Consider the following 46206-nt stretch of genomic DNA (forward strand, 5'->3'; position numbering starts at 1 on the left):
GGCTTTGCTACCGCTTTTTTAGCGACTGGCTTCGCTGCTGCTTTTGCTGCTGGCTTTGCTACCGCTTTTTTAGCGACTGGCTTCGCTGCTGCTTTTGCTGCTGGCTTAGCTGCTGCTTTTGCTGCTGGCTTAGCTGCTGCTTTTGCTGCTGCTTTTGCTGCTGCTTTTGCTGCTGGCTTTGCTGCTGCTTTTGCTGCTGGCTTTGCTACCGCTTTTTTAGCGACTGGCTTCGCTACTGCTTTTGCTGCTGGCTTAGCTACAACTTTTTTAGCTGCTGGCTTAGCTGCTGCTTTTGCTGCAGGTTTCGCTGCGGCTTTTACCGCTGGCTTAGCTGCTACTTTTTTTGCAGGGGCTTTCTTTGCCTCTGGTGGTTTTGGTCCTGTTGCCATTTTGTTTCTCCTTCATGAGATGGAAAAAATTAATCAATTAAATCCGCTCATTAAAACAATAAGGCGAGCGGATTATTCATGGGCACAAACAAACTGTTGTTTGCGCTAATGAATGCGGCACCGGCTGAACTGCTGCATCTCCTCTATTGATGCAGCACTTCAGCCATATGGCTTTTGAAGGCGATTCCGTATCCCGGGTATCACAATCCAGCGCTTGCCAGCACAGTTGCGGATACCAATATCAGAATCAAGCAAAACAAACAGCCAAAAAAAACGCCCGCATTAATCAATGCCGGCGTCGGTATTTTGTATTGCAGGAGTTTTTCCAAAACCAAAAGCCGCGACACTTGCGTGGTGTCGCGGCACAAACAGAGTAGATCGATTCGGTCTATGACTGTCCATTCAGTTTGGTGAGGCCTCTCGCGTTTTACACGTCATGCGAATTTGAGTAAGGCATCCAGACTAATCTGAATTTTGGCGGAAATTATTTTCACTGTTTTTCAACTGTTATTCCCAGTTGAGCGCTCCGCCAGTTTGGTACTCAATCACACGTGTTTCAAAAAAGTTGCGTTCTTTTTTCAGGTCTATCATTTCGCTCATCCACGGAAACGGATTCTCTTCCTGCGGGAACAAAGTATCAAGTCCAATTTGTTGTGCACGGCGATTAGCGATGAATCGTAAATATCCTTTGAACATCGGCGCATTCAAACCAAGCACTCCACGCGGCATTGTATCCTCTGCGTAGCGATATTCCAACTCCACCGCACGCAAAAACAACGATTTAATTTCATCACGAAATGTCGCTGTCCACAAATGCGGATTTTCCATCTTGATCGTGTTGATCAAATCAATTCCGAAATTGCAGTGCATCGATTCATCACGCAAAATATATTGATATTGTTCTGCTGCGCCCATCATTTTATTTTGACGACCGAGCGCCAAAATTTGTGTAAAGCCGACGTAGAAAAACAGACCTTCCATCAGACATGCAAAGACGATTAAGGACTTTAACAAAGTCTGATCTGTCTCCATCGTACCGGTCTTAAATTCCGGATCGGTCAATGCGTTGATGAACGGGATCAGGAACTGATCTTTATCACGAATCGACTCAACTTCATTGTAAGCATTGAAGATTTCTGCCTCGTCCAAACCCAACGACTCAACGATATATTGATAAGCATGAGTATGAATCGCCTCTTCAAAGGCTTGACGTAACAAATACTGACGGCATTCTGGTGCGGTGATGTGGCGGTAAGTACCCAGCACAATATTGTTCGCGGCCAGGGAATCAGCGGTCACAAAGAAACCCAGATTACGTTTGACTAAACGACGTTCGTCTTCTGTCAAACCATTTGGACTTTTCCAAAGTTCAATATCACGCTGCATATTGATTTCTTGCGGCATCCAGTGGTTAGCGCAACCCGCTAGGTATTTATCCCATGCCCATTTATATTTAAACGGCACAAGCTGATTGACATCAGTTTGTCCATTGATAATCCGCTTATCGGCAGCATTAACGCGACGTGCAACCTCTGCAGGTGCAGCCTCAACAGATTTTATCGGTGCAACTATTGCAGCAAGCTCTGGTAATGGCATACGGGTATTGATCGCTGGCATCGCTGGTGTCGCTGGAGCCATCGGCGCTGCTGGAGCGACTTCTTCATCCCAAGAAAGCATTGGTATATTCCTTAAATTCACTTACTAAATAATTCTATCGTTTTCAGATTTTCAGAGGGAGCGAGCATTATCGCTCTGCCTCTCATCCTTGATCACTTGCTGCAGTTGCAGCAGTTTCGTTAGTTAACCGCTTATTTATTGATGAGCGGCTAACTCACGTCCTGCAATTACTGACAAGCCTCGCACTCTTCGAAACCGGCATCGCCAGGACGCAAGTAGCAAGCAGCACCATCGGCTTCTGATGCAGTAGCTACAGGCACTTCTGCGCTAGCAGAATATCCGCCGCTGCCATCCACGGCAACTGCATTCAGTGCACCGGTTTTACTTGTGGACTTTTCAGTATGAGTCGCACCTATCGTACGCAGGTAGTAGGTAGTTTTCAGGCCACGCAACCAAGCTAACTTATAAGTCTCGTCCAGTTTTTTACCAGAAGCACCTGACATATAAATGTTCAGTGACTGCGCTTGATCTATCCATTTCTGGCGACGTGATGCAGCTTCTACCAACCAGGATGGACTAACTTCAAATGCAGTTGCATATAGTTCACGCAGGTCTTGCGGGATACGATCAATCTTTGCCAGGCTACCGTCGAAGTATTTCAGATCAGCGATCATGACTTCGTCCCATAAACCACGTGCTTTCAAATCACGCACCAAGGATTCATTAATCTCAGTAAACTCGCCGGACAAATTCGATTTTACATACAAGTTTTGATAAGTCGGTTCGATACAAGCCGATACACCAATAATGTTAGAAATCGTCGCTGTAGGCGCAATCGCTACACAGTTGGAGTTACGCATACCGAACTGTTTAATACGATTACGGATAACAGACCAATCCATCGTTTCAGAATAATCGACCTCCAGATAACCACCGCGCTCTTCTGCTAACAGCTTCAGAGAATCTTGCGGGAGAATGCCACGATCCCACAAAGAACCACGATACGAGCTGTAAGCGCCGCGCTCTTCTGCCAACTCAGACGATGCCAGATAAGCGTAATAGCACACTGCTTCCATCGAGTTATCAGCAAATTGCACTGCATCCATTGATGCATAAGGTATGCGCATCATGTGCAAGCAATCCTGAAAACCCATAATGCCGAGACCAACCGGACGATGACGTAAGTTGGAGTCACGCGCTTTCTTGACTGCATAATAGTTGATGTCGATCACGTTATCCAGCATGCGCATCGCTGTACGGATAGTTTTTTGTAACTTGATGTGATCGAGTTTGCCGTCCTTCATGTGCGCTGGCATATTGACCGAACCTAAATTACACACTGCGATCTCGCTGTCGTTTGTGTTGAGTGTGATTTCGGTACACAAATTAGATGAGTGAACTACGCCCACATGTTGTTGTGGCGAGCGAATATTGCATGGGTCTTTAAATGTAATCCATGGATGACCAGTCTCAAACAGCATGGATAACATCTTGCGCCACAAGTCTAGCGCAGGGATTTTTTTGGATAGTTCCAGCTCACCGCTCGCCGCTTTAGCTTCATAAGCAACGTAAGCCTGTTCGAAAGCTTTGCCAAACTTCTCATGCAAGTCAGGTACATCGGACGGCGAGAATAAAGTCCAGTCGCCTTTTTCCATAACACGCTTCATGAACAAGTCAGGAATCCAGTTGGCGGTATTCATGTCATGCGTACGACGACGATCATCGCCAGTGTTTTTACGCAGATCAAGAAATTCCTCAATATCCATGTGCCAGGTTTCCAGATAAGCGCAGACTGCACCTTTACGCTTACCACCTTGGTTGACCGCAACGGCTGTGTCGTTGACGACTTTCAGGAAAGGCACGACGCCTTGGGATTTACCGTTAGTTCCTTTAATATGTGCGCCGAGTGAGCGGACTGGCGTCCAGTCATTGCCCAAACCACCTGCATATTTCGCCAGCAGAGCGTTTTCTTTGATCGCTTCGTAAATACCATCCAGATCATCCGCGACCGTAGTCAAGTAGCAAGAGGACAGTTGTGAACGCTGTGTACCTGAGTTGAACAAAGTCGGAGTCGAACTCATAAAATCAAAGCTAGACAATAAATTATAAAACTCAATTGCACGAGCTTCACGATCAATCTCGCTAATAGCAAGACCCATCGCAACACGCATGTAAAAGGCTTGCGGCATCTCAATCCGTGTTCCACGTACATGCAAGAAGTAACGATCGTACAAAGTTTGTAGACCGATGTAACCAAATTGCAAATCACGATCAGCAACCAGCGCGTTGGCAAGCTTTTTCAAATCGAACTGACCTAATTTTGCATCCAACAACTCTGCTTCAATACCCTTTTTGATAAATTTAGGGAAGTAGTCAACGTATTCTGCCGCCGCTGCTTGTTGCGCAACTTCTTTACCAAATACCTCTTTACGAACTGTATGCAACAACAAACGTGCTGTAACCTGACTATAGGCAGGCTCTTTTTCCATCAAAGCGCGGGCAGCCAAAATAGCCGATTTATGCAGTTCTTCAACTGGCACGCCATCGTACAAATTCTTTAAGGTTTCTGCCAGAATTGCTTCTGGATCGGCCAACTTATCCAAACCAACGCAAGCAGCTGTAATCAAGTTACGAACTTGTGCGATATCCAGCACCGTAGGTTGACCATCAACGATCACATGAATTTGCGGTACTGCGATATCGGTCTTGGATGCCTGTTGCGATTCTAGTTGCTGGCGGCGCTCATCTTGACGCTTGGCACGATACAAAACATAGGCACGTGCCACATCATGTTCGCCAGAACGCATCAGTGCTAATTCAACTTGATCCTGGATATCTTCAATATGAAACGTACCGCCAGTTGGCTGTCTGCGTACCAAAGCAGACACGACGCTAGCAGTTAATTGCTCTACCAATTCACGGATACGGGCAGACGCCGCACCTTGGCCGCCGTTAACTGCCAAAAAGGCTTTAGTCACAGCGATTGCGATTTTGGAAGGCTCAAAACCAACCACAGCACCATTCCGGCGAATGATGCGGTAGTCACTGTAACTGGTAGCTTGCGAAACTGGCGCATGGTTAACTGCATGCGACTGTAAAGCCGACAGATCAGATGTGATTGGTGTTGATGTTTCTATTGAAGAGTGCATTTGGCCTCCGGGGTCAGCGTGAATTGTGTTTACGTCGTACTTCGTGTTTTGAGACCGATGATATCGATCGCAATGCTTATTTTTTCAACTAAGTTACCGAACTAAGTTGCTCAACTACGTTTGATTTACTGCGTTTGGTTTGTATTTACTGGAATTACCTACTGTCTTGAATTAGGTTTTTACTCCATTTGAGTCAAGCAATATAAATTCAGTGTGAATTCAAAATCTGATCCAAGTCTCTGTTTTATAAATCATTTATGACAATAAAACCGGGGTAAAAACAAGATCAAGTGAAACAGGATTAACAGCAGCATTATTTAAACCAAACCACTAGATGTAGTGCAGAAGATTTGATTTGCACTAATTCTAGTGCCAGAGAGGGAGATGTGCAATCGCTTTTTTTGTTAAAAAGAGAATTATTTTTTTACGACAGCTGGGTTTGTTGATTGACAATCTCAAAGCATGAATGGAAAGCTTGGTGCAGCATGAGTAAGCACTAACCTAAATTCTTGATCCAATAATTTTTTATATTGTTTCCAGTCAAAATAGGGGCCGGGGTCAGTCTTCCTTCCAGGAGCAATATCTTGATGTCCAACGATGTGACGGATAGGTAGTTTTTGGCATAGGGCGTAACTGAGCGATGCCAGGGTCTGATATTGCCCAGCTTCAAACTCCTTAGTATCAGTCCCCTCAAGCTCTATGCCTACAGAAAAATCGTTACAGCCAGACTCTCCATTGAACTGCGAAACACCCGCATGCCAGGCCCGTGCCGCGGTTGAGACGAACTGCAATAAGCTTCCATCCCGGCGTATCAAAAAATGGCTAGACACGCGTATGCCGCGCAAGGACTCAAAACTGGGGTGCATTGAGTAATCAAGCTGATTTAAGAATAAATCGGAAATTGCAGAGCCGCCAAATTGACCGGCAGGCAAGCTAATGTTGTGAATTACCAGCAGTGAAACTTCGGCATGCTCAGAGCGAGCATCAAAATTAGAGGATGGCAGTCGCATTGCTAATGAATACCAACCATCCGCATCCAACCCGATAGTTGTACTCGAAGATGCCGAGTTCGTCTGACTTACTGAGTTTGATGGATTTAATGGAGTTGACATAGCCGAATGACCCGATTTACTCCGGGTCATGTATTTTCAGTTTTTGTATCTGGTAACGCAATTGCCGGAAACTTACTCCCAGTAATTCTGCCGCTTGTGTGCGGTTATTGCGCGTTTTAACTAGCGCGCGGCGAATAACTTCCTTCTCTATCCGCTCCAAATAATCTGGTAGAGAACATGGTAAATCAGGCTCGATGAAAATATTTTTTCCGCTGTCCGTGACGCTAACTACAGGCTCTACATGATGCGCATTCTGGTACGGGGACAAAGCGGCAGAGTTAGTTTCAACCGTATGGCTTGGGTTTAGCACCTCTGCAGTGGCCGATGTTTCAGGAGTGCCAGGCAGGCTCGTCATTGCTGGTGAAAGTACTGGCAATGCTTTTGTCGCAGGACGCAAAGCCAGATCACTGACTTCAATACAACCATCATTCGCAAATGCCAGCGCACGCTCCAGAATATTCTCCAGTTCGCGCACATTACCCGGAAAATCATAGGCGGCCAAAGCTTGCAGCGCCTCATTAGATAGTAAGGTAGCAGCGCCAGAATTAGAAAGTTCTAGGGTAGAAAGACGTCGCAAAATACCTTGCGCCAATTCTGCCACATCCCCTAAACGCTCGCGTAGCGGAGGCAAATGCAACTCAATGACATTCAGGCGGTAATATAAATCTTGGCGAAATTTACCTGCCGTCACGCAATTAGCCAGGTTTTGGTGAGTCGCGCTAATAATACGGACATCGACAGGCTCTTCGTTAGTAGCACCGACCTTGCGGACTCGCCTCTCTTGTATCGCACGCAATAGCTTGACCTGCATCGCCAGCGGCAAATCAGCAACCTCATCCAACATCAGCGTACCGCCGCTCGCCGCCTGAAAAAACCCATCACGGTCATCACTAGCACCAGTGAACGCGCCTTTACGATAACCAAAAAATTCCGCCTCCATCAAGGCCTCTGGGATGGCGCCGCAATTGACTGCAATAAAAGCTTTGTCCGCACGCGCACTATTATTATGTATCTCACGCGCTGCCAGCTCTTTACCGCTACCCGATTCTCCAGTGATGATGACTGGTGCCATGCTGCGCGCCAGTCTGGTGATTTGGGAGCGAACATGCTGTAGCGCCTCAGAACGCCCGATCAGACCAGAAGGTAGGATGCGCTCTGCTTGCTTGCTATCATTACCATCTTGAATGTCATGCGCGGTACGGATTTCGCCCAATTGTAAAGCTGATCTGACCAGCTTACGCAACTGATCCAGTGCAACCGGCTTCGACACATAATCAAAGGCGCCTGCCTTGAGGGCAACCACTGCGTTGTCAGCGCTGCCAAAAGCTGTAATCACAGCAATCGGCGTATTTTTATAGTGGCTGTTAACGTCCTGAACTAACTCCATACCAGAACCATCTGGTAAGCGCATATCCGTCAGAATTAAGGCATAACTGGTTTTGGATAAATAATTACGTGCGATAGCGAGTGTCTCGGCGCTATCTACGTCCAATCCCATCTTGATAAGGGTGATTTCTAGCAACTCGCGCAGATGCGCCTCATCATCCACAACAAGAATGCGCGGAATTCCTGGCGAATCTTTAGAGCTCAACTCTTTATTGTTCATATTTACTCGTGTCTTTTGTTCGCTTTAGTTCATGCAACGTCAGAAGGAGAAGAGTCGATCAAAGTGAAGTTAACCACAAAACGGCCTTTTGATTCACCAAATAAGGAGGACGGATCATCTGTATGGTATTCGTAGTCCAGCAAAGCGTGATTATTCAAACATAGCTCACGCGCCATATACAAACCCAAACCGGTACCTTTACTTGATGTAGTGTAAAAAGGCTCGAATAAATGTGAGCGCACTTCTGCAGCGATGCCAGGACCATCGTCCTGAATATGCAATTCTTGCCGGTTGATCGCACTCATTTGGGCATAAATCCGTATGCTACCTGGCTTGCCACTGGCGTAACGCACGGCATTCGACAACAGGTTAACCACAATTTCGCGCAAATGGCCGGGATCAAACACAATATGAAAAGTAACTGACTTGTCCGTATAAATCAAATGTGGATCCAAGCCACGTGTCTCAACAAAGTCTTGCACAATCTCAGCAATAAAAGGTAACAAAGAAAATGGTTTCGTATCTGCCTGCGCCTTGCGCGATAACTTAAGAATATCCTCGATCAACTGGTTCAAGCGTCCGACATTATCATCCACAATTTTTAGCAGGCGCCGCGCTTGTACCGGGTTAGACATATCCTCACCCAACAACGAGGCGGCATAAGAAATTGACGACAATGGGTTTCTGACTTCATGTGCGATGCTAGCCGTCAGACGTCCCATTGATGCCAGCTTTAATTGCTGCGCCTGATTCTCGATATCCGACACATCCTGCATAAAGATAATTGTATATGTACCCTGCTCATGGCTAAACCCTGCAATATCCGCACTATCGACATCCACAAAGCGCAGTTTTAAATGTGTCACTAAATCAGAGCGATTCAAGTTTTCTGGTGAACTGGCATCAATGGTGGCGTCATTTAATTGCCGGATAGAGATGAACGAGATCTCTTCACCCACCGTCCATGGCATGATGCCAGTATGAATAGTCTTGGTATTGAGCGTAGAATCATTTCTGCTAGACAAAACCTCGGCTATTGGTCGCAAAGCAGGAATATCACGTAAACGGGCTCTGCTGGCTTGCTGGATCAGACGTGCGCCCAACATGCGCTCTGCAGCTGGGTTTATCTCTACTAAATGTTCGGTCTGGTCGATAACTAAAATACCGTCACCCATATCGGCAATTACCAGACGGTTAATCGCCTGTTGTATTGCCAGTGCTTTGCCACGCTGTACCGCCAAAGCCTCTTGCTGAATCAGATTTTTTGCTAAGCGATTGAGTACGAACACTACCGCAAAATAAGCTGCTCCATACAAACCGGCTTGCGACGTCAGACTAGTATCTTCTTGCTGCAAAACCCTGTAAATACTTTCTACTAATAAAAATAAAGTGACGAAGGCTGCAAAAAATAAACCCCATAATAAAGGCGCCAGAATACCGACGCCCGCTAAGGGGAAAATATACAGAATCGCCAAGCCACTTTTATTACCACCAGACGCCAGATAAATAATAGAAATGATAATAATATCAAGTGCAATCTGACTCGCCAGTTGCGTCATGAATCGCCGCTGATAATTGATTTTAATCAGGACAAAGAAAATAGCGATGATCAGGTAAGCACTACAAGCCTGAGTGAATACGGTGTACTCAGTGAACCATATTTCTTTACCGCCCCTCAGGCTCATGTAACCAAACAACACGATGGCAACGACTACCCGTGACACATTCAGGGTCTGAAGGGAACGCCAGAACGTGGCGCTAGGTAAAGAGGGGACGATAGCGGAGCTGGACATTTAATGCAGCGGTCTAATGCAAGTCGGCATGCACGACACTACAAAATACCTGCTGCTGCCGGTACACTGCCTCGGATGCAGGTACATATACTTGACAATGCTCACAACAAACCATGGTCTCAGCATGTTGATTTGCCTGATGTGGATTAGGGCTTGAGCCGGTTGGTCCGCCATCCAAAGGCGCTTGCTGTTGGGCCGATGAGATCGTTGAACTTTTTTTACGCAAAGCCAACACTACCAACACGGCAAGCACCAGCCACATTAAGAACTTCATGAAAGGCTCCTGTGCAATATCACTTCTAAGACAAACCGGCTACCGACGTAGGCCAGTAATAAGGTTAAAAAACCGCTTAGGGTAAAACTCAAAACTGTTTTCCCCCGCCATCCGCGCCAGCGTCGACCTATCAGCAAAATACCAAACAACATCCAGGAGAACACCGACAAAATGGTTTTGTGATCCCATTTAAACGCTACGCCCAAGACTTGCTCCGAAAACACGATGCCGGACAAAACAGTCAGCGTCAATAAAATAAATCCCATCGCCACTAGCCGGAACAGAATTTTTTCCATCATCAGCAAAGCAGGCAAGCGCTCTATCGCCTTACTAAGCCAGGGCGGTGTCGCTTTGCTGGCTTGCTTGTGCAGATGCGCATCTTGCAAAGTCATTACAACGGCATGGAAAGCAGCGATCGTTAATGTACTGTAAGACAACAATGCAATCGCAATATGCCAGGGAAACATCGCAGGCTTGCCTGCCATCGCGACCAAACTACCTGGGAAGAAGACAGGCAAGATCGCCATGATTGCCGCATTAGGCAGTAACAATACTTTCAAACCATCTAAGGATAAATTACGACTCTCCAACCAGTAAACAAATACAGATACCCACAATGCGGCTGACAACATTACGGCAAACCCCACCCGCAACTCGTTCGGCATAAAAATAGTCAGATACAAAGCCGCTGCATGCACCAGCCAGCCAGCAATCGTCGTCATAGAATCCAGCAAGCGGCGCTGGCCGGGGATAAAGCTGCAAGCGATATATAGTGCAGCGGCAAGAAAAGGGAGATAAGTTTGCATGGTTTAAGTTTACACCATGTAGGCTCAGATTTAGCTTGGGATTTAGTATGAGAATTGTTAGTCGGATCAAGACCTGAATTGAGTTTAGACCGTAAGCTTGTTGCAAGCCGTCCAATAAGACCCTCTAAAAACCCTTGAAGGAAGGCAGAGCGCAGGCTGCAAAACTATTTTTTTCGTCGCTTCTGCGCAGGCGGGAATCGCATGGAGGGAGCCTAGCCTTATTTCATTTTGGGTCAGTCATGAGTGAAGCACTGTTTTAGCAGCACCTTAATGATTCACAAATCCAGCCGTTGGATGTGGAATTAATCCGTCGCCATAAGCACGCAAGACCTGAGCAATAACCACTTGATAACCGTCCAGCCAGTTGGCTTGCGCGGCTTTTGCCTCCAGATGTTTGGGATGCTGCATCAATGCATGTAAGCCGTCCATGGTCTCCCAATAATAGACATTAGAAATTTGTCCGGTCGCTACATTCTCCCAAGCCTCTTCCCCGATATAACCTGTAGTTTGTTTGGCGACTTCGGCAATCGCTTGATCCAGCGCATAAAACTCTGCGTCGTACTGCTTTTTATTAAAGATAAATGTAGCTGAATACATCTGAATCCTCTGGCGGACAAAGTATAGGAAGGGTCGAACCTTAGCGAGCGAGGATTGTAGGATATTTATGTAGAGTGAGGTAATTTTTTACCGCTATGGATGGGCATTACAGCTATATCAACCAGCAGCAGGCTTAAACGACAACTGATATTTTTTCAGTTTGTCATACAGCGTTTTTTTCGGAATCCCTAATTGCTCCGCCGCCGAAGCGACATTGCCGTCTTGCTGTTGCAAGGCTTGCTGAATCAGCGTCGCCTCAAACTCCTCTATGCGTTTTGGCAGAGCATCACTTATATTCAAATTCGCGTTCAAATTTATGTTCGAATTTGCAGTAGAAATTTTGGTCAATGGCGCATCGTTAGTGTTCAGATTGTCCTGATTGACGTGCATCAGGTTTATATCAGCGACTCCCAGCACTAATTTATCCGCAAAGTTGCGCAGCTCACGCACATTACCGGGCCAGTCGCGCTGCTGCCATTGCAGCATCTGCGCAGTAGGAATCAGCGGTGCCGCTTGCTGGTACCGGATCGCTGCCAACTTTAGGAAATGCGCCAGCAGTAAGGGAATATCCTCGCGGCGTTCATTCAGACGTGGCAGCTCCAGACTGACGACACTGATGCGGTAATACAAATCTTCGCGGAACTTAGCTTCTGCGCTCAATTGCAACAAATCTAATTTGCTGGCGGCGATGATGCGGCAATCCAACGTAATTTGTGCATTACCACCCAGTCGCTCCAGCTTGCGCTCTTGTAGCACACGCAAGAGTTTGACCTGCAAAGCCAGCGGCATACTTTCGATTTCATCCAGAAAAATAGTGCCGCCGTTGGCGTATTCCAGCTTACCGATGCGACGCTTTTGGGCGCTGGTGAAAGCGCCGGCCTCATGACCGAACATTTCGCTCTCAAACATCGACTCGGGCAATGCACCGCAATTGATGGCGACAAATTCGCCCGTACGTCCGCTGGCCAGATGCAATTGCTGGGCGACGACTTCTTTGCCGGTACCCGTCGCGCCGTTGATCAATACATCTGCCTGAGTCGGGCCTATCGTTCGGATAAATTTGCGCACCTGCTCAATCGCGGCACTTTGCCCGATCAACTCTGGTACCGCAGACTGGCTAACAACTTGTTGCTTGAGCTTGCGATTGTCCATGACCAGGCGGCGCTTCTCTTGCGCGCGCAAACAGGTGTTTAATAAGCGATCAGCCGCAAACGGTTTTTCGATAAAGTCATACGCACCATTGCGCATTGCCGCCACCGCCATGCTGACATCGCCGTGACCCGTAATCAAAATCACAGGCAAATCAGCATCCAGTGCCGCCACTTGTGCCAGTACGTCCAAACCTGATTGACCAGGCAAGCGCACATCTGTCACAACAATCCCGTTAAATTCTGGCTGCAAATAAATCTGTGCCGCCTCGGCACTAGCGCATGCATGTACTTGAAACCCGCCCAACTCCAAGGTCTGTGCAGTTGCCAGACGCACCGCTTGCTCGTCTTCAATCAAGATGGCTTTTAACATGCTATCGACGTTTGTCACACCTGACTCCCAAACTAAAAACCTTGAGGAAAACCATATACTCCCCTATTTTTTACAGAAATAATGCTGATTGTCCATATTATTATTGGACACCTTAAATATACATAGTGGGAGTATTAATTTACATCTTTATTAATATATCTATATCTATGCTCTGGGGAAGGTCTAGACCCGCCCCATCCAACGCGGGATTTTGACCGTAAATTCTGCCCCGCCTTGCAAGCGGTTTTCAGCACAAAGACTCCCGTTCATCGCCTGCACTATCGAGGATGAAATCGCCAGCCCCAGACCCAAGCCCTGCTCTGATGCTTTGGTGGTAAAAAACGGCTCAAACAAATGCTGTATCACCTGCTCTGGCAAACCCGTCCCGGTATCAATAATACGGATAATCGCGTCCTGCTCATCAGCCTCCAGCAAGACACTAACTTGTGTTGGTCCACGCTGACTATATTCAATCTCTTGCTGCCGCTGCATTTTTTGCACGACAGAATCCAAGGCATTGCGCATCAGATTAATCAGTACTTGCTCGATTCTGACTGCGTCACCCAATACCAGCAAACCGGTTTGCGACGATAAGAGTAAAGCGACGTTTTGTCGCTCAAACTCACTTTGCATTAATAGCGCCGCTGCTTTTAATGACACGGCAAGGTCAACCTCAGCAACGGCCTCGGGACTTTTTCTGGCGAAACCTTTTAGCTGGCTGATAATCGCGCCCATTCTGGCACTGGCATCGCTGATATGTTGAAGATTCTCGTTGGCCTGCGGTACTTTGCCACGCGCCAGGAAGGTCATTGCATTATCAGCAAAGGCGCGGATAGCCGTCAGCGGTTGATTCAGCTCATGCGTCATACCGGCGGCCATCTGCCCTAGCATCGCCAGCTTACCGGTTTGTACCATCTCGTCCTGGGTGGACCGCAGCAGATTTTCGGCATCTTGCAACTTGCTGTACTTGGTCGCCAACTGCACATTGGCATGGGTCAGTTCTTGCGTGCGTAGCGCGATGCGCTGCTCCAGATCATCGGCCGCTTGCTGTAAAGCGCTCTGCAACTCTTGCCGCGCTAGGTGTCTTTCATCCAGACGTCGTCGCCGCTGATGAAACACCGCTGCCGCAGTTGCGAGCAAAATCAGCAAAAGAAAAGCCACCAGCGCGGCCTGAATACCGACACGGCGGATGGTAGACTCCGACGGAAACAGCATCAATTGCCAGGACAAACGACCTATAGGGCGAGTGACGTAGTTACTTTGTATCTTACTTTGTATCTTACTTTGCACCTTACTTTTCACGTCACTCAGTTCATTACGAGAAGACTCACCAAGCTGACCAATATCAGCCCGCTCGGACTTGGGCAAACTGGCAAGTGAGGCAATTGGCTTGCCGCCATATTGCAGGGTCTGCGCAATCAATCTCTGCACATCGTCATTCAGCGTTTGCAAACTATGGTATTGCCAAGCTGGACGATTGCTTAAAAAAATCACGCCATGCTGGTCGCTCAAGGCAATCGGCTCTTCACTGCTACGCCAGGCTTTTTCAAATTCGGTAAGACTAATCTTGACGGCGATGACACCAATGGGAGTGCGTTTAGGCGAACGATTGAGATTGTGAACAGCAGAGCGGATACTGTCCAGCTTTTTGCCGGCCAGTTGATGGGTATTTTCATCCGCGTTTTTATCCGCGCTTTCACCCACATTGTCATCCCCATTACCATCGCCGAATACCGGCTGCGAGATAAAATATCCGGGGACGCTGGTGGTATTGCCGATCGCATAAAAATGTCCGGTACCGCCCTGTATTGCCTCTTTAAAATACGGACGAAAACTAAAATTCTGCCCCATAAAACTTTGCGGCGTATCCCAATTGCTAGCAGCAATGGTGTTACCGTTTTTATCCATCAGATAAATCGCTGCGAGCTTGGATTGCTGTTGAATGTCTTTCAGCGCTGCATGAAATTGTGCCAGCTTCTGCGCATCGCCGGGCGTCGCCAGGATTTGTGAGGCCAAAGGCAGATACGCTAATGCGTACGGCAAGGTTTCGTAACGCTCAAGCACCGATTCCAGATCGAGGGAGATGATCTGCAAATGCCGGTCTCCGGCGGAGCGGATTTCTTCCCGTGCTTTGCCAGATGCCCACCAATATGCACCAAGGATAAACAGCACGGCACATATTAATAAGGCAAAGGCGACAACTACACTGCCAGATAGCAGCGTAGCTGGTTGATGCGAGTCAGATGTACGTCGCATTGGGATGAGTTGGCCTAATAAAATGTGACGATATAGTTTTAAGAGATTAACTTTAAAAGTTTAATCGACTACCGCCATTTTCAGCTCATCCGTGTGGTGGCGTTGCTGCTCTTCCATCACCAGTTGGCCTAACTCACGTTTAAGCAGATTGAACTCGGCAGAAGACGGATCACGCAAACGCGGCAACTCCACCATCAGGTCGCGTTTGACCGTACCGGGACGATAGGTCATGACGACAATCCGATCCGCCAGATAAATCGCTTCTTCTATGCTATGCGTGACAAAAATAATCGTCTTTTTTAGCTCAGACCAGATGCGTAACAACTCATCTTGCAAATTACGGCGGGTCAAGGCATCCAGCGCACCGAATGGCTCATCCATCAACATGATGGGCGAATCTAATGCCAGTACGCGGGCAATCGCTACCCGCTGACGCATACCGCCAGACAGGTCTTTAGGAAAACGGCTTTTAAAATCACTTAAGCCCAGCATCGCTAATAAATCTGAGACTTTTTTCTGGATTTCTGACTTACTGACGCCTTTTATTTCTAGTCCAAATGCGATGTTTTTCTCTACCGTCATCCAAGGAAAAAGTGCGTACTCCTGGAATACCATGCCACGATCTGGCCCCGGCGCAGTGACTAACTTCCCTTCCGCTGTAATCGTCCCGCTGGTCGGTAAAGAGAAACCCGCTACAGCATTCAATAAAGTCGATTTGCCGCAACCCGATGGCCCCAGCAAACAAACAAATTGACCTTCTGGAATCTCTAATTGAATATCTTTGAGGGCGACCACCTCACGGTCACTAGTGGTGAAAATTTTATTCACCGCATTGACTTTGATCTGTACAGGATTTGGGCTTGTCATATTAATTCTCCAGACCACGGTGCCAGCGCAGCAAATGGTTATTCAGTTTGTTCATCGCCAGGTCAATTGCCAGGCCCAGCATACCGATACTGATCATGCCGGCAATAATTTTGTCCGACCAGAAATACTCACGCGCCTCTAAAATTCTAAAGCCAAGGCCATTATTAACCGCGATCATTTCTGACACGATCACAACGATAAAAGCGGTACCGATGCCGATACGCACACCCGACAAAATATATGGCACAGCGGCAGGCAACATGACTCGCAAGAATAAGGTTGTTTGGCTCGCCCCCAGATTGCGCGCTGCACGGATATAAATACCGTCAACATCACGTACGCCAGCAATCGTATTCATCAAAACAGGGAAAAATGCGCCGATCGCGATCAAAAATATCGCTGGTGGATTACCCAGTCCAAACCATAAAATCGACAAAGGAATATACGCAATCGGAGGGATAGGTCGCAGTACTTGCATTAAGGGATTCATCCAGGCATAGGCGCGCTGACTAGCACCCATCGCCAAACCTAACGGCAAGGCCAAACCAGCGCCGACCACAAAACCGACTACCACGCGGTACATACTGCCAATCGTGTCGCGTATCAATTCACCCGATACCAGCCAACCCAGACGGGACATCGTCGCCGGATCAAAGGCTTCCATAGGTGAGGCATACTCACACCATTTTTTTACCACAGCCCAAGGTGATGGCAGGACTTGTGGATTAACCCAACCCATTGTCGTGACCACATGCCAGAACAAAATTAAGACCGCAGGCACCACTAAGCCCGCGCCGATTTCACGCCATTTCTTCATATTGCTTCCTTATAGAGAAAATGCTGTCGATGAATGGCAAGCATCCATCGGAGACGATCATTGACGGCTAAGAGATACGGGCATTACTCCGGTTACCTTAGCCGTAACTATGTCAGCCTATTTGATATTAAGCGATTTTTTTGCAGCGTCGAGCAAATCTGTTTTGACCCAATCTTTAGCGACGGGTGGCTTAGTCATTTTGCCGACGCCATATTTTTGCATCAGATCCGTAGTGATCTGGATATGCTCTGGCGTGACATCGTAGGAATAAGGAGAATTGCCAATCGCGTTGACAAAATCTTCTTTTGTGATTTGTCCTTTGAAAATCGTTTCGCGGACATATTTTTCGGCCAGGTCTTTGTTATCGATAAAGGTTTTAGTCGCCTCTACAAAACAGCGCATAAATTTTTCTGCGAGTGGGCGGTTCTCTTTATAGAATTTTTCTGTCATGACCATCGTGCGTACTGGCTCACCAATTGGTGTGTCGTAAGGTTTGATCAGTTCTGCACCAAAACCTTTGTTAATTGCTTGCGCCGAATATGGTTCAGATTGCATGATGGCATCGACATTTTTACCAAGCAAAGCTTGATTCAAATCAGGAAAGCCAAGATAAATAATCTGCACATCTTTGCCCGGTTGATCAGAATAACTTAAGCCATTTTGCGACAACTCTGCCGCCAGCAAAATATCCTGAATACCGCCACGGGTAACGCCGACTTTTTTACCCTTTAATTCTTTAACGGTTTTGATTCCTAAATCAGGACGTGTCACCAAACGTGCACCACCTTTGGCAAATCCAGCAACGATGTAGATAGGTGCACCGCTGGCTCTGGCAGAGATCACGGCTTCAGACGACACAGCGGCCACATCCAGTTCGCCAGCGATTACTGCTTGCATCGCATCGAGGCCTTTGGGGAATACTTTTTCATCGACTTTGATACCGCATTTTGGCGCGATCTCTTTGATATAAGACACTGCGCCGTAATGAGCAAATTTGAGATTGCCCAATCGCACAACATCTTCTACCTGAGCGGCGCCGGCGAATGCAGCAGAAATGGATAAAACGAGGGACGTGGCGATAGCTTTTTTAAACATGATGGTCTCCTGACTATTATTGATTTGTACAACGGGTATAGCAGACTTTGTGCCAGCTTCGATTATTTTGCAAGTCATTGATTTTTATCATCTTGGCCGGGCTAGTTACCCGGATTATTCTGACGAACCAGAATAATCCGGAGCTAAAACGAAAAAGTTTGCCGTTTTTCGCACAGACACAAATTGAATTCAATTTAGAACACAAACGCAAGATAGCTTATCAGGGCTTATTCTTTTTTGATGTTGTGGCGAGATCCTTGGCCTGATTGTGAAACTCACTAAGTTTCACCGGCCTCGCTCCCGCAGCTGCATCCAGATTAGCATGCAAATGTTTTGCTTGTCCCACCCGTTGCGAGCGATAAATGCCGGTGTGTCCTGAGAACAAATAACTGACCACACAGGCAATCCCCGCATACACGCCAACCTCGGCACCAAACAGCTCCATCGCCATTAAAGTAGAAGCAATCGGCGTATTCGCAGCACCGGCAAATACCGCGACAAAACCAACGCCTGCCAATAAAGGGAAAGGCATATTCAGTAGCGGCGCAAGCGCATTTCCCAACGTAGCACCGATATAAAACAGTGGTGTAACCTCGCCACCCTTAAAGCCAGTTCCCAGCGACACAATGGTAAATAGCATCTTGGCAGCAAAATCATAAGACGCTAAAGGATGCTGAAAAGCCTCTACGATAGCGGGAATACCCAAGCCTATATAACGATCTACCCGGCTATCGCTACCCAACAACCAGAACGCAGCAGCGACCACTACACCACCTATAAAAGGTCGCAGCGGCGCGTAGTGAATCAGCCGCTTCATCAAGGCACTTAGACTATGAGTTGCATCTGCAAATATCTTCCCGGCCAATCCAAACAGTATTCCTGCGATTAGCATCGCGACCAATCCCCAGGCGGATATAGCGGGGATAAAAGGAATCGCATAATGTGTATGGTGTATGTCTAAAATTGGCCCCCAAAGCAAACCTACCTGGTCAGCCACGATCGCTGCCACCAGACAAGGCAAAATCGCGTCGTAACGCAAGCGACCAATCGCCAACACTTCGAATCCAAAAATCGCACCTGCTAAAGGCGTCCCAAATACCGAAGCGAAACCTGCGCTGATGCCTGCCATTAAAATAATCCGGCGGTCTTCGTGTTTAAGTTTGAATAGCTGTGTTAATTGATCCGCCAGAGCGCCGCCCATTTGTACCGCCGTACCCTCGCGTCCGACAGAGGCGCCAAACAAATGTGACACTACTGTGCCAGCTAGTACTAACGGTGCCATACGCAATGGAATCAATTTTTTAGGATCGTGGATTTCATCGATCAAGAGATTATTACCAGCCTCTACCTGCTGCCCCAATTTGAGATACAGCCAACCTACAACAAAACCAGCCACAGGCAATAATGCAATCAGCCAGCGGTATGTCAGCCGGGTATTGGTAGCCCACTCCAGCGCGAACAGAAAAAAAGCAGACGCCGTCCCTGCCAGCGCCGCGACTGCGGTGGCCAATAAAATCCATTTGACCATGTAAGGCACGATCGCCAGTTGCGCAATCGGCCGAGATGAATTAATACTTTGAAGAGATTTCGGAGGTCTGGTTTGTTTTGAGGTTTTCATGCGAATCCTGTTATATCTTTATCTTGGACTATAAGACAAAACCGGATCAATTGAAAATCGCTATGTTGACTATGCGCCTACACCTTCCCAATTGATCAGGGACAAATGTAGGCATCATTAGCACTAGGGTATGTTGACCTAGAGCGGTTAGCGAAAAAATGCAGGAGGAATGCCATCTCCGAGCGTGAATTCTAACGCATCATTTCTACTATGTCTTGGCAATCGGCACTGAGGACGCTGATCGCGTGGTTGAGCAAGGATTTCAGTACCACGACAAAGTTTACTACTCATCAACCATGCTTAACGCAAGAACTTACCATCCTTAGCTATCATCGTCAGTTCAACAAATTCGCTACCGCTATGATCTTGCTCTGAGTAGCCCAGCATGACACCACCGACGTCGAAATGATGCATCGCCTCCAGAGCATGGATCAGACTTTCGCGCGTCGGATTGCGCCCCGCGCGTCGTAAGCCTTCTACTATGACTTTCGCAGCGACAAAACCTTCCATTGCTGCATAAGATGGGTTGACGCCTTGTGCAATCGCAATCGTTTTGAACTCCTGCCCCAATACGCTGGAGGATAAATTCGGTGCTGGCATGATTTGCGACACCATAATTCCAGTGCCTGCTTTACCTAAATTATCTACAAAGGATTGTGATGAATTATTGGATAAGGTCATGATTTGTATCGCACTACCTTGAGCCCTTATGGCTTTAATTAAATCGGCACTAGTGGCAGCAGACCCGACGAGAATCAAGGCCTTTGCTTTACTTTGAGTCACCACAGCCACAGCGGCGGCGATATCCGGTTTGGCACGATCGTATTTTGCGACCACGGCGGGAGTCAGATTGTATTTCGCCATTGCCTGATTAAAACCGACCAGTCCATCATTGCCAAAACTATCGTCGACATGCAATACACCGATCTCTTTAATGCCTACCGTATTAAATTGCTCGACACCTCGCGTGACTTCATCTCTATATTTGGCGCGGACATTAAAGAGATAATGGTTGATTGGCGCATGAAATGAAGTTGCCCCCGTGCTTGGCGCAATCAAGGGGATTTTATTCTCGGCCAATAGCGGCAGCAAGGCCTCGGTATGTGGCGTACCACGGGAGAGGAATAAGGCAAATACATGCTCTTTCTTAATGAGTATCTCAGCATTACTCGCGGCAAGCGCTGGCTCAAACTTATCATCGAGTGTGCGGACTTCAATCTTCCGTCCGTTCACGCCACCATTTTTATTGATGTAAGCAAAATAGGCATTTGCGCCTGCATTCATCTCTTTAACGGGCCCGGCAATTTGCCCTGTCAAACCAACCGTCTGCCCCAGTAAAATCGTGCTCTCACTTACGCCATCTTCGGCATAGGCAAAACCGCCAGCACCCAGCGTTGAGGACACCAAAGCCAGGGATGCGCACAGCCTGGCCGAAAAATACCATGTAGATCGCAGCATATTTGTCTCCTGTTATGAAAGAAAATTTCCTCGACATGAGTGAAATGAACTCTCTTTTTTATATTTTATTTTTTGTGTTTAACTGTAATTAGCTAGGTTTGAGTTTTTTGACACATCTGTTTGAATTCAAACACTCGCGATGCCTTACACAATATTAGGCAATATTGAGCAGCAATCAAACCCCGCAATACACCGCTAGGATTAAACAGGACAAAACCATGTCCAACATCGGTAATACTACGCATCGGTGTTTAATCTTAGGCAACTACATCGTACTATTTGGGATTTTTACAAGTTGTACGAAGGGTTTGCCGCCCTATTCCAGAATTGGAACAAGCAGAACGCTCGATCAGGTAAAATGCTAGCCTGATTAGCGCACCCGAATTTCGCTCTAAATGTTGCTGCATCCATAATTTATCTGAAAATTAAATCTCATCCATGCTCGATAATCTGACCCAACGCCTTGCCAAAGTGGTGAAAACCATGCGCGGCGAAGCTCGTTTAACTGAATCCAATACCGCCGAGATGTTGCGCGAAGTACGTATGGCTTTACTGGAGGCCGACGTTGCCTTGCCTGCGGTACGTGATTTAATCGCCCGCGTCAAAGAAAAAGCCTTGGGCGAAGAGGTCATCAGTTCGCTCACGCCGGGCCAGGCGCTGGTCGGCGTGGTGCAAAAGGAATTAGCCAGCTTAATGGGTGCCGATCTCGGCCCCGAAGCCTATCAACTCAGCTTTGCGACCCAACCTCCGGCAATTATTTTGATGGCAGGTTTGCAGGGTGCAGGTAAAACGACCACAGTCGGTAAGCTCGCCAAATATTTACGCGAGCAAAAAAAGAAAAAAGTTTTAACCGTCTCTGCCGACGTGTATCGTCCGGCTGCGATTGGTCAGCTACAAACTGTGACTGCGCAAGTAGGCGCTGACTTCTTCCCGACGCTGCCGACCGACAAGCCAGTTGATATCGCTTTAGCTGCGCTGGATTTTGCAAAAAAGCATTACCACGACGTGCTGATTATTGATACAGCCGGTCGTCTAGGTATTGATGAAGCAATGATGCAAGAAATCTCCGCGATACATGCTGCGGTCAAACCGATAGAAACCCTGTTTGTCGTCGATGCCATGCTCGGGCAAGATGCGGTCAACACGGCAAAAGCCTTTAATGACGCATTGCCCTTAACAGGTATCGTGCTGACCAAACTAGATGGCGATTCGCGCGGTGGTGCTGCATTGTCGGTACGTCATATCACTGGAAAACCAATTAAATTTGCGGGTGTGGCGGAAAAACTAGATGGCTTAGAAGCCTTCGATCCAGTCCGCATGGCGAACCGCATTTTGGGCATGGGCGATATTCTCGCCCTGGTCGAATCCGCTCAAAAAGGCATGGACGTCGCAGCAGCACAAGATCTGGCGCACAAGATCAAAGGTGGCGGTAAGTTTGATATGAATGACTTCAAGCTACAGCTATCGCAAATGAAAAAGATGGGCGGCTTGTCCAATTTGATGGACAAACTGCCTGCGCAAATGCAGCAAGCTGCGAGTGGCGCGAATATGGATCAGGCAGAAAAAAGTGTGCGTCGCATGGAAGGTATGATCAATTCCATGACGCCAAGAGAAAGAGCAAAACCAGATTTGATCAAAGCATCGCGCAAACGCCGGATTGCAATGGGTGCAGGCGTCCAGATTCAAGAAGTCAACCGCATGCTCGCCCAATTTGAACAAATGCAAAGCATGATGAAGAAGCTGCAAGGCGGCGGTATGATGAAGATGATGCGCAGCATGAAAGGCATGATGCCGGGCAAATCAAGATAAACGCAGAGGCAATACCAGCGCTCTATGGTGCTCTATGGCGCCCTCTGCTAGCGCCTATACAAACCGTAACACTGCAAGACTGCAGACCGAATACCGCCCTGAAAATATGTAAATTTAAGGCGTAATTCGGTTTTTTTCACTCTACAGCACTGCGCTCTGCTAATTACGACACATTTTATACAAAAAGCCACAAAAAACACTTGCATCACTCTGCAAAGCGCACCACTATTAGCGATGCGTGAAACGGCGCATTTTCCAAGATACTTGTGAAGGAGCCTCAATATGGCAACAGCAGCAAAAAAACCAGTGGCAAAAAAACCAGCAGCGCCAGCAGCAGCGGCGAAAAAGCCAGCGGCAGTTAAAAAAGTAGCAGCAGCTAAAGTGGCTAAAGCAGCTAAGGCAGACGCACCTGCACGTAAGCCAAATGCAGCATTTATGAAACCAATGACGATCTCGCCAACTTTGGCAGCAGTCATCGGCGCAGCGCCGATTCCTCGTACTGAAGTCACCAAAAAAGTATGGGAATACATCAAGAAGCACAAGCTGCAAGATGAAGCAAACAAACGCAACATCAATGCAGATGACAAATTGAAAGCTGTCTTCGGCGGCAAAGCTCAAGTCTCTATGTTTGAAATGACAAAGCTGATTTCCGGTCACCTGTCTTAATTTGACCGCAGTCGTTTTGGGCGACTTATTGGCGTATTGCAGGCTTCATCGCAATCCCAATCCCAAACAAAAAAGCCCGCATCGCGCGGGCTTTTTTGTTTTTAATTAGAAAATACTCGGGTAGGGTATTTTCTAATTGTCCAGATAAGATTTGGACAATCAGGCATATTTTTAAAAAATAATGGGGAGTATATTCAATCCACCCCTTCCGAGCCTGATCTCCGCTACGTAGATTGATCGCCTACAAATTGCCACAAGTTACTGGCACCGCGGCCAACTCATTGCCAATGATTTCTCCTGGTTTTCTGTGCAATATGCAGTAAGTTCCATACGGGGTAATAACTTTGGTGACTGGGCGACCATCGCCTAGGAGCACACGCTCCTCGTGATAGCCCTCTCTTTGCGTGGTCGCTGCTGCTGCGATTTTTTGCCCCAGCTTACTCATCGGAGATGCAGATGGTTTTAGGGTAACGCGATCACGGGCTTCAAAATCGGTTTTTAATCCCTTGGTGATGTTAGTTATATCGGTGTTGAGGCCTTTATCAACCATCGCCTGACTTCCTGGTGCTGTGGGCCTTGCTTGGCTCTCAGTCGCTATCATTGGTGTGTTGACAGGTGCATTAGTTGTTTTGGTCTTAGCGATCTTCTCGTTTTTGATGACAGTAACCGAGGATGCGATTATTTTTTGCTCATGATGTTTTAGTACATTCTCTTGCCCGTTGAAAGCTGGCTTACTCTCTGACTCATGCACATCTTTTTTCTGAGGCACCACTAATGCATTGCCAGGAATCAGAACTACAAAAAGTGCAGATGATGGCTCGTTCGCTTTTTTATAAACCGTCGTGTCCGTCCATGCAAAAAATAAAGCACCATGGATTGCGGCAATCAATAGTAAGTAGGGCCAGCGCAGTGGTTTTGTAAGATTTAAATCCAAAGCGCCTCCTTTATAAATTACCGCAATTAACCACCCTGGAAATTTCTCGCGCAATGATTGTGCTGCCACCGGCTGCATTAGCGGCGATCACGCAATAGGTACCGCTGGGTGTAATCATTTTAGTGATATGAGTACCGTCTGGCATCACAAAATTCTGTGCGGTGGTGTCTCGCGGTCTCGCTGCCGCTGCCACATTATTTGCAAAAGCAATGAAAGAAGATGCGGCGGGCCTGGCAGGGAATTGGGTGGGACGTTGCTCTGCTAACAGATCCTTACTGATCTTACGTACATCTAAATTAAGCTTAGTCTCTGAGCTGATCGCCGGATTAGTAGTCGACGTAATCGGCGTATTCGCCAGACTTTCGTCTGTGATCGGTATGGAAATATTTTGCGATGCTAATGGCTTCGCTAAATCTTTTTTAGATGGATTATTTTTTGGGTCAATCGGTAATACCGGCTTAATCTGGCGGGAAGTCGCTACCGGTGGTAGTTGCTTTAAGAGCGGAAGATGTGTGGGCTGGAGCAGTAATTGAATTACCAGCTCCGTCAATGCTGGCTTTTTTTCATGCCGTGATTCTGCTTTTGGCCACAAAAAAAGAAAGGCAATATGCACTCCGATAATGACTAAAAACCACGTCCAGCGTACCGGATTTTTTTCATTTAAACGCAATGCTTCACCTTTTTTTAGTCCATTTTTATTCCAGCTCCGTACTTGTCTGACTTCTTTTTTAGTTTTTAGTTGCGTCTTTTTTGTATTCCCAATTCTTCCAATTGGCTAATACCGCATTCGGATATTCCGGGCGTCCACGGCTACCGTTATAGCGCCCTAAAGCAAGATATAAATTGCCTGCTTCCATATCAATATACAAGCGCAAAATCGAGCAACCATAGCGTAGATTGGTTTGCATCTGGAATAGCTTTTGTGCGTCACCGTCACCAATCGTCTTCGACCAAAATGGCATGACCTGCATAAAGCCGCGGGCGCCGACCACCGATGTCGCGTATTTACGAAAAGCGGATTCGACCTGGATCAGTCCTAACACCATCGCTGGTTCTAGCCCTGCGCGTTTGGATTCGTACCATATCGCTTCCAGCAATTCTTGCCTTGTCTTCGCGTCAGGAATCCTGCGCTTAAGGCGGTCGGACATCTCGCCCAACCACAGCAAATAATCGATGCGCTCATTGATATTGTCGAAACTAGGTTTGGGCGGGCGCGAATCGGTAACGGCTTTGGACAAAGCCAGCCGTACCGAATCTGCCATCGCTTCTTCTTTCTGATTGCCAGCCATTACCGGACCGGCAGTCAGAAAAGCACACAGACCAAACGCACTAAGCAAGCGACTCAAAAAACCAGATTTTCTATGAAAATTACCGATTTTTACGGGAGTATCATTAAAAACTGGCTTATTAAGCAGGAAAGATATGGACCTTATAAAATACTCCATCCTTGTATCTTATTTCCCTTGAATCTTAGATTGGATAAACGCAGGCATCTCAGCAACAGGTAATTCGATCGCCTCTGCATCCCGACGACCTTTATATTCCAGCTTGCCTTCTTTCAGACCACGGTCACCAATCACGACACGGTGCGGCACGCCGATCAACTCCCAATCAGCGAACATCGCACCCGGGCGCTCGCCGCGGTCATCAAACATGACATCAACGCCTGCATCCAGCAAGGCTTGGTATAGCTTTTCTGCTTCTGCTTTGACGGCTTCACTTTTATCCATGCCCATCGGGCAAAGTACGACTTCAAAAGGTGCCAGTGCCAGCGGCCAGACTATGCCTTTTTCATCAAAATTTTGCTCAATCGCTGCACCCAAAATCCGGGTCACGCCGATGCCGTAAGAACCCATTTGTAAAAACTGCGGTTTACCGTTTTCATCTAAGAAAGTGGCTTTCATGTCTTGCGAATAACGCGTACCTAGTTGAAACACATGACCAACTTCAATCCCGCGCTGGATCGCTAATACACCTTTACCATCTGGGGAGGGGTCGCCAGCAACTACGTTACGCAAATCCGCGACCAAAGACTCGAGCAAATCACGTTCCCAATTTACGCCGGTGTAATGGAAGTCTTCTTCATTCGCGCCACACACAAAATCCCCCATCATGGCGACGGTACGATCTGCCACAATGTTGACGGGTAATTTAGTGTTGATAGGTCCGAGATAGCCTGGCTTGGTTCCGAAATGCTCCACAATTTCATCTTCTGTGGCAAAGCGATAATTGGCTAAACCGGCGACTTTATTAGCTTTGATTTCATTCAAATCGTGATCGCCACGCAGTAATAATAGCCAGACTTGTTTAGTGATTTTTTCTTTTTCTTCTGTCTCGACCGTCAGCACAATCGATTTAACTGTGCGCTCCAGCGGGATATTCAACAGAGCTGCTACGTCTTCACACTTGGCCTTGCCTGGTGTCGCCGTTTTAGTCAGGACTTGTGTTGCAGCCTGACGTTGCGTGAACAAAGATACGGCCTCGGCAGCTTCCATATTCGCTGCGTAATCGGACGTCGGGCAATACACCAAAGCGTCTTCGCCCGTCTCTGCAATAACGTGAAACTCATGCGAGCCAGAGCCGCCAATCGCGCCGTTATCCGCAGCCACGGCGCGGAACTCTAAGCCAAACCGATTGAATACTCTGACATAAGCGTCATACATCGCCTGATAGGATTTTTTCATGCCTTCGACGTCACGATCAAAAGAGTAAGCGTCTTTCATCGTAAATTCACGACCACGCATCAAACCAAAACGGGGGCGACGTTCATCACGAAACTTGGTTTGGATATGATAAAAATTCAGCGGCAGCTGACGATAGGATTTGATGTCAGCGCGGGCGACGTCCGTCATTACTTCCTCCGACGTTGGCTGGATTACGAAGTCACGACCGTGCCGGTCTTTGACGCGCATCAGCTCCGGCCCCATTTTGTCCCAACGGCCAGTCTCTTGCCACAGCTCTGCAGGTTGCACCACGGGCATTAACATTTCAATCGCACCGGCACGATTCATCTCTTCGCGGACGATCGCCTCGACTTTGCGGATCACACGCAAACCCATCGGCATATAGTTATAAATACCGGAACCAAGACGTTTAATCATCCCGGCACGCATCATCAGTTTATGGCTGACGATTTCAGCATCGGCAGGAGCTTCTTTTAAAGTGGAAATAAAAAATCGTGTAGCGCGCATGACAATGATTCTTTTCAAAAATTGAGGGTTATAATCGACTCAATTTTAAAGGATTAGCTGACTAATGCGCCCACTGTTTACCAATTTGATGATGGAAAAACGCTTGATAGGTGTGAAATAAACCTGAAATCAGCGTTAGATCGATATGACATCGACGTGATATCGACAGAGTGACGACTTGAAGTGAAAAAAATGACGTTTTTATAAAATCAAAACGGCCAATTTTTTCTGTGTATTTACAAGCACTTTGTTGATTGGTGTCATAACAATTCCAATGACAAATTGGGGTAACAGAACGTTTAGTGGCAGAAAGTTTCGAGGTAAGATCATGCTAGATCGTGAAGGCTTCCGGCCTAACGTAGGCATTATATTGCTCAACGCCAACAACGAAGTTTGGTGGGGCAAACGGGTGCGAGAGCACTCCTGGCAGTTTCCGCAAGGCGGTATCAAATACGGAGAATCACCCGAGCAAGCGATGTTTCGCGAGCTGGAAGAAGAGACCGGTTTGTTGCCTGAGCATGTCAAAGTCATCGGTCGTACCCGCGACTGGCTGCGCTATGAGGTGCCCGATCATTTCATCAAACGTGAAATCCGTGGACATTACCGTGGGCAAAAACAAATCTGGTTTTTGCTACGGATGCTGGGGCGCGATTGTGACGTTAACCTGCGTGCCAGCAATCATCCTGAGTTTGATGCCTGGCGCTGGCACGAGTATTGGGTGCCGCTGGACGTAGTGATTGAATTTAAACGGGGCGTTTATCAATTGGCTCTGCAGGAATTGTCGCACTTTGTTCATCGTACTGAGCGCTTGGGGACTGCGCGCCAGGCTAATGGTCCGGCCAAGCTACAAGCCGGGTTGGATACAGATACAGACGCAGAGAAAAGTGAGATCGAAATCGCGCCGGCAATAGTAGAGCTACCTGCTGCGCAAGATAAACCTGAGTGACTATGATGATGGCGCAAAAGATGACACAAACAACGATGCGAAAAATAACTTCACGCACTACGATCAAAAACCCGATGTTAGGTTTGATATTGATGGCTAGCTTGCTTGCACCTTTGCATGCGCAACCCATGGACGACGAGGATGCAGAGAAGGAGTGGAAAGAAGTTGCCTTGCAACTTCCTGAAGCGCCTCAAGCCACGAATCTGCTGCCGTTTTATAACAGTGATAATCAGGCGTTTTCTGTCGATGCTAAATCGCTGACGATTACCAGCGATGGCATCGTCAGGTACACACTGGTATCGATCAGCAGTTCTGGTGCGAAGAATGTCAGTTATGAGGGAATTCGCTGCAGCACTTACGAGAAAAAACTGTACGCATTCGGGCGCGCAGATGGCAGTTGGTCACGTTCTCGCCGCAATCAGTGGGATAGCATTCAAGCATTAGCAGCGAACAAACAACATTCGACTTTATTTTCGGATTATTTTTGCGAGGGCAACACCATCGCAGGAAAAGCGCCTGCAATGCTAGAACGACTAAAAAAACGGCAACCACTAAAGCCGCTTTAACTACTGAAGTCTAGCTTGCCAGTCGCTGTATAGCAGCAATGGTCAACGCAGCATTTGCAAACAGCTATAACATTTTTTGAGAACACGACAATTAGGTTAATTAACATATACTCATCACTAGTATATTTAATTGTCCATAGAATCATTGGACAATAGAGTGATTTTTAATAAAATGAGGGGAAGTATATCAATACGCCCCCTCATTTTTTTCATTTTATTTTAAGTATCCGAAGAAATAGCGCCAGCAACGTACTAACTCCACCTCCTCGTTTTACTTGATTCGCTTTCAACTGAAACCAGATTAAACCGAGATTTTCCATTAGGATTTGAGTTGATGACGGATGGACTTTTCGAGGCAGTTTTGATATGAGTTTGTTGTAAATAAGGCGCTCATCGCCAGCCATGAGCAACGAAGAGCGTCAAAAATGACCGAAAATGCGCCGCCAGCACTCAGATAGCACCTCTGGTGCGCGTAATGGAAAATCTTGGTTAAAGCAACACCATGTTGTCTCTATGGATCAATTCTGGCTCTTCCACAAAACCAAGAATTTGTGCAATCTCGGTGGACGGGTGGCGCTTAATCCGGCGCGCTTCTGTACTGGTGTAATTGCTGAGTCCGCGGGCAATTGCCTGCCCCGCTTCGTTATAGCAAGTGACTACGGCACCTCGACCAAACTCACCTTTGACATCCAACACGCCGATAGGCAATAAGGATTTACCTTCACGGCTCAATTTTTGAACTGCGCCAGCGTCTAATATCAATTGTCCAGCGGTTTGCAAATGATCTGCCATCCATTGCTTACGTGCTGCCAACGGCGCCATCTGAGAAATTAATTGCGTACCAATCGCTTCGCCCTGAGCAAGGCGAACCAGAACATTCTCTTCACGTCCCCAGGCAATCACCGTATGCGCACCAGAACTAGCGCCGCGTTTTGCTGCCAGGATTTTAGTCAGCATACCGCCGCTTCCTAAGCTAGAACCAGCGCCGCCAGCCATGGCCTCCAACGCGGGATCGCCCGCTTTAGCTTCATGCACAAATTGCGCATCGGGATGTTTGCGCGGATCGGCAGTGTACAATCCTTTTTGGTCCGTCAGAATAATCAGCGCGTCACCTTCAATCAAGTTCGCTACCAATGCGCCCAAAGTGTCATTGTCGCCAAACTTGATTTCATCAGTAACGACCGTATCGTTTTCATTAATGATGGAGACGATGCCAAAACGCAGCAGCGTAAATAAGGTGGAGCGCGCATTCAGATAACGTTCGCGGTCAGCCAAGTCGGCGTGCGTCAGCAAAATCTGGGCGGTACCTATGCCGTGTGCGCGAAAACTACTTTCGTAAATTTGCGCGAGCCCCATCTGGCCGACTGCGGCACAGGCTTGTAATTCGTGAATGCCAGTCGGGCGCTTATCAAATCCTAGGCGCTGACGCCCCTCAGCAATCGCACCGGAACTGACCAGCACAACCTCTTTGCCCATCTGTCGCAATTCTGCAATTTGCGCCGCCCACTTTTGTATCGCTTGGTGGTCTAGACCCTTACCATCGTTGGTCACTAGAGAAGAGCCAACTTTGATGATAAGCCGCTTGGCTTGCTGGATGACAGAATGCATAGGTGTGCGCTACGAACAAAACTGTATGGAGAACGTCGCTGCGAGTGCAGCGACGACTGGGGATGAAGCTCAGTTGAAGTTCAACTGAAGCTCAATTGAAATTCAGCTGAAACTCAATCAAGCACTTTAAAGCGAGGATCGTCAGGATCGATCGATAAAATACCCTGCGCTTCTTCTTTCATCTGAGTCTCTTGCGAACGCTGTTCTTGCATGCGTTTTTCAGCAAGATAGGCGTAAATTTCAGTGACTAAATCTTCACAGCCTTCACGATTTAAGGCAGAAATCTCAAATACCGGACCTTTCCAGCCAAAACGTTTTACGAAGTCTTTAACTTTCTTTTTACGCTCTTCTTCGTTCAGCATATCGAGCTTATTCAACACCAACCAGCGCGGCTTCTCGTATAAAGATTCGTCATATTTACGCAGTTCTTTGATCAGCGCTTTTGCATCTTTGACCGGATCAACGCTGTCATCAAATGGTGCCAGATCAACGATATGCAGCAGCAAACCTGTGCGTTGTAAATGCTTTAAAAATTGGATACCCAGGCCAGCGCCATCCGCAGCGCCCTCGATCAAACCAGGGATATCGGCAATCACAAAACTTTTTTCGTGGCTGACACGAACCATACCCAAATTAGGATGCAATGTCGTGAACGGATAATCAGCAATCTTAGGACGCGCGTTCGATACTGCGGTAATAAACGTAGATTTACCGGCATTTGGCAAGCCGAGCAAACCAACGTCAGCCAGCACTTTCAGCTCTAAACGTAATTCACGACGTTCGCCTTCTTTGCCGTCGCCACGTTGACGCGGCGCACGATTGGTCGACGATTTAAAGTGAATATTCCCCCAACCGCCTTCGCCGCCTTTGACCAATACGACTTGTTGCTCATGCTCGGTTAAATCAGCAATCAATTCATCCGTATTTCGATCAATAATCAAGGTACCGACTGGCATACGTAGCAAAATATCGTCCGCACCTTTACCATAGCAATCTGCACCACGACCGTTTTCCCCATCGCGCGCTTTGTGTAATTTTGCGTAGCGAAAATCAACTAATGTGTTGATGTTGCGATCAGCCACCGCAATAATGCTGCCGCCTTTACCGCCATCACCACCATCAGGGCCGCCAAATGGGCGGAATTTTTCACGACAGAAGGAGGCGACACCATTTCCGCCATCACCAGCAATTACTTCAATTCGTGCTTCGTCGATAAATTTCATTTGTTTCACCTATAAATTCGGCGCGCTTCGTTATAAATTAATTATTAATTCAATATCAATAGCGAATGCGCCTTAATCCTCTACCCTTGTCAAAAAGAGTAGCAGGAACTGTGGCTTGATGCTTAAAACCTGCCATTAAAACAAGCAATGCAAGACCACTTACTAAAAAGAGCTTGTATAAATCTTTGTGTAAACCGTGTTTAAAATACCGACAACAGATTTATACAGGATCTTTTGAAACTAAAAAGGCTCCACCAACGGCAGAGCCTTTTTCGTCAGGCTTACGCCTTATTGTACTGTCTGTAACGAGCTATTACGCTGCTACAACAATCGCGTATTGGTGCTGAGCTGCGCCTTTGATTGCAAACTGTACTTTACCGTTGATCAATGCAAACAAAGTATGATCTTTGCCCATACCAACGTTTTCACCCGGGTGAACGCGTGTACCGCGTTGACGAATGATGATACCGCCAGCATTGATAGTTTGGCCGCCGTAAACTTTAACGCCTAAGCGTTTTGACTCTGAGTCACGGCCGTTGCGCGTGGTGCCGCCGCCTTTTTTGTGTGCCATTTATTAGCTCCTTTGGATTCTGATTAAATCAAACGGGATTAGCCGTTGATAGAAACGATTTGCAGTTCTGTGTAATTTTGGCGATGGCCTTGACGCTTTTGGTAGTGCTTACGACGACGCATTTTGAAAATGCGCACTTTGTCGTGGCGACCTTGCGAAATTACCGTAGCCAGCACCGTAGCACCTGCGACCAAGGGAGCACCAAATTTAATGGTGTCACCAGCGCCCAATGCGAGCACTTGATCAATGGTGATTTCGGAGCCAATGTCTGCAGGTATCTGTTCTACTTTAAGTTTTTCACCAGCGACAACTTTATATTGTTTGCCACCGGTTTTTATGACCGCGTACATGTGAAACCTCATCAAATGATATTAATAATCGATTTTTTTATTCCCCGAACAAACCAAAAATGAAGCTTATAAATCGGGAAAACCTCCAATTATACATAGACTTAGCTTCGACGTCAAAACTTTCCTCAAATTGTCGCTGAGACGAATAAGCGCAGGCAATTCTTACAAATCAACGTCCAAATTAGAGCCTGTGTCAGCAAGTCATTGCAAGAATAATTATCGTAGTGTTTCGGCCTGACGCGAAATCATCTTGGCATCGTATAATCTGTGCTTATCTTAAGTACTCACACGCATTTTTTTAGCAGGTACCGCCTTGTCTGCCACAACATCACCTCAAATAAGTATCACAGAATCCATCGCAACCGACATGGCTGCGGTTAATCAGGTGATTAGAAATAAGCTTCACTCTGACGTACCTTTAGTTAACCAGATTGCTGAATATATTATCAATGCTGGCGGCAAAAGAATACGCCCGGTGTTGGTATTGTTGGTTGCTAACGCCTATCAATATCGAGGCACTCAGCACCACGAACTAGCTGCAATTATTGAATTTATTCATACGGCAACCTTGTTGCACGATGACGTAGTTGATGAATCCTCTATGCGTCGCGGGCGAAAAACTGCAAATGCCATGTTTGGTAATGCCGCCTCAGTGTTAGTTGGCGACTTCTTGTATTCCCGCGCTTTCCAAATGATGGTTTCAATTAACAGCATGCAAATCATGCAAATCCTTGCGGATGCAACGAATGTTATCGCGGAGGGTGAAGTATTACAGTTACTTAATATGCATGACCCAGATGTAAATGAAGAGCGCTATCTGCAAGTAATTCGCTCAAAAACTGCAAAATTATTTGAAGCAGCGGCACAAGTAGGCGCATTGATTTCTGGTGCCGACGCGATACAAATTGAGGCCGCCGCAGAATATGGCCGCTCCCTTGGAACTGCATTTCAGTTAATTGATGATGTACTGGATTATTCCGGTAACGCGGCAGATATCGGAAAAAACGTAGGCGACGATCTGAGGGAAGGAAAACCAACACTGCCCCTAATTTACTTAATGAAAAATGGTACTGTCGAGGAAAAAAATCTTGTTCGTACCTGCATAGAGCAAGGAGACGAATCCAAGTTTGATGTGATACTCGCAGCAATAACTAAATCAGGTGCACTTGACTACACCCGAGCAAAAGCGATAAAAGCTGCAGATCGTGCGATTGAGTCTATTCAGCATCTCCAAGACAGTCGATACAAAGATGCATTATTGGCTCTTTGTAAATTTTCGGTTGATAGAAATCATTAATTCTTTACTGATTTGAAGACTCTGATCTAAGTGATTTAGGATGGGTTACATTAATTAGTTGTGCTTATTTATACTTTTTTAAGCAAAATGCATCAAACAAATGATGTGCACTCCTTTACAAAAGAGGTGCTTGGTTGCATTATCTTAAAGCAACGATAACATTGATCAATTTACGCAAGAGCCCCTATGTGAGATCTTATGTCAGCAGTTCTACCGAATACGACTCCAGCCTTACCAACCTCAGGACTTGCCAGAGCGCTAATCCAAGGTAATGTTTTGCCAGCATCACAAATAGATGACATTCAAAAAAGATCTCAATTAGAAAAAAAACCGTTTGTTGACAGCTTGCTGCAAAGCGGCTTGATCAACGCAAGAGATCTTGCTGCATTTTGCTCTGAAACATTTGGCTATCCTTTAGTCGATCTAAGTGTTTTTAACGAAGCGACCTTACCTGAAAAAATTGTTGACTCAAAACTGATGCAGACACAGCGCATTGTTGCGCTAGCCAAACGTGGCAACAAAATTTCCTTAGCAGTTTCCGATCCAACTAATGCGTCAGCTCAAGATCAAATTAAATTTCAGACTGGCCTAGGTATAGAAATTGTAGTTGTTCAACACGACGTACTACTTAAGTTGTTAGAGAAACTCGGCAAGACCTCAGAGCAAAGCCTGAGCGATATAGCTGGTGATGACTACGATATTGAGTTCAAAGAAGAGGATATTAATTCCGCAGCGTCTGATGCCCAGGCGGCAGAAGTTGACGACGCCCCGGTAGTTAGATTTTTACAGAAGATGCTAATCGACGCTATCAACATGGGCGCATCCGATTTACATTTTGAACCTTTTGAAAAATTTTTCCGTATCCGATTTCGGGTTGATGGTGAGCTGCGTGAGATAGCCCAGCCGCCAATCGCTATTAAAGATAAATTAGTTTCACGTATCAAAGTTATCTCTAAATTAGATATCTCTGAAAAACGCGTACCGCAAGATGGTCGAATGAAATTAGTTTTATCAGCGTCTAAAGCAATTGATTTTCGGGTAAGCACATTGCCAACACTATTTGGCGAAAAAATAGTTATGCGTATTTTGGATGGATCTCAAGCGCAAATGGGTATTGATGCGCTAGGCTACGATCCTGATCAAAAAGAGATTCTGATGAATGCCATACAACGTCCGTACGGCATGGTATTGGTGACTGGGCCAACAGGCTCAGGTAAAACTGTTTCTTTATATACATGCCTTAACGTAATTAACAAACCGGGCATCAATATTTCAACCGCTGAAGATCCTGCCGAAATCAATTTACCTGGCGTCAATCAAGTCAACATCAACGATAGGGCAGGCTTAACGTTTCCAGTCGCCTTAAAGTCATTCTTACGGCAAGATCCCGATGTCATTATGGTTGGTGAAATTCGCGATTTAGAAACTGCAGATATCGCCATTAAAGCAGCTCAAACTGGTCATATGGTCTTCTCGACCTTACATACGAATGATGCACCCTCTACTCTGACTCGCTTAATGAATATGGGCGTGGCACCGTTTAATATTGCCTCATCAGTTATTTTGATAACGGCTCAACGTTTAGCTCGACGTCTTTGTACCTGTAAAAAACCTGCCGATGTGCTGGATGAAGTTCTTCTTCAGGCGGGGTTTAAAGATGAAGAACTAGATGGAACCTGGAAACCTTACCATCCTGTAGGCTGCGAGCGTTGCAGTGGTAGCGGCTACAAAGGCCGTGTTGGTATTTATCAAATTATGCCAATCACTGAGGCAATTGAACGGATTATCTTAGCGAACGGAACGTCATTGGAGATTGAAAAGCAATCCGAAAAAGAAGGTGTAAGAAGTCTCAGAAAGTCTGGGTTGCAAAAAGTTAAGCAAGGACTCACAAGCTTAGAAGAAATCCTTGGTTGTACAAACGAATAATGGGATAGCAATATGGCTACCGCACCAAAAGCATCACCTAAAAAATCACAACTTAAAGAATATTTATATGCCTGGGAAGGTAAAGATAAATTTGGTAAAACTGTGCGCGGCGAATTACGTGCCGGAGGTGAAGCGATAGTCAACGCAACACTAAGACGTCAGGGTGTTTTAGTAAGCAAGGTTAAGAAAAAAAGCTATACCTCAGGTAAAAAAATTACTGATAAAGATATAACTTTATTTACTCGCCAGCTAGCAACCATGATGCGGGCTGGCGTCCCCTTGCTACAGTCGTTTGATATCGTCGCTAAGGGAAATGAAAATCCGTCGGTATCCAAGCTATTACAAGATATTAGAGGTGACGTGGAAACAGGAACAAGCTTAAGTCAGGCATTCCGTAAGTTTCCCTTGTATTTTGATCCTCTCTTTTGCAACTTAGTTGGCGCAGGTGAGCAAGCAGGTATTTTGGAAGAACTATTGACTAGATTGGCAATTTACAAAGAAAAAACTCTTGCAATTAAAGCAAAGATTAAATCTGCGTTAACTTATCCAATATCCATTTTAGCTATTGCATTTATAGTTACCGCCGTCATCATGATTTGGGTGGTGCCCGCATTCAAACAGGTGTTCTCAAGCTTTGGAGCAGAACTTCCAGCTCCGACGCTTTTTGTTATGGCTATTTCAGATTTTTTTGTGAAGAATTGGTATTTGATATTTGGGGGTGTATTCGGAGGAATATATTTTTTCTTTCAATCGTGGCAACGCTCGTTAAAAATGCAACGTGTTATGGATAAATTACTCCTGCAAGCACCTGTATTTGGAGCAGTCATCAGAAAGGCGACTATTGCGAGATGGACACGTACCCTGTCAACGATGTTTGCCGCAGGGGTACCCCTGGTTGAATCATTAGATTCGGTGGGTGGTGCCGCTGGAAATGCAGTTTATTTAGATGCCACAATTAAGATACAAACTGAAGTGAGCACTGGTACCAGTCTTACTGTTGCGATGCAAAACTCTAACGTTTTCCCCAATATGGTTACACAAATGGTTTCTATTGGTGAGGAGTCTGGTTCGCTAGATCAAATGCTAGGTAAAGTCGCTGATTTTTATGAAGAAGAGGTAGATGAGGCAGTTGCATCACTTTCGAGCCTTATGGAGCCAATGATTATGGTCATATTGGGCGTGCTCATTGGCGGTTTAGTCGTTGCAATGTACTTACCAATTTTCAAATTAGGACAAGTCGTTTAATGTGGCAGTTAATTTTCTTTACTGCACCGGAAAATTGGATAAGCACAAGCGCGATCGGGGTTATAAGCTTATTGGTTGGTAGCTTCCTCAATGTTGTCATTCATCGAGTTCCAAAGATGATGCAGCGTGAGTCCGATAATTACGTGGCCAGTGAGAAGGGTGAAACACTGCCTCATACGGATCGCTATAATTTGATGGTGCCACGCTCTGCATGTCCTCACTGCGGACATCAAATTACAGCACTAGAAAATATCCCCGTCATTAGCTACATAATAATCGGCGGTAAATGCGCAGGTTGCAAAGCATCAATTTCTATCCGTTATCCAATAGTAGAATTACTAACTGCCGCGATATCCGCTTTGTTGGTCTGGCATTTTGGCAGTGGGATTGCAGGACTGGGAGCGGTATTATTTGGCTGGCTTCTAATTGCCATGACATTTATAGATGCCGATACTCAATTGTTGCCTGACGATCTAACGCTACCATTGCTTTGGTGCGGTCTTCTAATTAACCTGAATACTACCTTTACACCACTTACTGATGCAGTGATCGGCGCGGTTGCTGGATATTTAAGTCTATGGTCGATCTACTGGTTGTTTAAGCTAGCTACTGGAAAAGATGGCATGGGTTATGGTGATTTCAAACTACTCGCAGCGCTTGGCGCGTGGATGGGTTGGAGCATGCTACCAGTGATTGTGTTGCTCTCCTCGGCCGTCGGTGCTGTAGTTGGTATTAGCATGATCGTTTTTAAAAAAATGGGTAGAAATAATCCCATTCCATTCGGCCCTTATTTGGCAGGAGCGGGTTTAATTGCGCTAATTTGGGGGAAAACGCTGTCTCAACACTATTTGGGATTACTAGGCTAATGCATGCAATAAGCGCCTTTAGCTTAGGTCTTACTGGGGGTATTGGAAGTGGTAAAACTACTATTGCCAATATGTTCGCAGAGCTAGGCGCAAGTCTGGTTGATACCGACCTAATCGCCCATGAACTTACTGCAGCCAATGGAATAGCTATTGAACCAATCCAAAATGAATTTGGTGCAGAATTTATTCAACCTGATGGAGCAATGGATCGAGCAAAAATGCGCGAATGCGTATTTGCCGATCCAGCAAAGAAATTACAACTTGAGAATATTCTTCACCCGTTAATACGTCAAGAAACAAATCGAGCGGCAAAAAACGTAAATGGCGCTTACACTATATTTGTTGTTCCCCTATTGGTCGAATCTAGTAATTGGAGACAAAAAGTCAGCCGAATATTAGTAGTCGACTGCCAGGAAGAAACTCAAATTAGCCGTGTTATGGCAAGAAATCGATTGAGTCAAGAGCAAGTACTAGCCATCATGCGCGCTCAAGTCAGTCGAGAACAAAGACTTGAAGCCGCCGACGATATTATTTTTAATGAGGGCGATTTAACGCAGATTCATGAGCAGGTTATAAAGTTGCACAGTCAATACCTGCAATTAGCCAAATCATCCTTGATTAATCTCGAGGAAAATGACTAATAATCATCATACAACGTTTGTAATTTTACTCAGCATGGTTCAGAATCACATGGCACTTGCGCGTTGGCACCAATTTAAACAAGGACATTATTTTGATTGTTTACGAATACCCTTTTAACGAGCGTATTCGCACGTTATTGCGGCTAGAAGATCTGTATGAAAAATTCACTTTTTTTCTACATCAATCTGATCCTATGCAGCATCACGTCGCACTGTCCACCATTTTTGAAATGCTGGAGGTTGCTGGTCGTGCCGACCTCAAGTCTGATTTACTGCAAGAACTAGAACGACAAAAACATACTCTCATCAGCTTCAAATCAAATCCAAATGTACAAGCGGATATGCTGGATCAAATTCTGGATGAAGTTGATCGTGCAAGTAGTGCTCTGATTGCCTCCACAGGTAAGACTGGGCAAAATGTTCGCGATAACGAATGGTTGATGAGTATTCGTGGTCGCACCATTATTCCAGGCGGCGCTTGCGAATTTGATCTCCCTAGCTATCATGCCTGGCAAAAAAATACCTCTGAAAAACGCTTTGCCGATATCTCTAACTGGTTTGCACCTATAGCTCCTCTATTTGATGCGATCAATATTGTGCTGAGGTTATTACGTGAGTCTGGTGTAACTACAAAAGTTATTGCACAAACAGGCAGTTATCAGCAAATGCTACAAGGGAAAATTTATCAGCTGTTACGCGTCACTTTAGTACAAGATATGGGCGCTATTCCAGAAATTTCTGCTAATAAATATATGCTTTGGATACGCTTTATGTCGCAAGACGGAACGATGAAACCTAAGGCATTTGAAAGCGATATTCCATTTGATCTGACACTTTGTAATTTCTAATTTTTTGTTTGCTACGCACCACTCATAAAACTTGAGTTGAGTGCCTATAAAAGTTTTTGTATGGCGATATCGTGCAATGCGCTGATCGTCTTTAGTTGGAATTAATTATATGAGTACAGTTGTAGATTGCCCTACTTGCGGCACAAAAGTGGTTTGGTCGGAAGCTAGTCCTTACCGCCCTTTTTGTTCTGATCGCTGCAAACAAATTGATTTGGGCGCATGGGCTGAAGAAAAATATACAATCCCTGCAGTCAACTTACCAGAAGAGCCTGACGAAGATTTATCACAATCAAGTCATTAACTCTCATTAAATCTACCTGCTTGCTCTTGATTGCCCTTCAAAAATCAATGTTAAGGATAAGCATCAGCGTTTTTGAGGTATGCCGTATTTCCTGAGTTTAGCCGCGATCATCGAGTGTGAAGTATCTAATCTGGCAGCAAGTTTGCGGCTAGATGGATATTGTGAGTAGAGCTTTTCTAGCAAGGCTGATTCAAATTCTCTAACGGACAGCTCCCAGCTTTCGGCAGCATCAATATGGACCTCGTCTGCCGTGATACTACCCTCAGCCCAATCTAAATCTGCTGCGTCTAATATACGCTGGTCAGACATAGTGATCGCTCTAAAAACGACATTCTGTAGCTGGCGGACATTACCAGGCCAACGATTAGACAACAACGCGGCGCAAGCGGCCGAGTTCAAACGACACACGGGCTTTTGCGCCTGAGTGCAGGCGCGTTCAATAAAATGCCGGGCTAATTGCAAAATATCGTCTGGTCGTTCTCGTAAGGCTGGCATTTCTAAATGAAGTACGTTCAGCCGATAAAACAGATCTTCACGGAATAAGCCTTCATGTACCATTTTGCGCAAATTACGATGGGTGGCGCTAATGATACGGACATTAACCTTGACCTCCTTATCACCACCTATGCGGCGAAACTTACCGTCATTCAGGAAACGCAATAACTTCGCTTGTAAGTAGAGCGACATTTCGCCAATTTCATCCAAAAATACGGTACCGCCATCCGCCATTTCTATCAGACCTGGTTTACCGCCACGTTGCGCACCGGTGAAGGCGCCGGACATATAACCGAATAATTCACTCTCAGCCAAACTCTCAGGTAAAGCGGCACAGTTCAATTCCAGAAAAGGCGCGTTGCTACGAGCACTGACGCCGTGGCAAGCTTGCGCTAATAACTCCTTACCGGTCCCTGTCTCACCGGTAATCAACAAGGGTGCATCCACGACAGCCACTTTAGCTGCACGTACTTTTAGCGCCTTGATTTGCTCGGACTCACCGATAATGAAATGAAAACCGCTACCCTCAGAATGCTGTAACGCATGTAACCGCCCTCCCATACGCTTTGGGGCGTGCAAAGTCAGTACGGCACCCACAGTCTGACCATTGGGTTTTATATCAGTTGGACTGGTTGTCTGGCTGATTGTTGGACTGGATATATATGGATTTGTCAAAGTCTCAGAGACGGGAGTTACGTCCATCCAAAACGGCTCGCCATTGAGAATGACTTCCCGACTTGGTACATGAAAAGAATGGGTAATCAATTCATGCTCGACCAAAGGATCTTCTAGCAGATCACGGAGATTTTTCTGACAAAGAATGTCTTCCGTCATGCCGGATACGGCAGCCGCGGCGGCATTAGCAATGACAACTTTGCCATTAGCGTCAATAGCAAGTACGGGATCTTCCATCACCGCCATCACGGTATCTAAGTTGAGACGGCGGCGTTTACCGGGCAAAATATCCAGAACGTTAATCTTACCGACACCACGCACCTGGTCACAGTCTTGCTGCAAAGATGGCAGCATGAACTCCAACAACTCTGGACTATCGATATAAATATTCGGCGGATCAACCTCTACGCCAACTACATTCAAACCACGCAGAGCAAACACTGCCAGTATTTCATGCGCAATACCAACTCTGTCTTTAAACTGAATATTAATGCGCATTGGAGCCGATCAAATCATGTTTAATGCGGTTCCGGAATGTAACCACGCGGCCGTGCGTTATGACTGCGAAAACTGGTGGTCGATGCCAAACCGCGCAAGCGCCCAAGATCAAATTGCTCTAGTTGCTGGAACACCGCACGATTAACCGTCATTTTGACTTGCATCATCAACAGATCAACACTTTGTTGGTTTGAGCTACGGGGTCTGGTTTGCCTATCGCGCTCTGAAGCACGATCCGCTATTTGCTCAGAATCTCCATTAGCCTCAGCATCAATCGCTGCTTGCTCTGCTTTTGCATCGGATTCTATACGCGCTTTTTCTTCTGCTTTAGCGACAGCTTTTTCCTCTGCCAGACAAAAGCAACGATAAATATCGGCCAGCGTAATAATCCCGTTACAAGAGCGGCAATGCCAGGCATCCTTCTCTTTTACATCGCGTGCGACCAGGCCATCTTTGCTCAGGGTGGACAATATCGAACGTACCAGTCTTGGTGTTTTACCGGTAGCCTGCGCCAATGAAGCAACCGTTGCTGTGCGGGGCATTACCATCACAATCTGCGCTAATAATTCAATTGCGATGTAAAAACGCATATTCAAAGTCGGGTCAGCAAATATCTCTGTAGTAGAAACCAAATGTTCGCGTTCAATCAAATTCATGCTTGTAACTCCTTAGAGACAATGATGGGACGATTGACGCTGCCATAACGATCCATGTACAGGCCTTCGGTAGAAATTGCCGGACGTTTGTTGGATACGACATCAGCGATGAAGCGGCCAGAGCCACAAGACATCGTCCAACCTAAGGTGCCATGTCCAGTATTAAGATACAAATTACGATAAGGTGTGGGACCAACAATTGGCGTACCATCTGGCGTCATTGGACGCAGACCAGTCCAGAATTCGGCCTTTTCTACATCGCCTCCATGCGGGAATAGATCAGTAACAGAGTGCACCAGCGTTGCACGGCGATCTTCACGCAGTCGCAAGTCATAGCCAGTAATTTCAGCCGTGCCGCCAACGCGGATACGGTCTCCTAGTCGTGTAATCGCGACCTTATAGGTTTCATCCATCACGGTGGATTCCGGTGCGCCTGACACATCGGTAATAGGGATGGTGATTGAATAGCCTTTAATCGGATAGACAGGGATTTTGATACCCAGCTCACGTAGTAATATTGGCGAATAACTGCCAAGAGCAAGCACATAAGAATCACCCTGAAAAGTACCTGCTGAGGTTTTCGCACCAGTGATTTTATCGCCCTCATGCAGCAATTTCTCTATACTGACGCCGTACTTAAACTGGGCTCCCAAATCCTCAGCCAATTTGGCAAGATTTTGAGTAAATTTAAAGCAATCTCCAGTCTCATCGCCGGGCAAACGCAAAGCACCGATGAACTTCTCTTGCACATGCTTTAAAGCTGGCTCCACTGCCAGACACGCTGCTTTATCCAGTAACTCATACGGCACGCCATAACTTTTCAAAATAGCGATATCTGCTTGCGCCGCCTCCACCTGAGCCTGATTCCGGAACAATTGCAAAGTGCCTTGGGTGCGCTCGTCGTAATGGATACCTGTCTCGGCACGTAATTCTTGCAAAGTGTCACGGCTATATTCTGCCATCCGCAACATACGACCTTTGTTGATTTCGTAGCGCTTGGTTGTGCAGTTAAACAGCATCTGGGTTACCCAGCGCCACATATGAGGATCTAAACTAGGACGTATCGCCAGCGGACTGTGTTTCATCATTAGCCATTTAATAGCTTTCATTGGCACACCAGGACCAGCCCACGGTGCCGAATAACCAGGGGAAACCTCACCTGCATTGGCATAACTAGTTTCCAGAGCTGCAGCAGGCTGACGCTCTATCACCGTGACCTCATGCCCCGCCTTCGCCAGATAATAAGCCGATGCCGTACCAATCACACCTGCGCCGAGTATGACTACTTTCATTGTGCTTCTCCCTTGATGGCGTCTGTATTGACAGTGCCGGAATGACTTATTACTTTATGCTGAGATTTTTGATGCTGTAATTCGGAATCGATAAACAAACTAAAGCTGGAAGATCCAGAAGAAACGGCATCGGTATATTCACGATAATAACGCTGCCCTAGGCTGGTCAAGATTTCATAGCCGATCGTGCCAGCCAGTTTGGCGACCATATCGACTGTGTTAGTAGCGGATAGCAGGTCTACCGCTGCGCCAGGATATAAACTCTTCGGCGCAATATCGCTGACATCCAGCGTAATCGTATCCATTGACACATTGCCGACCATAGGCGCAGGCTGGCCAGCGATATGTGCCACGCCACGGTTGCTCAGGCTACGCATCCAGCCATCGGCATAACCAACGGCCACGGTCGCAATCTTGCGCGGCTGCTGACTGCGATACGTCAGACTGTAGCCAACGCCAGTACCCGCAGGAATATCTCGAATCTGGATGATTTTGCCTTGCAATAAAGCGACTGCCTGCAAAGGATTTTTTTGCCCGGCAACGGGTGCTACGCCATATAAAGCAGCACCGGGACGAGCAAGATCGAAGTGAAAGTCAGGTCCTAAAAAAATACCGGAAGAATTTGCCAAGCTAGCGGCGCAAGCGGGCAATTGAGCGCGCAGGGTTTTAAAGGTCTGTAATTGCTGCTGATTCATTGGATGCTGCTGATCTTCTGCGCAAGCCAGGTGACTCATCAGGTGACTAATAGCAATGCCTTGGGTTAAGGAGGGATCAGCAATCCAGGCATTGACCTCTTTAGTCGATAAGCCCATGCGCGACATACCTGTATCGATTTGAATAAATGCAGGCAAGGAGGTTTGTTTGGCCTGAGCAAGGCGACGCCATGCGGCGATTTGCTCCAAACTATTTAAAACGGGTGTACAGGCGTGTTCTAAAAATTCAGCCTCATATCCGACTGGCGCCCCGTGCATGACATACAACACGCTGTCTTTTAACAAGTGGGGACGGAGTGCAATTGCCTCATCAAGATGTGCCACAAAAAAATCGCGGCAGCCTTCTTCTTGCAAGGCTAAGGCGACTCTTACAGCGCCCAGACCATAGGCATCTGCTTTAACGGCTGCGCCACATCGAGCCTGGCCTAGTTTGTTTTGCAGAAAACGAAAGTTATAGCGCAGAGCTTGCAGATTGATTGTCAGCACTGCGCCGGCACGTCCAGCTGCTCCAGAACGTTTTACTGAATATTCCGCTGACTGTTCTGCTATTAGCTGCATCTGCGCATCTCCGTTGTGATCATCACATGGGATTCTTCTTAGCAATCGCCGTGCCACAATACTTTATTGAATCAATTCATAGACTTAGAAAATTTTAATCTGAATCACCTAAACCGACGTGTATCATTTTCAATACAGCTAATAGGGATTAGAACAAATTTAGAGATTTTCTTCTAGTGCATGTTGCAATCCAACTGCCGTATTGATTTAAATACAGTGTATCAATTCTAATACGACACAATAGAAAAGACGAGAAAACCTTCAAAAAATCGATTTGAATTTGGATGATTTCAGTATTGGCAATAAGAAACAATACGTGGAATTACTCACTGTAGTGAAATACACACAGGCAAAACGGTGTAAATCCATAGTTCACCACAACAGAAACGCGCTCAGATTCAGATTCATATTCATATTCGGATAAATATGACCGATTAAGGCTTACGTAATGGTGACAGTTTTGTATCAGCTCTACAAATTAAGCTTGATCAGGCTTGGCGGACTACCAACTCTGCCCGCAAAACATCTAACCATTCTAGCAGCGGGATCGTTGCTGGCAATAATGGGGACACAGCTACGCTGCCCTGCCAGGCAAATGCCTGATCTTCCAGACTTTGTGGCTCGCCTTGCCAGTTGCGGCTAATATAAAAATGTAATCGGACATGAGCATGCGGATAAATATGCTCTACCCCGCACCAAGGCTCAGCCGTCTGGATATGCACACCCAATTCCTCGACAAACTCGCGCTTCAGTGCCGCCAGAATATCTTCGCCCGCTTCAACTTTACCGCCTGGGAACTCCCAGTAACCTTCATATGGCTTGCCAGCCGGACGCTGTCCGAGCAAGACGTCACCATTGGGTTTCATCAAAATACCAACAGCAACATCAATCGGGGGTTTTGTCATAAATGAGCCAATATCAGCAGGACTTACGCAAAATTGTTCCAGCCAGGCGTAGCAACGACAATACTTTAGTACGGCTAGTCGCTGCAACGCAGCTGGGGCGGTTTTGCATAAGCCCTAATCAAATTAAAGAAATAAGGGGAGTATTTTTAATTGTCCAAGGCGGATTCAGCTACTAAGAGCAACATTGAATAAAAAGTCAAAGGGTCAGATGCGATAGCATTCATGCTTTTTGACCAGCCAGTCGAAAGTTGCCGAATATGCGCTATACACACCTAACCCAAGACGAACGATACCCAATTTACGCACTGCGGTTAGAAAAAAAGACGGTCAGCGAGATTGCTGCCGCACTCCATCGCCATAAGTCCAGCATCCACAGGGAACTCAAGCGCAATACCGGAGGAAGCGGATGGCGCCCCTTACAAGCGAAAAAAATAGCCGACGAACGACAAAA

At 46.5% G+C, this 46206-nt stretch carries 41 protein-coding genes and 1 riboswitch; of the genes, 12 read left to right on the plus strand and 29 right to left on the minus strand.

Annotated features, from left to right (window positions below; translation table 11 throughout):
• From AAKU61_RS16270 to AAKU61_RS16345, 16 genes are all read right to left on the minus strand, one after another.
• Window positions 1-389 (minus strand): hypothetical protein (locus AAKU61_RS16270; protein WP_354333942.1); only part of this gene is annotated, 389 nt, incomplete at its 3' end.
• Window positions 390-896: 507 nt separating this feature from the next.
• Window positions 897-2066, minus strand: a complete 1170-nt coding sequence (locus AAKU61_RS16275; protein ID WP_354333944.1) for a ribonucleotide-diphosphate reductase subunit beta — start codon at window positions 2064-2066, stop codon at window positions 897-899.
• A gap of 167 nt (window positions 2067-2233) precedes the next feature.
• Window positions 2234-5155 (minus strand): ribonucleoside-diphosphate reductase subunit alpha, encoded by a 2922-nt coding sequence (locus tag AAKU61_RS16280; RefSeq protein WP_354333946.1) that lies wholly within the window; start codon window positions 5153-5155, stop codon window positions 2234-2236.
• Between the two features lie 455 nt (window positions 5156-5610).
• Window positions 5611-6267 carry a 1,6-anhydro-N-acetylmuramyl-L-alanine amidase AmpD gene (gene ampD, locus AAKU61_RS16285; protein ID WP_354333947.1) on the minus strand — a complete coding sequence of 219 codons (657 nt, stop codon included), beginning with the start codon at window positions 6265-6267 and terminating at the stop codon, window positions 5611-5613.
• 16 nt (window positions 6268-6283) lie between these two features.
• Window positions 6284-7873, minus strand: coding sequence for a sigma-54-dependent transcriptional regulator (locus AAKU61_RS16290; RefSeq protein WP_354333949.1), 1590 nt, complete (start codon window positions 7871-7873; stop codon window positions 6284-6286).
• A 29-nt stretch (window positions 7874-7902) separates the two neighbouring features.
• Window positions 7903-9666, minus strand: a complete 1764-nt coding sequence (locus tag AAKU61_RS16295) for a two-component system sensor histidine kinase NtrB (RefSeq protein WP_354333951.1) — start codon at window positions 9664-9666, stop codon at window positions 7903-7905.
• Window positions 9667-9679: 13 nt separating this feature from the next.
• Window positions 9680-9940, minus strand: coding sequence for a PP0621 family protein (locus tag AAKU61_RS16300; protein ID WP_354333953.1), 261 nt, complete (start codon window positions 9938-9940; stop codon window positions 9680-9682).
• A complete protein-coding gene (locus AAKU61_RS16305; protein ID WP_354333955.1) occupies window positions 9937-10746 on the minus strand; it encodes a cytochrome C assembly family protein in 810 nt (269 codons plus the stop codon). The genes AAKU61_RS16300 and AAKU61_RS16305 overlap by 4 nt, the downstream gene beginning before the upstream one ends.
• A 267-nt stretch (window positions 10747-11013) precedes the next feature.
• Entirely contained in the window at window positions 11014-11343 is a 330-nt protein-coding gene (locus tag AAKU61_RS16310; protein WP_354333957.1) for an antibiotic biosynthesis monooxygenase family protein, read from the minus strand.
• Between the two features lie 117 nt (window positions 11344-11460).
• Window positions 11461-12864 (minus strand): sigma-54-dependent transcriptional regulator, encoded by a 1404-nt coding sequence (locus tag AAKU61_RS16315; RefSeq protein WP_354334005.1) that lies wholly within the window; start codon window positions 12862-12864, stop codon window positions 11461-11463.
• Between the two features lie 183 nt (window positions 12865-13047).
• Window positions 13048-15120, minus strand: a complete 2073-nt coding sequence (locus tag AAKU61_RS16320; RefSeq protein ID WP_354333959.1) for a sensor histidine kinase — start codon at window positions 15118-15120, stop codon at window positions 13048-13050.
• A gap of 60 nt (window positions 15121-15180) precedes the next feature.
• On the minus strand, window positions 15181-15987 hold the full coding sequence (locus AAKU61_RS16325; RefSeq protein WP_322121449.1) for an ABC transporter ATP-binding protein: 807 nt from the start codon (window positions 15985-15987) through the stop codon (window positions 15181-15183).
• Between the two features lies 1 nt (window position 15988).
• Window positions 15989-16804: an ABC transporter permease gene (locus tag AAKU61_RS16330; protein ID WP_354333961.1), complete on the minus strand. Its 816-nt coding sequence runs from the start codon at window positions 16802-16804 to the stop codon at window positions 15989-15991.
• A gap of 117 nt (window positions 16805-16921) precedes the next feature.
• Entirely contained in the window at window positions 16922-17899 is a 978-nt protein-coding gene (locus AAKU61_RS16335; protein WP_354333963.1) for an ABC transporter substrate-binding protein, read from the minus strand.
• 220 nt (window positions 17900-18119) lie between these two features.
• Window positions 18120-19427, minus strand: coding sequence for a voltage-gated chloride channel family protein (locus tag AAKU61_RS16340; RefSeq protein WP_354334007.1), 1308 nt, complete (start codon window positions 19425-19427; stop codon window positions 18120-18122).
• Window positions 19428-19618: 191 nt separating this feature from the next.
• Window positions 19619-19706, minus strand: a riboswitch (Fluoride riboswitch).
• 111 nt (window positions 19707-19817) lie between these two features.
• A complete protein-coding gene (locus tag AAKU61_RS16345) occupies window positions 19818-20975 on the minus strand; it encodes an ABC transporter substrate-binding protein (RefSeq protein ID WP_354333965.1) in 1158 nt (385 codons plus the stop codon).
• Between the two features lie 438 nt (window positions 20976-21413).
• On the opposite strand from AAKU61_RS16345, the gene ffh reads away from it, so the two are divergent.
• Entirely contained in the window at window positions 21414-22784 is a 1371-nt protein-coding gene (gene ffh, locus AAKU61_RS16350; RefSeq protein ID WP_354333966.1) for a signal recognition particle protein, read from the plus strand.
• A gap of 282 nt (window positions 22785-23066) precedes the next feature.
• The gene (locus tag AAKU61_RS16355) at window positions 23067-23450 is read left to right on the plus strand and encodes an SWIB/MDM2 domain-containing protein (protein ID WP_354333968.1); all 384 of its coding nucleotides are present in this window, start codon (window positions 23067-23069) and stop codon (window positions 23448-23450) included.
• A gap of 241 nt (window positions 23451-23691) precedes the next feature.
• On the opposite strand, the gene AAKU61_RS16360 is transcribed toward AAKU61_RS16355, so the two are convergent.
• The 4 genes from AAKU61_RS16360 to AAKU61_RS16375 form a co-directional block, all read right to left on the minus strand.
• Entirely contained in the window at window positions 23692-24384 is a 693-nt protein-coding gene (locus tag AAKU61_RS16360) for a hypothetical protein (RefSeq protein ID WP_354333970.1), read from the minus strand.
• 10 nt (window positions 24385-24394) lie between these two features.
• Entirely contained in the window at window positions 24395-25054 is a 660-nt protein-coding gene (locus tag AAKU61_RS16365) for a hypothetical protein (protein ID WP_354333972.1), read from the minus strand.
• Between the two features lie 58 nt (window positions 25055-25112).
• On the minus strand, window positions 25113-25673 hold the full coding sequence (locus AAKU61_RS16370) for a lytic transglycosylase domain-containing protein (RefSeq protein WP_322121701.1): 561 nt from the start codon (window positions 25671-25673) through the stop codon (window positions 25113-25115).
• 165 nt (window positions 25674-25838) lie between these two features.
• Window positions 25839-27575, minus strand: a complete 1737-nt coding sequence (locus AAKU61_RS16375) for a proline--tRNA ligase (protein ID WP_354333974.1) — start codon at window positions 27573-27575, stop codon at window positions 25839-25841.
• 328 nt (window positions 27576-27903) lie between these two features.
• Here AAKU61_RS16375 and AAKU61_RS16380 point away from each other — a divergent pair, with 328 nt between their 5' ends.
• Together AAKU61_RS16380 and AAKU61_RS16385 are read left to right on the plus strand one after the other, a co-directional pair.
• Complete coding sequence (locus AAKU61_RS16380; protein ID WP_354333975.1) at window positions 27904-28521, plus strand: RNA pyrophosphohydrolase; 618 nt, start codon at window positions 27904-27906, stop codon at window positions 28519-28521.
• 20 nt (window positions 28522-28541) lie between these two features.
• On the plus strand, window positions 28542-29087 hold the full coding sequence (locus tag AAKU61_RS16385; protein ID WP_354333977.1) for a CNP1-like family protein: 546 nt from the start codon (window positions 28542-28544) through the stop codon (window positions 29085-29087).
• A 489-nt stretch (window positions 29088-29576) separates the two neighbouring features.
• Here the strand turns inward: AAKU61_RS16385 and proB are convergent, their stop codons facing one another.
• The 4 genes from proB to rplU all read right to left on the minus strand — a co-directional run bounded on the left by proB (window position 29577) and on the right by rplU (window position 32839).
• Window positions 29577-30695: a glutamate 5-kinase gene (proB, locus tag AAKU61_RS16390; protein WP_354333979.1), complete on the minus strand. Its 1119-nt coding sequence runs from the start codon at window positions 30693-30695 to the stop codon at window positions 29577-29579.
• A gap of 113 nt (window positions 30696-30808) precedes the next feature.
• Window positions 30809-31918 (minus strand): GTPase ObgE, encoded by a 1110-nt coding sequence (obgE, locus tag AAKU61_RS16395; RefSeq protein WP_322121438.1) that lies wholly within the window; start codon window positions 31916-31918, stop codon window positions 30809-30811.
• Window positions 31919-32231: 313 nt separating this feature from the next.
• Window positions 32232-32489, minus strand: a complete 258-nt coding sequence (gene rpmA / locus AAKU61_RS16400; protein WP_322121437.1) for a 50S ribosomal protein L27 — start codon at window positions 32487-32489, stop codon at window positions 32232-32234.
• A 38-nt stretch (window positions 32490-32527) separates the two neighbouring features.
• A complete protein-coding gene (gene rplU / locus AAKU61_RS16405; protein ID WP_262835192.1) occupies window positions 32528-32839 on the minus strand; it encodes a 50S ribosomal protein L21 in 312 nt (103 codons plus the stop codon).
• A 313-nt stretch (window positions 32840-33152) separates the two neighbouring features.
• On the opposite strand from rplU, the gene ispB reads away from it, so the two are divergent.
• From ispB to yacG, 7 genes are all read left to right on the plus strand, one after another.
• Window positions 33153-34136: an octaprenyl diphosphate synthase gene (gene ispB, locus AAKU61_RS16410; protein ID WP_354333982.1), complete on the plus strand. Its 984-nt coding sequence runs from the start codon at window positions 33153-33155 to the stop codon at window positions 34134-34136.
• 198 nt (window positions 34137-34334) lie between these two features.
• Entirely contained in the window at window positions 34335-36062 is a 1728-nt protein-coding gene (gene pilB / locus AAKU61_RS16415) for a type IV-A pilus assembly ATPase PilB (RefSeq protein WP_354333984.1), read from the plus strand.
• A gap of 12 nt (window positions 36063-36074) precedes the next feature.
• Entirely contained in the window at window positions 36075-37307 is a 1233-nt protein-coding gene (locus AAKU61_RS16420) for a type II secretion system F family protein (protein WP_354333986.1), read from the plus strand.
• Window positions 37307-38173, plus strand: a complete 867-nt coding sequence (locus AAKU61_RS16425; protein ID WP_354333988.1) for a prepilin peptidase — start codon at window positions 37307-37309, stop codon at window positions 38171-38173. Before AAKU61_RS16420 ends, AAKU61_RS16425 begins: the two co-directional genes overlap by 1 nt.
• Window positions 38173-38814, plus strand: a complete 642-nt coding sequence (coaE, locus tag AAKU61_RS16430) for a dephospho-CoA kinase (protein WP_354333990.1) — start codon at window positions 38173-38175, stop codon at window positions 38812-38814. Before AAKU61_RS16425 ends, coaE begins: the two co-directional genes overlap by 1 nt.
• A 92-nt stretch (window positions 38815-38906) precedes the next feature.
• Window positions 38907-39662 (plus strand): cell division protein ZapD, encoded by a 756-nt coding sequence (zapD, locus tag AAKU61_RS16435; protein WP_354333991.1) that lies wholly within the window; start codon window positions 38907-38909, stop codon window positions 39660-39662.
• 109 nt (window positions 39663-39771) lie between these two features.
• A complete protein-coding gene (gene yacG / locus AAKU61_RS16440; protein ID WP_354333993.1) occupies window positions 39772-39963 on the plus strand; it encodes a DNA gyrase inhibitor YacG in 192 nt (63 codons plus the stop codon).
• A gap of 63 nt (window positions 39964-40026) precedes the next feature.
• Here the strand turns inward: yacG and AAKU61_RS16445 are convergent, their stop codons facing one another.
• From AAKU61_RS16445 to AAKU61_RS16465, 5 genes are all read right to left on the minus strand, one after another.
• Window positions 40027-41631, minus strand: coding sequence for a sigma-54-dependent transcriptional regulator (locus AAKU61_RS16445; RefSeq protein WP_354333995.1), 1605 nt, complete (start codon window positions 41629-41631; stop codon window positions 40027-40029).
• Window positions 41632-41651: 20 nt separating this feature from the next.
• Window positions 41652-42287, minus strand: a complete 636-nt coding sequence (locus AAKU61_RS16450) for a hypothetical protein (protein ID WP_354333996.1) — start codon at window positions 42285-42287, stop codon at window positions 41652-41654.
• Window positions 42284-43579 carry a D-amino acid dehydrogenase gene (locus AAKU61_RS16455; protein ID WP_354333998.1) on the minus strand — a complete coding sequence of 432 codons (1296 nt, stop codon included), beginning with the start codon at window positions 43577-43579 and terminating at the stop codon, window positions 42284-42286. Before AAKU61_RS16455 ends, AAKU61_RS16450 begins: the two co-directional genes overlap by 4 nt.
• Complete coding sequence (alr, locus tag AAKU61_RS16460; protein ID WP_354333999.1) at window positions 43576-44850, minus strand: alanine racemase; 1275 nt, start codon at window positions 44848-44850, stop codon at window positions 43576-43578. The genes AAKU61_RS16455 and alr overlap by 4 nt, the downstream gene beginning before the upstream one ends.
• 488 nt (window positions 44851-45338) lie before the next feature.
• Entirely contained in the window at window positions 45339-45755 is a 417-nt protein-coding gene (locus AAKU61_RS16465; protein ID WP_354334001.1) for an NUDIX domain-containing protein, read from the minus strand.
• A gap of 257 nt (window positions 45756-46012) precedes the next feature.
• Between AAKU61_RS16465 and AAKU61_RS16470 the strand changes: the two genes are divergently transcribed.
• On the plus strand, window positions 46013-46206 hold a 194-nt coding region (locus AAKU61_RS16470; protein WP_354334003.1), incomplete at its 3' end, for a helix-turn-helix domain-containing protein.

This window comes from Undibacterium sp. GrIS 1.2 (genome assembly GCF_040544435.1).
GTDB lineage: Bacteria > Pseudomonadota > Gammaproteobacteria > Burkholderiales > Burkholderiaceae_D > Undibacterium.

Bases quoted from the DNA above. Each gene is read 5' to 3' on its own strand.
- AAKU61_RS16275 (WP_354333944.1), bottom strand. From the start codon at position 2,066: ATGCTTTCTTGGGATGAAGAAGTCGCTCCAGCAGCGCCGATGGCTCCA.
- AAKU61_RS16280 (WP_354333946.1), bottom strand. From the start codon at position 5,155: ATGCACTCTTCAATAGAAACATCAACACCAATCACATCTGATCTGTCG.
- ampD (WP_354333947.1), bottom strand. From the start codon at position 6,267: ATGTCAACTCCATTAAATCCATCAAACTCAGTAAGTCAGACGAACTCG.
- AAKU61_RS16290 (WP_354333949.1), bottom strand. From the start codon at position 7,873: ATGAACAATAAAGAGTTGAGCTCTAAAGATTCGCCAGGAATTCCGCGC.
- AAKU61_RS16295 (WP_354333951.1), bottom strand. From the start codon at position 9,666: ATGTCCAGCTCCGCTATCGTCCCCTCTTTACCTAGCGCCACGTTCTGG.
- AAKU61_RS16300 (WP_354333953.1), bottom strand. From the start codon at position 9,940: ATGAAGTTCTTAATGTGGCTGGTGCTTGCCGTGTTGGTAGTGTTGGCT.
- AAKU61_RS16305 (WP_354333955.1), bottom strand. From the start codon at position 10,746: ATGCAAACTTATCTCCCTTTTCTTGCCGCTGCACTATATATCGCTTGC.
- AAKU61_RS16310 (WP_354333957.1), bottom strand. From the start codon at position 11,343: ATGTATTCAGCTACATTTATCTTTAATAAAAAGCAGTACGACGCAGAG.
- AAKU61_RS16315 (WP_354334005.1), bottom strand. From the start codon at position 12,864: ATGTTAAAAGCCATCTTGATTGAAGACGAGCAAGCGGTGCGTCTGGCA.
- AAKU61_RS16320 (WP_354333959.1), bottom strand. From the start codon at position 15,120: ATGCGACGTACATCTGACTCGCATCAACCAGCTACGCTGCTATCTGGC.
- AAKU61_RS16325 (WP_322121449.1), bottom strand. From the start codon at position 15,987: ATGACAAGCCCAAATCCTGTACAGATCAAAGTCAATGCGGTGAATAAA.
- AAKU61_RS16330 (WP_354333961.1), bottom strand. From the start codon at position 16,804: ATGAAGAAATGGCGTGAAATCGGCGCGGGCTTAGTGGTGCCTGCGGTC.
- AAKU61_RS16335 (WP_354333963.1), bottom strand. From the start codon at position 17,899: ATGTTTAAAAAAGCTATCGCCACGTCCCTCGTTTTATCCATTTCTGCT.
- AAKU61_RS16340 (WP_354334007.1), bottom strand. From the start codon at position 19,427: ATGGTCAAATGGATTTTATTGGCCACCGCAGTCGCGGCGCTGGCAGGG.
- AAKU61_RS16345 (WP_354333965.1), bottom strand. From the start codon at position 20,975: ATGCTGCGATCTACATGGTATTTTTCGGCCAGGCTGTGCGCATCCCTG.
- ffh (WP_354333966.1), top strand. From the start codon at position 21,414: ATGCTCGATAATCTGACCCAACGCCTTGCCAAAGTGGTGAAAACCATG.
- AAKU61_RS16355 (WP_354333968.1), top strand. From the start codon at position 23,067: ATGGCAACAGCAGCAAAAAAACCAGTGGCAAAAAAACCAGCAGCGCCA.
- AAKU61_RS16370 (WP_322121701.1), bottom strand. From the start codon at position 25,673: ATGGCTGGCAATCAGAAAGAAGAAGCGATGGCAGATTCGGTACGGCTG.
- AAKU61_RS16375 (WP_354333974.1), bottom strand. From the start codon at position 27,575: ATGCGCGCTACACGATTTTTTATTTCCACTTTAAAAGAAGCTCCTGCC.
- AAKU61_RS16380 (WP_354333975.1), top strand. From the start codon at position 27,904: ATGCTAGATCGTGAAGGCTTCCGGCCTAACGTAGGCATTATATTGCTC.
- AAKU61_RS16385 (WP_354333977.1), top strand. From the start codon at position 28,542: ATGACACAAACAACGATGCGAAAAATAACTTCACGCACTACGATCAAA.
- proB (WP_354333979.1), bottom strand. From the start codon at position 30,695: ATGCATTCTGTCATCCAGCAAGCCAAGCGGCTTATCATCAAAGTTGGC.
- obgE (WP_322121438.1), bottom strand. From the start codon at position 31,918: ATGAAATTTATCGACGAAGCACGAATTGAAGTAATTGCTGGTGATGGC.
- rpmA (WP_322121437.1), bottom strand. From the start codon at position 32,489: ATGGCACACAAAAAAGGCGGCGGCACCACGCGCAACGGCCGTGACTCA.
- rplU (WP_262835192.1), bottom strand. From the start codon at position 32,839: ATGTACGCGGTCATAAAAACCGGTGGCAAACAATATAAAGTTGTCGCT.
- pilB (WP_354333984.1), top strand. From the start codon at position 34,335: ATGTCAGCAGTTCTACCGAATACGACTCCAGCCTTACCAACCTCAGGA.
- AAKU61_RS16420 (WP_354333986.1), top strand. From the start codon at position 36,075: ATGGCTACCGCACCAAAAGCATCACCTAAAAAATCACAACTTAAAGAA.
- AAKU61_RS16425 (WP_354333988.1), top strand. From the start codon at position 37,307: ATGTGGCAGTTAATTTTCTTTACTGCACCGGAAAATTGGATAAGCACA.
- coaE (WP_354333990.1), top strand. From the start codon at position 38,173: ATGCATGCAATAAGCGCCTTTAGCTTAGGTCTTACTGGGGGTATTGGA.
- yacG (WP_354333993.1), top strand. From the start codon at position 39,772: ATGAGTACAGTTGTAGATTGCCCTACTTGCGGCACAAAAGTGGTTTGG.
- AAKU61_RS16445 (WP_354333995.1), bottom strand. From the start codon at position 41,631: ATGCGCATTAATATTCAGTTTAAAGACAGAGTTGGTATTGCGCATGAA.
- AAKU61_RS16450 (WP_354333996.1), bottom strand. From the start codon at position 42,287: ATGAATTTGATTGAACGCGAACATTTGGTTTCTACTACAGAGATATTT.
- AAKU61_RS16455 (WP_354333998.1), bottom strand. From the start codon at position 43,579: ATGAAAGTAGTCATACTCGGCGCAGGTGTGATTGGTACGGCATCGGCT.
- alr (WP_354333999.1), bottom strand. From the start codon at position 44,850: ATGCAGCTAATAGCAGAACAGTCAGCGGAATATTCAGTAAAACGTTCT.
- AAKU61_RS16465 (WP_354334001.1), bottom strand. From the start codon at position 45,755: ATGACAAAACCCCCGATTGATGTTGCTGTTGGTATTTTGATGAAACCC.